Genomic DNA, 57,671 nt, shown 5'->3' with positions numbered 1-57,671 from the left:
GGCTACGAACTGGGAAGAAGCAATCCGTAATTCTACAGATGTCTTAGTCAGTACGGGGGTTGCCACACCTAGCTATATTGACGGAATGATTCAGACAACGAAAGAAACCGGCCCCTATATTGTTATTACCAAACACGTAGCCTTACCACATGCTCGACCTGAAGAAGGAGCGAGAAGAATCGGGATTAGTATTTCTACTTTAAAAACACCTGTAGTCTTTGGTAATGAGGAAAATGATCCAGTGAAATATGTTTTTGGTTTAAGTGCTCTGGATAATCAGACTCATTTAACTGCAATGTCGGAACTGGCAGAATTGTTGGATCAAGAAAGCTTCTATCAGGTATTGGATAATGCTACAAATCCAGAAGAAATCATCGAGTATATCAAAAATTTTGAGAAAGAGAGGATGTAGGAATGATTAAAAAAGCATTGATTGCCTGTAGAACAGGGATGGGATCAAGTATGATGCTGAAAATCAAAGTGGATCAAGTTGTAAGAGCCAAGTCGTTTCCATTAGAGGTACAACATAGCACTTTGGATGATGTGAAAAGCTTCAAAGGAGATTTATTGATCACAATGGCTGACGTAGCAGATGAATTAAAAGGGCAGGTTCCATATATAATCGGGATCAATAATTTGATGGATAAAAAAGAAATCGAGACAAAATTGCAGGCATTTTTTGATAGTCAGGAGTAATAAAAGGGGGAAAAACAATGGAAATATTAAAGGTAGTGGTGTTTGACTTACTCGCTTCGGCACCAATTTTAGTTGGTATTATTGCCTTAACCGGGTTGTTATTACAAAAACAGCCTGCTGATAAAGTCATTTCAGGCACATTAAAAACAATTGTTGGATTCTTAGTTTTCGGGGTTGGATCGGCGGCGGCGGTAACTTCCTTAGATAGTTTTCAAGCCTTGTTTGCGGAAGGCTTTGGGCTAAAAGGAGTTCTGCCACTAGCTGAGGCGGTGACTGCTTTAGCTCAAGATAAGTTCGGTACTACGGTTTCATTAGTCATGTTGATCGGGTTCTTGTGTAATTTGCTGGTTGCTAAGTTTACGCCATTAAAATATATCTTTTTAACAGGACAGCACAATCTTTATTTAGCTGCTTTATTGACAATTATGTTTAAAGCACTAGGAATGAGCAATTCGCTGACTATTATATTTGGAGGAATCATTTTAGGGATTTGTGCGGGCCTATTTCCAGCCATCGCTCAGCCATACATGCGAAAAGTTACTGGTGATGATGAGCTTGCAATGGGACACTATGTAACTGTTGGTTATGCCCTCTCTGGATGGATTGGATCAAAAGTCGGAAAACCAGAAGATAGTACTGAAAATTTAAACTTACCTGGTTGGTTAACAATGTTTAAGGATTACGTAGTAGGTGTCTCAATTACAATGATTATTTTCTTCTATATCGCGGCGATTGCTGCAGGGAAAGGAGCAGTAGAGGAATTATCTGGTGGAGTGAACTGGTTAGTCTATCCACTATTTCAAGGCTTGGGATTTTCAGCGGCACTTTATGTAATTATTACCGGAGTTCGACTGTTTCTGGGAGAAATTGTCAGCGCGTTTGTTGGAATCTCTGAAAAATTAATTCCTAACGCACGCCCAGCTTTGGATTGTCCAGTGGTCTTTCCATTTGCGCCGACAGCGACTGTAATTGGTTTTCTAGCAGCTTATGCTGGTGGATTAGTCACCATGGTTGTTATGGGACTAATAGGTACAATCGTAATCATCCCAGTAGCAGTTCCATACTTTTTCATTGGTGCGACCGCAGGTGTATTTGGTAACGCTACCGGTGGTTGGAAAGGATGCGTAGCAGGCTCCTTTGTTGTCGGGATTTTAATTGCTGTTGGTCCAGCATTAATTTACCCAATTATGGAAAATATTGGATTAACTGGGACATCTTTCCCAGAAACAGACTTTAACATTGTCGGACTACTTGTCTATTATATCGGACAATTATTACAAAGTGTATTTTAAATTTCAATTATCGTGAATTTAATGGAGGAAGTCAAATGAATAAAATTGATATAGAATCGGTTACTACTATGAGAAATCTGGTTGTTGATAGTGTTGAAAATGCAAATCATGGTCACATGGGTGCGCCGCTTGGTGCTGCGCCTATGGGCTACGAATTATTTAGATATCATATGAACCACAATCCTAAAAATCCAAAATGGTTTAATCGAGATCGTTTCATTTTAACTTCAGGTCATGGCTCGATGCTGTTGTATTCGTTATTACATTTATCCGGTTATGCTCTATCAATGGATGATATTAAACAATTTAGAAAACTAGACAGTAAGACACCAGGTCATCCAGAAGTATTCCATACACCAGGAGTAGAGGCAACGACAGGACCGCTAGGACAAGGCTTTTCAATGACAGTCGGGATGGCTATTGCTGAAGCACATTTACGAGACCGTTTTAATAAAGAGGATTTTGATGTAGTAAATCATTACACATATACCATATGCGGAGATGGTGATTTAGAAGAAGGTGTTGCATTAGAAGCAGCGGCTATCGCCGGGAAATTAGGACTTGGAAAATTAATCGCCCTTTACGACTCAAATGACGTTACTTCAGATGGACCATTAACGCAATCGGCTCATGAAAATATTCAAGAAAAATTTAGAGCAATGAACTGGCAAACGCTCTATGTTGCTGATGGGAATAATTTAGATGAAATTTCCGCAGCAATTAAAGAAGCACAAGCTGAAACGACGAAACCAACGCTAATTGAAGTAAAAACAATCATCGGATTCGGCTCAACATTGCAGGGGACTGAGAAAATTCACAGCAACCCCGTCGGTGCCGAAGAAGCTAAGAAAATCAAAGAAGCAATCGGCTGGGAATATGACGATTTCTTTGTACCAAAGGATGTAAAAACGAATTTCGATGAAATTGCTATTAATGGTGAAAAGCTAGAAATGCAATGGAATGAATTGATGAACGAATATTCAAATGAGTACCCTGAATTGGCGGCAGAATTAGAAAAGGTGATTAATGAGAAGTTTGAATTAAATGAAACGGCTTTAACACCATTTACAGAAGAAAAAATGGCGACAAGAACAGCTAGTGGAAAAATGTTGAACCGAATTTACAAAGATTTACCAATTTTAGTCGGAGGTTCTGCCGATCTAGCTTCTTCAAACAAGACAACGGTTGAAGGATTACCCTTTATGGATGAAGAAAATCATGAAGGACCAAATATCTATTTTGGTGTTCGCGAATTTGCCATGGCATCAATTTGTAACGGATTAACTTTACATGGTGGGTTAAGAGGGTATTGCGGAACTTTCTTAGTATTTTCTGACTATATGCGCTCTGCCATTCGTCATTCCGCATTGATGGGTGTTCCTGTGACTTATATCATGACTCATGACAGTATACAAGTTGGGCAAGATGGACCAACTCATCAACCAGTAGAACACCTGGTATCTTTAAGAGCGATGCCTAATCTAGTTGTTTACCGACCAGCAGATGCTAACGAAACAATCGTTGCATGGAAACTGGCAGTCCAATCTAAAGATCGTCCATTCCTAATCGCTCTTGGAAGACATGATGTGCCGGTAATTGAGAATGTCAATTTCGAAAATGCCGAAAAAGGCGGATATGTCCTATCTAAAGACTCAGACAATCCAGAATTAATCCTAATTGCAAGTGGTTCTGAAGTTGAAATGGCTATGTTAGTAAAAGAACAGCTTAAACAGTACAAAATAAACGTTGTTTCATTGCCTAGCTGGGAACTATTTGATGCACAAAGCGAGGAGTACAAAGAATCCGTGTTACCAGCAAATGTTGATAACAAGTTATCAATTGAGTTGGGTTCAACAATTGGTTGGTCCAAATATGTAGGCGCCAATGGAGCATCAATCGGCTTAGAGAAATTCGGAAAGTCTGCTCCTGCAGGAGATTTGCTGGAGGATTACAATTTTACGGTGGATCGTATCATTGTAGAAGCTCAAGAGCTAATCGAAAAAAATAAATAGGTTGATTTGAGATGAGACTGAAGAAAAAGTCTTAAGAATGATCAGTCATTAAATCAGAGCCGAACGATCTTACACCTATCAATAACGATAGGGCTTGATCGTTCGGTTATTTTCCACGCCAAGTCAGTCCATACTGCAAAGCCGCTTCAACGCTTTCAGTATGGACTATTTTCATCACATAATTGTTCTCCTCAATTCTTGTGGTGGTAAATACATCCAGAACACTACGAGAATGATTAGGCAATCGCATTTAAAATCACTGCTACTAAAAATGTTCGTGCAATTAAAAATTCCTGAGGTATATCTATGTCCGACTTCACGTAGCCTTTCTTATCTCGAATTCACGTCACACCATCTTTATGCAAAGAAAGGCTTAATCTAATAAATATGAGGACGATTCGTTCTTTTATAAAAAAAATTCAAGATATAATAGAGTTATAAGGAATGAGTAATTCTATTTTTAAATATAAATGGAAATTATTATGTATTAAAAAACACTTGTAAAACGTGTGTTTTTTGACATTTAACAAAATAAATTAGTTAGTAGATTCAATATAAATGATTTATTACCAGTATTTTTATTAAAAAAATCTTTGTCGATCAAAGTGAAGATGAATTGTTATTTTTAAGATGATTTCCAATAAATAATGGAAGGAAGTGGCCTCATGATAAAACAAAGAGTTCGGGAATTATTACTATTATTGTTAACGACCCCAGAAATCTCAGTGAAGCAATTGGAGAAAAAATTAGAGCTAACTTCCAGTCAGCTGAGTTATACCATTAAAAAGGCGAATGAATTTTTGTTCGAACATAACATAGCTTCGATCGAAATTGGAGAAGGGAGAATTCTTTTTGCTGATGAAAATAAAAGTGAACTAACTAAATTGTTAAATTTTTCAAAGAGAAGAGACTATTTTTCAAAAAAGGAAAGAGTCTTGATCCAACTATTAATGTTGTTTGGGAGAAAAGAGCAAGAGTTTATTGGAATTGATTACTTAGCCGCCATTTTAAAAGTAAGCCGTAATACCATTACCAGAGATCTAAAAGAAACTAGAGAAATGGCGACAATTCATCACGTGACTCTTTCACAAAATACCAATCTTGGATTTTATTTTATAGGTGAGATAAAGGACTTACAGAAGTTGCTGTTAGAAACAATCTCTACCGCATTAAATCACTATTTTTCCGATGTTCGAGAGTTGATTGGAACGCTGACTGAGGAGGCAGAAGTTCTTTATTTTCAAGAAAAAATCAAATTGTTGGAGAATGAGCTGTCGGTAAGATTATCTGCTCAAAAAAATTCTGAGTTGTTGCTTTTACTAATTATTTTGTCTCGTTCAGACACCATCTACATCACACCAGAACAGAATTTGTCAGATGAGAATCTGAGGAAAATGAATGATTTCCTATTGGAAGAATTGGGCGAGAAATTTTCTAGAAAAGAAAACAGCTCATTCATCTCATTATTCTTGTTATCATCAACACTGATTAAAGTTGATAAAGAAAATAAGGATTTTAAAATCGATCGGCTGGTGGTGAACTTCATTCAGCTTATGGAGTTTAGCGGGATCTATTTTGATGAAGGTGATCAGCTTAAAGCGTTTTTGTATCAACATATATTTTCTATGTATTACCGTTTATTGTTTGGCTTCCAAGCAGAAAATCCTCTAAAGCAATACATCATAGAAAATTATTATGGACTTCACACTATTGTTTCAAAAAATTTAAACAAAATCAAAGAGCTCAGTCCATTTGAGATTTCTGAGGATGAAGTTGCCTATTTGACAGCTCTGATTGCTGGAAATGTGCGCTACATGGAGTCGAAAGGCGAAAAACTATTGGGGGTGGTTGTTTGTTCTTATGGAATGTCTGTTTCTCAATTATTGAGGCTGGAATTGAAAAAACATTTTCCGCAAATTAGTTTTCTCGATGGTCTTTCCGTTTCAGAAATCCATAAACTGGATATACCAATAGAAATTATCTTTTCAACGGTCCCACTTCAAGGAGATGTTCCTGTATTTATTATTGATTCTAACTTGGAAAAAATTGATTTTGATCAGTTAACCGTCGCTGTTGGGAAGGCCTTTCCTGAACACTTTGGTTATAAAGAGGAGCAGCTGAAAGAACTGAAGGATGTAGTTAACCGGTATGCAAAAGTTCAATCGATCGAGTTTCTAATGGCAGAATTTGAAAAAGTTTTGTATCGACAAAACAATCATTCTCTAAAGCTAAAACATTTGAGTGATTTTCTCTCCGCTCATCAGGTTCATTTTAAAAAGACTGTTGATAGCTTCGATACTATTTTAGATATTCTTGCGAGCGGCATGCTGATTGAAGGCAGTATTTCACCAAACTATATTACAGCTCTTAAAAAAGAAGGGTTCCATGAGCATCTCATTATCAAGGATGGTATTGCTTTACCCCATATAAAAGACGATCAGCATATTTACGCTACAAGCATTAGTTTGTTGAAATTGGAGCAGCCTATTTTATTGGCGAATGAAGAAATTTCGATTTTTATTTTGTTAGCAGCAGATGAAAAAAAAGAACATTTAAGAGCTTTCGAAGAATTATTCTGCATTCTTGAAAATGAAAAGCTGTACGATGCTTTGCTGCAGATCAGCGATTACGATTCGTTAAATAAAGTGCTAAAGGAAGTGGATGTAGATGAGTAATTTATTGGAAGATGAAGAAACTGTGCAATTGAATATTGAGGTTGACTCATGGGAAAGCAGTATACGAGAAGCTGGTAAACTCCTTGAAAAGGCTCACTATATTTCTTGGAAATATATCGATGACATGATCGCAATGGTTCACTTATATGGACCGTATATTGTCGTTTTCGAAAATGTTGCTTTGGCTCACGCCCAATCAGGAAGTGGCGTTTACAAAAGCGGGGCCAGTCTAATTACGTTGAAGCAGCCAATTACTTTTGGAAATAAGGACAATGATCCAGTTTCAATTGTGATTGCTTTGGCTTCTGTTAATCACTCAGACCATTTAGAATTTTTAAAAAAAATTATGATTGCTTTTTCGAAGGGGGTTAAGGAAAAAATTTTAGCTTCTGAAAATGGGGCAGAGGTAATTGAGATAATCAATGAATATGGTGAGGAGGAAGAAGAGTATGAGGAAGGTTAATATTTTATGTGTTTGCGGGGCAGGTTTGGGAACGAGTTTAATGGCTAAAATGAAAGTGGACAAGCTTCTAAAAGAAGTAGGCTTAAAAGCAAATGTTGAAGCAACAGATGCTGGTAGTGTACGTGGGCAAAAGGTTGATCTTATTGTTACCACAGAAGCAATCAGTAAAGCTTTAGGAGAAGTCTCAGGGAGCAAGATGGTGACCGTGAAAAACTTTGCTGATAACGCAGAGTTTCGGAATTCAGTTCTGCCGATCTTGAATGAATTTATGGAAGCGGGTGAATAGCATGGGGATTTTATCTTTTTTGATAAATGATGTCATTACGCAAGCACCAATTTTTCTAGGACTTGTTGCTCTGATCGGGTTGCTTTTACAAAAGAAAGATGCTGCGGAGGTTTTTACTGGAACGATAAAAACCATTACAGGGACAGTTGTTCTTTTAGCAGGGGTGGATTTGTTTCTTGGCGTATTGCTGCCATTAATGGCTCTGCTTCAAGAAAAAGGGAATTTTACTGGTGTGATGCCAGATAATCAAGCACCATTTGGCGTTGTAATGACCAGCTTCGCAAAAGAAATACCAATCGCCTTTGTCTTAGGTTTTCTTATCCATCTTTTACTGGTGCGAGTTTTACCCTTTAAGAACACGAAGAATGTATTTTTAACAGGACATATCATGCTATTCTTATCTGGTTTTTGGGTAGCCATTCTAGCTTGGAACTTTGGCTTAAAAGGAAGCGGTCTAATTCTAGCCGGTAGTATTTGTACAGATTTGATCTTAACGGTATTTCCTGCGATTTCCAGACCCTTTACAAAAGAGATTGCGGAAGACGAATATACGTTAGGGCATATGTTTAATGTCAGTGTTGTTGTAGGTTCGTTATTAGGGAATCTGTTTAATAAATCCAAAAAGAGCGATGATATTGAGTTACCAGGATTTTTAGCTAGCTTTAGTGATTTTTCGATTTTATTGTCTACTGTGATGCCTTTGATTTTTATTGGGATTGGTCTAGTTGTTGGAGAATCAGAAGTGACAACACTGAGTGGTGATATGAACTGGTTGATGTTCCTTATCATGCAAGGAATTAAGTTTTCAGGAAGTATTATGATTACGTTGTTCGGTGTTCGGACGTTCTTAGGATCGATTATTCCCGCCTTTCAAGGTATTTCAGAGAAGCTATTGCCAGGAGCGATTCCGGCATTGGATTGTCCAGTCTTTTATCCTTATGCACCAGTCGCAGCTATTATCGGTTTCTTAGGTCATGCAGTAGGTGCAATTATTTCTGTCGTGATCATGGTTTCGATTGCTGCACCTGTAATTCCATTGCCTAGTGCACTATTTATCTTTTTTGAGGGTTCTTTAGCTGGCGTTTTTGGAGATCGAAAAGGAGGCTGGAAAGGCGCGTTACTGGCAGGAGTTGTTGTTAGTCTGATTACTCACATGGGTGTGGCAGTGATCGCAGGATTACAGGAACCGCTATTACCATCTGGTTTGGTCTTTGGGAGTGCCGACATTGTTCTTATTTCACCAATTATTTATTTCTTTAAATTACTATTTGGTATTTAGTATACGCTTAATAGCCAGTCTGTGTTTAAGCCTAGCTGTTATTCTCCAGCTAGGTTTCGTTTTTGAATAGTAGAATATTGAGGAAAGGAAGATTGAAATGAGTATTGTTCGAACCTTTCTAGGAGACATTGATGCAAATGAGCTGGGCTTTACGTATTCTCATGAACATATCGTTTGTATTCCTCCTTATTGGAAAGAAAGAAAAGCCGATGATTTGCTGCTGGATAATAAACATAGTTCTCAAAAGGATGTTCAGGATTTTGCCGATTTAGGTGGAAAAACGATCGTTGATGCTACCGCTATCGATTATGGTCGCTGTGTGGAAGATGTGGTTCAAATCTCGAAGGAAACGGATATAAAAATTGTTGGAACAGCCGGTTTTAATAAAAGCTTTTTATGGGAAGCAGCAATTAGCGAAAGATTAAAAAAAGTCGTTGGTAATTATTCTACTTTTGCGGATTGGATTGCTCAAAGTACCGTTAATCAATTAACGGAACATGTGGTCAAGGAAATTGAAGAAGGGTTGGAGGGTACTAGCTATCGGGGAGGCCAAGTGAAATTTGGTACTGGATACAATCGTATTACACCTCTAGAAGAGAAAACTATTCGTGCAGTAGCCCGTGCGCATCATGAGACCAAAGCCCCCATCCATTCACATACAGAAGCTGGAACAATGGCATTGGCTCAAATAGAAATATTGCGCGAAGAAGGCATTAATTTACATTATCTTTCAATCGGACATATGGATCGGAATCTGGACCCTTATTTGCATCAACAAATTGCTAAGACGGGTGCGTTTTTATCCTTTGATGGCATTGCAAAAATAAAATATGCACCAGAATCTGCTAGGATCAAAGCCATTTTAGATTTGGTCAAGGCCGGTTATGAAGATCAGCTATTGATTTCTGGCGATACTGCTAGAAAGTCCTATTATAAACATTATGATTATGGCTTAGGCTTGGCTTATATCAAGAAAGAATGGGTGCCAAGATTTATTGACGAGGCAGAACAACAACATCTGGATGGGGAAAAATTAATTGAAAAATTTTTTGTAGAAAATCCCAAAAGATGCTTTAGTTTTAAAGACTAGAAATCAGAAATATATTTGATTTAAAAGATGAACAGCTGACTATAAGTTCTTACTCAAGTTATGAGGATTTTATTCGAGAGAAGAAAATAGAAGGCGAACTAAATAGCGTTACCATACAACGATCCTCCTGCGACAGCCGCTGCAGGAGGGCGTTTTTTATTGTACATTATTCTCTTGATCATCCTTATCAGGAAATTCCCCGACATCCTGTTCAAAAACTCGCAGCCATTTCTGCAGCCATGCGATTTTTAGTCCAAAGGCATGGGCATTTTCTAAGATCGAACCAATCTCGTACAGAATCAGAAGAGCGGTCCAAATTAAGGCGACATTGATAGGTAAATCAATACCTACAACAGGTGCCAGTTTGTCTAAAGCAGCGGCACAGATAATTGTTGAGAACGTGATGAACTTGGTAAATAGTCCATATAGATTGATAGAGGAGACCCACGTATGGCTTTTCAGTGCTTTGGCATAGCCGGTAAAAAGATCTAAGCCAACCATCGTCAAAAAGACACCCATGATCGGGACACTTCCGCCGAATAAATAGTGGACGAACGTTCCTCCTGATAGAATTGCTAAAAGCGTCATTTCAAATTCCTTCTTTCAATAGATTTAATCAACACCTACGATCGTAACAGTAGGTGTCATTTGTCCTACGCTAGATAGAATGGAGCAATCTAACTACTTGATTCATGATTCGCTGGGTCGTCTTTATTCCGTTGTTTTCGCCTGAACATTCGTTGGAGCAGGCCTTTTTTGTCGTTTGCCTCTTTTCTTGTTGGCTGTTCAGTCGATCGGTTGGCAGGTGCGGCTACAGTTGCTGGATGTGCGACAGGTTCATTCGTTTCTAACGATAATTGTGTTTTACTAAATGGCACAATCGCCACAGGAAGCTGGAGCTGCATGTACTCGGATTCTGACTGATTTTCTGATACTTCAAAACAGCCAACCTCTTCACAGGTCGCTTCATAAAACGGTTCAGTTTGATCCACATCAATCTCGTTTTTCAGGTCAAACAGCGTGGTTACCTTCGTAGAGACAAACTTTGCCGTGACAACAGAATCAAATAGTTTTACGCCATCTTGTTCAAAAAGGTCTAAGGTCGTTAATAGTTCGCAAGCTTCTTTGATTTCTTCTGCCGACAAGCTCGTATCCACGTCCTGATAGGTCCAGTTGTATTTTTTTCGGTCACTGTTTAAAAAGGTGGTGACCAATTTTGTAGATTCAGTGATCATTTTTCATTTCTCCTTTCATTCTTTCTACGTAGGCTTTGATTTTTTCAAGGCTCCGTATTTTCTTCAGGCCGTACAATTGAAACCAATGAACGAGCGACAGAAAAGACTTTCTTGCCAAAATTTCTCAAAGGGAAGACCCTCATCGTCAGCCGTTTCCATTCAGGTGCCGCAAAGTAATCCTGAAAATAATAAAAGAAGCGCTTCATGGTACGTGTTGCTTTGGTGTTCATAAACAAATAGCGGACAAGATCGCTGAGAATGTTCGCGAACTCCTGCGCACCAAGTCTAAAACGGATGCGTAAAGCCATAATATATTTAATCGTTAAGCTGCTGTTCTGGGTTTCTTGATAATAGGTCATGATTCGTGTCTCAAGTGTTTCGGGTTTTAGTGTAAAAATCTGTTGGTGCGTTAAAGTTAGTTCATTCATGGATCTTATCCTCCTTATTTGTTTTAAAGTAATAATTTTTTCCAAGAGAAAAAATTAGTTCGATTCGAATGCCGTATATCATTCCTTTAAAATTGCTAAAGTAATAGAGAAGAGCGGTACGTCTACCGATCTTCTCAAATTTAGTCAAACGTTGATGCTACAGTTGTTCCTGTGTGTTATCAAATAGGATCGTTTCAGTTGTTTCCACGTATTTCGCGCTTTCGACTGTGTTGAAAAGGTCCGTGCCGTCTTTATGGAAAAGCTTGATGCCGGTTAGACGTTGCAAGAGGCTTTTGACTTCGCCTGCTGTCTTATTTGGATCAGGGTTATTCAGGCTCCAGGTTTGTTTTTTTCCTAAGCTGGTTGTAAAGGTTGCGACAAGTTTAAACATCTAATTTCCTCCTTCTTTATTTGGTATATCGTGATTGGCTAGTTAGGATCACGCCGTCTAGGTTGCTACCATCTGGTGAAAGTTCTGTCAGGATGGCGCCAAGCTCTAGCACCGCTTCTTCGGTTGGTTCATCGATGACGTTTTGGAAATTCACCTTTCTTAATTTGTCTTCACCTGCATCGATTTGTACTTGTAATTTGTTGCCGATTTTTTGAATCATTTTTCATTCCTCCGTTATAGTATTTTTTGTTCCGGCCGGTGACTTAACGATAAAGGTGAAATGCAAACTCGGTCAAAACCGGTAAAATTACATTTGAGGGTCAAAATTGCAGGAGTTTTCAATCTCTTTTTTACACAAATCCTATAAGAACGGGCTTTTACTTTGTGAAAAATGAAAGAAGCCTGCAATTTTCATAGCCTTATGCAATTTTGCCCACTTTGACACATTTTGGGTTTTATGAATGGAGTAGGAATACTGATATGTCAGCTTTTATACCTGAAAAACCTTACGAAAAAAGTTAAAAAAACCTATTGATTGCTCGTTTTTCTTAATATTTCCTTAATAATTAGCAAGTAAGAGGTTCTGTAAGAAGGGACAAAAATAAGGGAGTTTTCGACTTTTTATGGACAAGTTATCTAACGGTAAGCATACAAATAACCCACTATGAATCTCACAAATGAGTTCCACAGTGGGTTTAATCGTTTATGACTGAGCGTCACTCTCTTTATGTTTCAACAAATAACTTACTTAAGTACTCCATTCACATCGTAAGTAACATAAGGCAACGTATCTGACGTACTGCTGTCATAAAAGGAATGCTGCTCCTCACTCAGAATCAATATTCCTAATACACAGGGTACGGTTAAATAGAGGATGATCTTTAAGAAGCGTTGACTTCGTTTGCTGAGGAAATGGAAAAGAAACAGGGAGGATTTCTTTTGCTAGTAAGAAACATGTGATATAGTAAGGCCTGTAAATTCGTATCAGGATCTCAGTTCTACTTCCTGCTTTAGCAGGTCTAGTAGAATGACATGCGTGGTGAGAGACGGATTCATTTTTTCTTTTTTTGAAAAATGAATTCCTTCATACGAACTAGAAACTAGGAGTGGAACAATGCAAACCTTAAAAGAACGGATCATCGCTGAAAGTAAGCAGCTTGGTATCGATAAAATCGGCTTTACAACAGCTGATCCTTTTGATTATATGGAGGAATCCTTGCTGGAGCAGCGCGCGCTTGGTCATACCTCTGGCTTTGAACATCAAAATATCAAAGAACGGTTGTATCCAGAAGAAACCTTTGAAGATCCCAAAAGTATCATCGCGATTGCTTTGGCGTATCCGACTAAAATCCACGACAAGGTCCCTCGTGATGAAAAACGCGGACAATTTGCCCGTGCTTCGTGGGGAACGGATTATCACTTCATTTTGGAAGAACGGCTGACGAGATTGATCGACTTTATCAAAGAACAGGCTGAAACGGAACAGGTTCAGGCTCAATGGCGTTTTGCTCCGCAGGTGGATACAGGTGAGCTGGTGGATGTGGCAGTTGCACAACGCGCGGGTCTGGGTTTTATCGGACGTAACGGCTTGCTGATCACGGAAGAATACGGCTCTTTCGTCTATCTTGGTGAAATTATCACGAATATCCAATTTGAACCAGACCAACCAGTTCCAAACGGTTGCGGCGATTGCACCCGTTGCATTACCGGCTGTCCAACTGGTGCCTTATTGGGAGACGGTCGGATGAATGCTAAAAAGTGCCTCTCTTATCAGACTCAAACCAAGGGCATGATGCCGGAGCAATATCGAAAGAAAATGCGTAACGTGATATACGGCTGTGATATTTGTCAGCTCGTCTGTCCATACAATCGCGGCAAAGATTTTCATTTTCACGAAGAGATGGAGCCAAAAGTCGATGAAGTCCATCCAAAACTTGCACCGTTACTATCCATCTCAAATCGCGAGTTCAAAGAACAATTCGGACACCTAGCCGGCTCTTGGCGCGGGAAAAAACCGCTACAACGCAATGCGCTGATCGCCTTAGCCAACCTTGGTGGCAAAGAAGCGCTGCCAGAGATCCAAGCCTGTCTACAGGATCAGCGACCAGTTATTCGAGGCACCGCTGTCTGGGCGTTGGGGCAGCTGACGAAGAAAGCGCCAGAGGAAACGATTGGTTTGTTGCAGGAATTGAAAGAAACTGAGACTGACTCAGAGGTTTTGACTGAGATAGCGAATGTTTTGGAGAGGCTAAGTTAAGTCAAAAAAGATCGAACACGAGTTATTGGTGTTCGATCTTTTATTGAGTTTTTGTTTAGAGGGAGTAGACAACTTTTCTGCAAAAAAATTTATCCTACAGCTATTCATCCACCAACTTGGTTTTGTTATTCTCCATAACCTTGAAGAATGGATAATAGATCATAGCACTAATCAAGATCAACACCAAACAGAAGACGATATTTCGCCAATCCATACTTGAAAGATACGCCTGTGCAAAGAACGGGGTGAAGGAAGGATCAACGATAAATCCAACTCCGATCAAACCGACACTTTGAGCGAAATAGGTCAGCAGCAGAGAAATAATCGGTGTGATTAAAAATGGGATCGCTAGAATCGGATTAAAAACGATTGGAAGACCAAAAATGACCGGCTCATTGATTGAACAAATGCCGGGTATCAGCGACAGCTTCCCGATTGTTCGGTATTCTGAGACTTTACTTCGCATCATCAAAAGAATTAAACCGAGGGTTCCGCCTGCACCACCTAAAACTGAAATACGAAACATTTGCAGATTCATTAGATGAGTCATTGTTTCTCCGTTAGACATTTGTTCAGCATTCAGTCCTGTTTGCGCCATCCCCAGAGTAAAAACAATTGGGAAAATAATCGATGAGCCATTAATACCGAACAACCATAATACATTTCCCAGAGTCACGATCAGTAAGAAACCGCCAAGACTTCCTGCTATATTCGTTGCCGGTGTTAAAATGTTCATCACCGTTTCGGGGAAAATCTTTTTTGTTGTGACTAAGAAAATCAGATTAATCCCATAAAAGAGGATAATATTCGTTAATAGCGGAACGAGCGTGTTAATGAAGGTAGCAACCATGGGTGGTACAGTATCCGGCAATTTCAATTTGATATTTTTGACTTCAAAGATTCTGTTCACTTCCACCACGAGTAGACCAATGATGATCGCCACGAACAGCCCGTTTGTACCTAGGTAGTTCAGGTTGATGTTGCCTTCTTTAACCGGAGTACATACCATCAGAAAAATGACGGAGGCCACCATCCCATTCATGGCTGGATTAATCTTGTATTCACTGGCAAGGGAGAAGGCGATCCCGAAAACGCTGATCAGTCCGATGATCCCCATAGTCAAATTGTAAGGAGCGGTGATTAAATCATAATTAGCTACCGCAAAATCCTTCCAACCAGCCATGAATTTCATAAAAAAATTGGCTGTCGCTGGATTGTATTGATCTATGTTAATCGGTGGATTCGCAAAAATCAGAAAAAATGATCCAATCACGATAAAGGGGAGACCAAACATCATCCCGCTCGAGATGGCTTTAAGGTGCCGCTGATTTCCGATTTTTGCCGCAAAAGGGCTAAGCAAATCATTAAGCTTCGTTATGACAGTAGAATTTTCCATGATTCGTCCTCCTATACTTGCCAAGGATTAAAAACAAAGGTACTTGGTACGACATGCTGCGGGTCATACTTTTTAATGATCTCTTCATATTGTTCTTTATAGTCATTTTCGACCTCTGCTTGAGGAATGACTTTGCTTGCTTCATGTAGGAAATGTTCTGACCCGCGCCCCATTTCTTGTCCGCGCGTGGTGTGTTTGTCCAATGCGATGTCTGGTATTTCAGGTACATAACCCATGGCGAAGCTTTTTATCACGATATTTTTGAGCAAATCAGAGGAACGATCCTTTTCTGAATCGCACAAATACCGAATAGCGTGAAAGAAAAACATTGCTCGGTCAGATTCATTATATTGAAATTCTTTACGCATCTGGTTTAAGTTATTGATCATAATTGCTGCATACGGATTTCCCATCCCTACGTCCTCAACGCTGATGGCTAATAAACGTCTCCACAGCTTCTCTTCAAATTGAGGTGAGGTAATATACATTTCATAGGCAAATTCACAGGCCGCTTTTTCTTTTCCTCTGCGGATGGATTTCTGTAATGCTGAGATGACTTCATCACCTTGAAGGCCATTTCGTGTCGTCATTTTTGCCCATGGATCTTGAATAAAATTATTTTCTGTCATGTTATAATACTCCTAACTAAAGAATTTGAGGTGGACCTTATGGATACTGAAACGCTGATTGATAAGTATCAGTTGAATGATTCAGAAGCAGCCGTTTTACGTTTTATGGATAAAAATCGTGATTCACTAAGAGATTTAGGTATTCGCGATGTCGCTAGAGCCTCTTATGTTTCAACGGCGACCATCGTAAATATGGCGAAAAAAATCGGCTATTCCGGTTATAGTGAGCTGGTCTTCGCGTATGGAAGTAAACCATTGGCAACGAACCCGACGAAGAATTTCTCAGATGAAGAAAGAGACACGTTTGTTCGCCTGCTAACTGAGTATAAAGAGAAACGAATCATGATTCTAGGTTCAGGTTTTTCACAAAATATCGCGAATCATTTTTCTGAAACACTGAATCTCTATGGTTTCCGAGCAACGGCGAATAGCCATCTTGAATTCCTGCGGGAAAACGTTGAAAAGGATGTACTGATTTTTATTGTCTCTAACTCAGGCGATACCTTTCGGTTAGCGGATCTCGCTCAAATGGCTAAAAATCATCATATTGATCTGATCGCCTTTGTTGGCGAGAAAAATTCAAAAATAGGGCAGTTGGCAACTTTGACTATCAGCACGGAGACGTATGCCCCGCGCGTCTTGTCCGCATACCAGCCAAACCTTTTCTTCGGAACGACGCTGAATCAATTCGAACTATTACTAAGTGAAGCGTTAAGATCTATCTTTGATTAGAAGAACGATGTGGCCACTGTTTCTTCACTTATCAGTATAAATATCGGATAGCTAAATGTAAGTGTTTTCCGTTGGATGTAAACATGTTTAGAAATTTACAAACGGGTTTACGGAGTTAAGTGAAGAATGGCTGCCATAATAAATAACGTCCAAGATGGCGAATGTTTTGGAGAGGCTTAGTTGAGGGAGAGAATCGAACACGAATCAAAGTGTTCGGTCTTTTTTATTATGTTTTCAATTTTCCTATAAATGGGAGTCCTATCTGAAAAGACTTGGTAGTAAACAAGGAACACATGAAGCTTTCTTGATGAATAAAAAAAATTTATTGTACATTTATTAGAAGTTGATTTACAAGCAGAAACATCAACGATTAATGAAGCAAAGAATCAAACAGAAGCTTCATTAATTAAAGCGTCAACAACAATTAACAAGATTAGATAGATAAGACCTATTGTTACATTTAAACCCTCATGATATAATTTAGAGGGTTTAAATGTAACGTATAAGGGGGGATATCTTTGAAAGATAAACTATTTCAGCTATTAGAAAAGAGAGACGGAAATCTTTCAATGAGAGAGGCAAGAACTGAAGGAATTGCAGGGGCAACAGTCCAGCGTTTAGTAGAGACGGGAAAACTTGTACGAATTACTAGAGGGTATTATGTACTTGACGGACATGGAGTAGATGAACTGTATATGATTCAGTGTAGGTTTTCAAAGGGGGTATTCTCACATGAAACAGCCTTAGATTTGTATTCTCTTTCTACAAATATTCCTAAAAAAATTCATTTGTCAGTCCCTTCAAATTATCATATTCAGAGAAAATATTTAGAGGAAGAATTTGTACGTATCCATAAAGTTAAGGACAAAGTTTTTGATTTAGGAGTAATTGAAATTAACTCATATCAAGGGAATCCGATTCGAGTATACAATAAAGAAAGAACAATTTGTGATATGTGGAACCCTCGATATAATGCCACGTTTGAAACCAAGCTAGATGCCTTAAAAGACTATATGCGTGAAAAGGATCGCGATCCAATGAAATTGAGAGAATACAGGGAGAAATTGAATGTAGATCCGAGATTAGCTAATTATATGGAAGCTCTATATTGATGAAAGGATAATGATTATGACACCAACTCAGTTTTCAGCTAAAACCAGAAATGTTGCGAGAGAAACAGGATTGAATCCACAACTTGTGCAGCGTCACTACATGATGGATAAATTTTTAGAGAAAATCGCAGAGTCCTCTTATCAAGACGATTTTATTCTAAAAGGTGGTTTCTTATTAGGTTCGAAGTATGGAATCAGTACAAGATCCACAATTGATATTGATACGACTATTCGAAGATTCAAAGCTACTGAAGAAAATATTTTAAAAGTGTTTAATGATTTAGTTAAACAGTCGACAAAGGAAGGAATAAAATTTGAGATTAAGAGTATTTCAGAAACAAGAGAGGCAGATTATTATCCTGGCTTCCAAGTGAAATTATTTGGCTATTTAGAAAATACACGTGTTCCCTTTAAAATGGATTTAACAACAGGAGACTCCATTTTACCTGAAGTAACAAAGCATAAACATAAGTTGATGTTTGAAGACAAAATAATAGAAATCCCAGCATATCCAATCGAACAAATAATCGCAGAAAAATTGAGCGCAACACTAAGTTTTGGAGTGGATAATTCACGAGCTAAAGATTTTTATGATTTATATACGATTCCTAAGTTAGAAGAGATTGATCAAAAATCATTATACAAAAGTGTGAGAAATACTTTTTCGAAAAGAGGAAACTTAGAGAAATTAGAATCATACTACGATAGATCCATGGAATCTATTGCTAATAGTATAGAATTAAAAGATCGATGGGATAAATATAAAAAAGAAAATCCGTTCGCTAAAGATATTTCCTATGATGAAACAGTGGACTCAATCAAACAGATTCTAAACGAATGTATCGAACAAGAAAAAATCTCAGACCAACGAAAAAGATAACATCATTTTAATAAAATAGAGCGGTAATCATGATAAATAATGTCGTGCTAGTTGCCCGTTTAATGAAAGATCTAGATTTACGTATTATACCTGACGGGAATTCTATAGCAACCGTTACGTTAGCAGCAAACAAAAATTTTACCAATTAGTCAGGAAATCGAGACGCTGATTTTATCAACTGTGTAATATGGCGAAAATGATCACTATTATTCAAGGAAGCTTTCGTATAAGATCGTGTTGGTGAAGAGGAGTTCGAATAAAACTTAGTCCGATATGCGGCGTGTTCTGTGCACCGCATATTTTTTAGTTCAATTCTTAGAAACGAAGTCATTTTGTTTAAAAATAAATCGTAATTGGGGTTTTTATATCGTGAAATCAGCTAGTCCTTATCGATTGCCTCATTGTATAATAATGACGGGAAAACTGTTGTTAAGGAGGATGAAAAGGTGACAGTAGAATATCAAAAAACACAATTAACTTATGGCGGGTATCGATCTGAACGCGCAATTTGGATCACGCTGTTGAACGGTCAAAGGGCATTAAAGTTCAATATACTAGACCGAAATGGAAACGTTTTATATAGAGTTGAACAAAAAAGCGATGCAGATGGAGCGATCGATAGTAAGATTACTTACGAATCACTAACTGAAGAACATAAAGAAGAAATTCAACAAATTCTTGAAAAAAATGAACCCCACTACAATTGGGGTGACGAAGAAATAGAAGAGGTATTGAGGTATTTTGGCTGTGAGATCGTGCTCTTAGATGAATTAGTGAGACATGCACGAAGGGACAATGAGATTGTGGTCAATTACGTCATTTTCTCAAGCTATGAAGAAGATGAAGAAGGAAATAAAATCGATGACCTATTTGAGATAGATTATTATGATGTAGGCACGATAACCAAGGCGGAGATCGAAAACGAGTTGGTTCAAAAACTTTTGAACCATAAGGAATGGGATACGATCGAAATGAAGATCATAGAAAACGGTCAGATTGATCATTATCTGTTGGAGTTTGAAGAGCGAGATGAGTGAGTTCGAAATTAAAAAAATCTACCCCAAAACGGATAAATTGGGGTAGAAAAAAATTGTTGGGGTATTAACTTTTAATGGTGTATGGAGTAAAGCGATCAGCATCATTTTTCTGACCGTAATCTCAAAAAAAATCTTTTGTTCGCTTGACAGGCTAATCCGCTTTCAATAAAATGGACTCAGATATTTAATTAATCAAATAAAAAAGGCACTCTACATTCTGGTGGGACCCAGAATATAGAGCCTTGAAAAGTCAGCGCCAACTGACCAATCAAGTTGCCATAGTCAGTGTATCACACCGACCTCATTATTGTACCAAATTTAAGCTTTTTTTCTAGTCTTTTTTGTGGGGAATTTTCGAGGTGTGGTATACGTTTATTGGCTCTAAGTCAAATCGTGTTGTTCTCATTAAATCACTGAAAGGAAATGCTTCGGCGTTTCCTTTTTTCTTTTTGTTTTTTTGCTCAAATAATGTCGCAAAGATTCTGTTGAATCAGAATTCGCATACGAAGGTGGCGAAAGGTTCTAAAACCAAATGCCACTCTCTTGATCACTTTAATCAGGTTATTCTTCCCCTCAAGTTTCCCGTTTGAATAAGGGTATTTTAACGCATTGATAATCGCTTGCTTGTGTTTGTTTAAGTAAAGAATCGCTTTTTTAAATGCTGGATCAAGTAACGCCGGTAAGTGATCAATGCATTCGTAAAATCCTTTATAATCTTTGGCATCGAAGGCATCTAACAAATTCTGATACACATCATAGCTTGTCCGTAAGTGCTCGTCAATTGATAATAAATAATCCAATACTTCCGATTCTGTCAGGTATTTCCGTTGGAAAAGCGGGTATTGTTTAAGCGAAGAATAATTGATTTTTCTATTTTTCTTCAGAATGGTTCGCCAATATTTCTTAAGCTTGCGATACTTTTTCATGGCTTGCGGGTCGCTCTTTTTCAAGTGATTCATGGTTTTTATCCGTTGCTTATTAAATGCACGATTAAGTTGTTGGATCACATGAAATCGATCAATGGAAATCCGAGCATTTGGGAAAACGACCTTTGTCACAGACTCATAGCCCGCATTCATATCCATCACGACATGAGAAACGTTTTTCCGAGCGTGATAAGTAAAGCGCATGAAATAGGCGATCAGCTTGAAGCTTCTTCGATCCTCTAAAATATCAAAGATTTTCCCCGTGTCCGCGTCACTGAGAATAAAACACATGGCGCCCTGACAGTCCTTAGTTCCTTTGAATTCATCAATCAATAGATGTTTGGGTAAGTAATTGGGCTTCAGTCGTGGTTCTTCAAAAAAAGAATCCAAGACCCGTTCGACCGTTTTAGCGGAAACCAAGTAACGTTGAGCGATATCTTTCATCGAAATTTTCTTCTTTAAATCAACAGCGATCGCAAACTTGAGCGCTTGGGAGAGATAACAGTTTTCTGCGACATAATAGGTTTTAGCTGAAAAGGTATGGTGACACTGTTTACAATAAAACCGTTGTTTATAGAGATGAAGATAGGTAGACACCTCTTGATAAGGGAGTAATTGAATCCAGCTATCTTTGTAGCCATGATGGATGACGGAGTCGTAGCCGCAACACTCACACCGAGGAGACGGATAGCTCAGTCGACCAGTAAAGACGGTGGCCATTCTGTCATGGACTTTTTCTTTTGAAACGGCGTCTTTAGAAAAAGTAATGTTGGAATCGTGAATATTTAGGATTTGTTTGATGGTTTTGTCTAGGCAATTATCTTTATATTTGATATTCTTAATACTGGACATTTGGTTCGCCTCCTATGATTGGGTTCAGCGATTTAATTATAGGACAACCAAATGTCTTTTTGTATAAAAAAATACTTGGTGTTCTCACTCAGAAAGAGTAACAACACCAAATATTATAGAACCCGTTTATTTCGCTATGTCAAAGGTATTGGGCAGACCACGCCCGATACCTTTTTTTGTGTTGCTTTGGCTCGCAATAGAGTGAGCCGGCCTCTTAGTGAAATCGCTGACGTTTTATTTGAAATCATTACTTATCAGAAAGGGTGGGAATATGGTGGTTCTTCAGGTGTTGACGCATAATGTCGTGGTGGCTCGTGAAGGGAAAGGAGAGTGGGTTTTGGTGAAAAAGGGCATCGGGTTTGGTAAGAAGAAGGGAGACACGGTCGTTGCAACGAATCTTGAAAAGAAATACCGAAAAATTGAATAGTTCAACCATTTGGAGGGTGACTGTTAGGCAGGCTTGATCCATTTCACAAAAAGTGTGAGATGTGTCGGGCCTGCTTTTTTGCTTTCTCCGATTGGTTGATGAAAAGGAGTTGGTTCTATCAAAAAAGGTCTTATTTATGGAGTGATTACCTACACGATCTGGGGCTTCCTGCCGATTTTTTGGAAGCTGTTAGAAGGCATCGATTCGCTGGAGTTATTGGCATACCGCATCATTTGGTCATTTATAGTGATGACATTGACGTGTCTTTGTTCTTTCAAAAAAGAGAGGCTGGTCCAGCAATTATTGGTGGTGTGGCGAGATGCTAAGGTGCGGCGGAATCTGTGTCTAGCGGCGCTTTCGATCGGCGGCAACTGGGGCGCGTTTATCTATTGTGTCGCCAGTGGTCAGACAACTAGTGCAAGCTTTGCTTATTTTTGTTCGCCGCTTTTTACGGTGTACTTTGGGCGCTTTTTCTTCAAGGAACAGCTGAATGTCTGGCAGCGATTTGCGGTGGTGTTATTGATGGGAAGTATCTTCACCAAGCTGGTGGCAGGTGCGTCGTTATCCCTCGTGCCGCTGTTGATGGCACTATGTGTGGCTTATTATGGCGTGTTGGAAAAGCAGGGGGCATTAGATCCGATGTTTCGGATGTGGGTGGAGACGGTGATCTTATTACCGGTAGCGCTGGTGATCGTGTGGGTCACCAAGATGCCGTTGGTATTGCCCATGTGGGAAGGCAATCTATTATTGATGACCAGCGGCGCTGCGACAGCGTTGCCCTTGATTTTATTTATGGCTGCCAGTAAACGTCTGCCCCAGACGGTGTTGGCGATCCTGCAGTATTTGAATCCTGCCTTGATGTTAGCGGTCTCGGTGTTTTTGTTTCGGGAGCCGTGGCATCTCAGCGATTTGTTGACCTATAGCTGGGTCGTGGCGGGAAGTATCGTATTTGTGATTGGTCTTATGCAGCATTCTACTAACAAGGAGGACGAAAAACATGACAAAAGAAGAAGTACAACTGACGGCGTTTCAGATCATCAGCATCGCCGGTGATGCGATGGATGATTTTTATCAAGGGATGAACGCTTATCTTGAAGGAATCAATCTAGCCGCTGCGGTGGTGGCGATGAAGCGTGGACAGGAGCGCATGGCAGAAGTGCACAATATCCAAACAAAGCTGATCCAAGCAGAAGTCAATGAGGAAGAGGTGCCGTATTCTCTGGTCATGACCCATGCGCAGGATCATCTTGCCAATGCAATCTCGTGGAGTCGGATGTGTCAGCTGCTGATTGAACAGATGGAACGTGAGGAGGTGGAAAGCTATGAGTAAACAATTACAGAAGTTCTCCAATGTCTTGGAAAAGCTCTTTGCACCTTTAGCGGCGAAGCTGGCGGGAAATCTTTATTTGCAAGTGATCGCCACATCCTTCATGACGATCCTACCGTTGATTTTGATTGGCTCTTTTGCGTTGATCTTGTCGCAGCCAATCGTGGATTATCATTTGCTATCCAAAACGGATGTCTTTTATCCCGTGATGAAGGGCTGGGCGCAGGCGGCGGAGGTCTACGGCTCGCACCTGAACTTCTTGTTTGGGGTGACACTAGGTAGTCAGGGCATCTACCTGTCACTGGCGATTGCCTATAACTTGGCGCAAAAACGTCAGATGAATGTCTTTTTAACTATGCTGGTGGCGCTGGTCTCCTTTTTAGTGGTGAATAGCCAATACGTGGAGTGGAATTGGGACACAGCTTACTTTGGCGGAACAGGGCTCTTTTCAGCGATCATCACGACCTTTGCGGCGGTGGAGCTGTACCATCTGCTGGTGCGAAAACGCGTGGGGTATATCGCTTTTCAAGATACGGTTCCGGCATCGTTGAAGGAATCTATCGGAGCGTTGGTGCCATTAGCGGTGGTATTTTTGACGATGGTATTGATCCGCATGATCTTTGCGGAGGTCTTCGCGACATCAGTACCAAAACTGTTGATGATGATCGGACAGCCGTTGAATCTGGCGGTGGATACGGTCTTCGGGGTCTCCCTTGCTTCGGTGGTCTCGCAACTCGGCTGGTGGTTTGGCATCCACAGCAGTGCCATCTTGTCGGTGGTGATGCCGTCCTTTGATGCCAATATCTTAGAAAACGCGGCCGCTTATGCAGCGGGAACGCCATTAACGGAGCTGCCTCGGATCGTGACGAGTTCATTCTATTTCAATTTTGTAGCCATCGGTGGTGGCGGTGCGACACTGGGCTTGGTGCTGTTGATGCTGCGAAGCAAATCCATTCAGATTCGTACGGTGGGCAAGCTGGCGATCATTCCCGGAATCTTTGGAATAAACGAACCGGTGTTGTTTGGACTGCCGATCGTTTTGAACCCGATTTTCTTGATCCCGTTTCTATTGACCCAAGTGGTGAATATTTTCTTGTGCTACGGAGCGATGGCGGTAGGCTTGGTCAATCGTACGCTGATCAATGTCAGCTCCACAGTGCCGGTGGGCGTGGGGCAATGGTTATCCAGCCTTGATTATCGGGCAGTGATCCTGACGGTGGTATGTATCGCCGCCAATATGCTGGTGTACTACCCATTTTATAAATTATTTGAAAAAGAGAAGCTGGCAGAAGAACAGTTACCTTCAGAACAAAACCCAGAAGACGCAATCGAAGTTTACTAGAAAGAAAGGAAGAATGAACATGAACGTATTATTAGTTTGCCAAGCGGGGATGAGTACCGCGATCTTATGCAAGAAAATCAGTGAAGTAGCAGAAAAAGCCGGACAATCACTCCACATCGAAGCAGTAGGTCTGGAAAAGGTCGGACCAAAATCCCACGAAAAACAGCTGGTGATGCTGGCACCTCAAGTCCGCTACGCAGTACCAAATGTCCGCAAAGAAGTACCCGCTGAGATCCCCATCATGGTAATCAACTCCACCGATTTCGGCTTGATGAATGCAGAAGGCGTTTATCAAAATATGATGACAGTAATGGAGAAACGCAAATGAAGGTATTAGTGGGATTCTTCAATTCAGAGAGCAACGAGCATACGCCAAAAACCATGAACAAAGAAAATTTTCTCTTTGCAGAAGGCAACGACATGGTTTCGAAGATGGGCATTCAGCCCATCTTTGATAATCAAGGTATCCAGCTAATCCCAGGTTTCTATGCAAATGGTCATCCAGGCGGATTAATCGAGCGAGAGGCGTTCGACTATATCCTAGAGCATTTTCTAGCTGCGGTGAAACAGCAGATATGTGAGATCGACGGCATTTATCTCTATCTGCATGGTGCCAGCAAGGTGATGAATCTGCCGGAAGGATCAGCAGAGTTTGTGATTTTACGAGAGATCCGTAAATTAGTAGGAGCATATCTGCCAATCGCCGTGGTGATGGACCCTCACGGCAATGTGACGGAAGAATTCGCGAAGATGACCAATCTGGTGACTTGCTACCGCCACTCGCCACATACAGATATTCAAGAAACATTCGACAAAACAGCGACCCTTTTCTGTGAAATCCTACAGGAACGCACACGAGTAATCCAACCAGTCTGTCGCAAGCTACCGATCATCGTAGGCGGCGAACGTTCGGTATCTTCAGACGAACCAGTCCGATCCATCAATCAAAAGCTCGATGAATTAGAACAAGACGAACGCATCCTCTGCGCGTCCTTTCATGTAGGCTATGTCCGGCATGACAGCGATCGCTTAGGCTGTGCCATAACAGTAGTGCCAGCCGATCAACGCTATCGAAGCTATGCCCAAGAAAAAGCCGATGAACTATCCGACTTTATACTGCGCCGTCGGTATGAGTTTCACTATCACGGCAATTACGGAGAACTAGCACAGGTGTTAGCCGAGGTAGAGAATATGACGGAGAAACCAATCTTCATCACCGATTCAGGAGATAACTGCGGTGCCGGCAGCGATGGCTACAGTACAGTGATCCTGCGACACTTATTGAAGACACATCCCAATTGGCAGAAACCAACCTTGATCGCAGGCATTATTGACGAAAAAGCAACCACTCAGCTAAATCAACACGCGTTAGGAGAGGCAGTGCAGTTCAAATTAGGAAAAGACCTCGACGAACGATCCAAAGCAATATCACTAGAAGGAACGATCGTCTCAAAAGGAGTAGTCAGTCAAGATTACCAAGAAGACCCTATCACAGGATGCGTGATAGGTGTAAAATTAAAGCACTATCCCCTCACGGTGCTAGTGCAACGCGAATCAGTGAGCTTCACAGAACTAGCGCAATTTATGTGGGCAAATGTCTCCATAGAAGACTACGAAGTGATCATAGTAAAACAAGGCTATATCTCACCAGACTTCGACGCCTACGGAGCCTACTGCGTGATGGCCTTAACCGACGGCCCAACACAACAAGCAACAGAAAAGCTGGATTTTAAACAAATCCAGCGCCCAATGTTTCCTTATGATGAACTAGAATACGACCATACGACGAAGACAGATGGAGGCTTTAAGTAACGATTAATCACTAAAATTTAAAAGTATGGGAAATTCCTTCCGTGATTTGACAGTTAGTTGTTGAATTGCGGGAGGGTTTTTGTTTTTTGTGATGGCTATGGTTTACGAGCGAATATCGTCTCAAAATTCTTCAATTGTTATTTGGGTCGAATAGCATTTCGTTTTCCGCAATCCAAGGAGTTTCTGCTACAAGATTATTTAAACATATACTTGTAGAAATATTAATCTCAAATAAATAGCAGGAGAGATTCTATGAAAAAGAGATTCATGAGGTGACTATTTTTGTTGTCTTCATTCTTTTATAATAGATTTATGAAAGCGAACGCAAAGAGAGTTCTTTTTGGACTTGTCCGCTTAGCTAACGAGAAAAACAAGTTATAATGAATAATAGATAGTCTAGTGGTAATAAGTCAAGATAATTTTTCAAAAGATTTTTAAAGGTAGTTAATTTTTGAAGCGCACTGAACTAAACCCGACCAAAATTAAAAATTTTTTCGGGTACTTCCAAGGATTAGCGTCAATAACATACTGTTATTTATCTATCACGCTCCTTGGTGGCATATAGAGTTGATGGTTACGTAGTAGCGTATCCACCAGACGCGTAAATTTTCTTGCGGTTAGTACGATGGCTCGTTTGTGTTTATGCTTGGGTGTTTCAGCGTATTTTTTCTTATAATACGCATGGTACTCAGGCTCGTATCTCCTTACGGAGTTGGTGGCTTCAACTAGATAATAACGGAGATAACGATTGCCTCGTTTGGCCATAGGAGTATTTTCATACTCAGAGTTACCTGATTGGTTCTGTCGCCAATATAAACCGGCATATTTAGCCAATTTGCTTTCATCTGAAAAGCGATTGATAGGGCCAATTTCAGCGAGTATACCCGCAGCATAAACAGGACCGATTCCTGGAATACTGGTTAAACATTGATATTCAGGTAGCACAACGACTAAATCGTCAATGGCTTTGTCTAAGTCTTTAATTAACTTTTCAAGACTACGAATTTCTTTGGCTAGAACACCTAAAACAATATCTACAGAGTCCTGATGGACTTTTCCTAACCGGTAGGAACTACGTATGGCTTTAGAAATTGCCTTTGCAATTCCTTCGGGATTTTTAAAACGATACTTCCCTAGTTTTTGAATTAGGTTCGCAAACTCTTCTAATGACAGTTCGGCAAGTTGGTCCATTGTGTAATCTTCCGTCATTAGAGTTACTAATGTGGCACTTAAAACGGATCCACCTTCTGCTTTTAGTTCTTTAGAAAGCGTGTTGCATTTATAATAAATGTTTTCGATAAAGTGTTGCTTTGTACGAACCAGCTGTTTAATTAGCTGATAACGCGTTCTAGTTAAGTGTTGGAGGGCAAGGTATTCTTCCTCTTTAATGATGGAGTTGACTTGCCTTTGGATGCGAAAATAGTCAGCGATATAAAAAGCATCAATTTGATCGTTTTTGTTTTCTTCAAAAATATCACGATACTTTTTAATTTTATTTGGTTGTTCAACTGAAACCATAAGGTTCAATTGATTTAACTCAAGATCTTCTTTAAAAAACATAGCTGGATGAAAGCTATATAAAGATGTGGCCTCCATTCCAATCACTAAGCTCTCTATCTCAAATTTTTGAGAAAATTCGAGAATGTATTCTTTGATCTGGCTTGCGCCAAGTTGACTATTTCCATAAGATGCTTCTTTTAAAACAGAGCAAGTTGAATCGTCTGTCATAAAGCAAGCATCTAATTTTTCAGAACTAACGTCTAAACCGACAAATAGTTTCATGTGGAAGGACCTCCTTTCATTGATTATTCGGAAATTGCTTGGGTACTGTGGGATATCCCAGAATCACGTTGTCTAACGACAGCCTCGCATAATAGAGTTTCATTCATTAAACCTCTAAGCCACCCAATCTCTACTAGGATTGGTAGAGGTCAATGGACTCAGCTAGTGTGTTGGAGGTTATACCAACGGTTCGGGTCACAGACTTTCTGTCGCAGTAAAACTGCAGAAGGTGATAGCGTCTTCCCGTAAGTCCTTTCCAAGACTTATTATTCAGGAATATCCTACAGTATCCAAGTAGTAATCGTTATTTTATTTAAACATATTAGGAATAGCCCCTAAGGGCGATTGAAGGAATGAAAGTTTCTTCAAAATATATATTACGAGTAGGTGATACGATGAGAAAATATACAATAGCAAAAGTAATTAGTATTGATAACAGAGTTCCGATGGGCGCATCTAAGGCCTATTATGGTCATAGTGTGATTTTTCAAGATATTTCTAGCGGCACCCTTTTACAGTGGGATACGAAGACGAAATTGAAATACGAAAAAGATGAGATTATCAATTTTACCTATGATGAATTAGAACAAGTAACACCTATGGACTTGTTCAATGAGGATGAGGAAAGAGTGGCTATCTCAAATCCAAGAAAAGTACAGTCATTGGATTTGCTTCTAGGTAGAAACCCTGTTCAAACACGGACCGACTATTTCTTTGTTACGAGTGTTCGAACCATAGGAGAAAAGTCTTATGTGGTGCTGGTTGACAGCTATTTGGATCAAGCATTATTTGAAACAGAGGAACCAGAAAGCTTCAAAAAAGGGAACATTGTCAAGCTTAGGTATAAACAAACAACGAGTGCAACTGAGGCAGATGTAACAGAAGAGGACTTACAGCATGTCGTTTATTATTTGGTGGATGTTGAAGTGAAGTACAATGTAAGTAATGAGAGAAATGTGAAATTAAAAGATCGTAGATAGGGTTGTGTTGGATTTGTAAGGATACCATTCCAGACTATGAATTTAAGAAACATCATTACTTTAGATTGCGTCAGAAAGGACAAGACATGAATCGTTTCTTTATCCTATTAATAATAGTAGTGGGACTAGCTTTCATTTACAAATACCTTCTAAACCAATCGAGAGAGCCAACCGGTCGGGTAGGGAATGTCATGATGAAATTGTGGAATAAAGTTTACTTGCCCATGGCTAAATGGTGTCTGTCATTCTTACCAGCAAAACAATTTTGGGTTGTTGTGACGTTGAGAGAAATCAATGGAGTAAATCAAATCGATGATTTTTTCCAACAATGTAATTTTAGAGGTTGGTTGGTAAATAGAATCAATGTTAAGAATCGCTTGGATATATCTCAAACGGCTGACGAAGAAGTGAAGTTTAAGTGATGAAGGCACTTAGTAGGAAAGAATGCAAGGCCAAATGAAGAAGTTCAGAATAGAAGAATAGTTAAAAAAGAGATTATCACGTTCGAAAAAATTGATGATCAGAGCTTATTTGAGATTATTTGTTATCATAGCAAATTTATTTCTCTTTTTTGAAATCTATTTCATATGAACTTTAAGTAGATTTTTTAGAACGGTTTCTTTTCAGTATAATTTAAGAGTAACGAAAGGGTTGTGAAGGATAAGATGAAATTAAGTAAGCTTATGGTAGAAAATTTTAGAAATTTTAAGTATTCAAAGATTTGTTTATCTAATAAGAACGTTGTATTTGGAATGAACGATGTCGGGAAGACTAATTTACTATCTTCATTGCGATACTTATTAGAGCGTAAAGTAAGAATTAATGGATTTAGTGAGAGTGATTTTTATCAACGTGAATTAGATAACGATATCAAGATTACTTTAGAAATCGATTTGAGTGATTATGAGGATAATCTTGATTCACAACATATAGTTGCAAAAGTAGGAGGTGCAAGAACCAGTTCAGAGCTAAATTTATTTTATTTTCAGGTGATTGGAAAATACGATGCGGCTGAAGCAATGGGGATACCAGAGTTGTTTTGGGGGAACGACCTAGAGAAGTTAGAGAGTGTTCCTCAAAATGGAAGCTTTACCATTTTAGATAAATTATTCAATGTCGTCTATGTAGACCCGACGATAGATTTAGATACAGTCTTTTCCAAAAACAGAAGAAAACTATTTGAACAAAAAAAGATGATTGACTCTGATATTGAGATTAAGGAAGATATTGATAAACTCACGAATCAGGTAAATAGTAAGATCAGCTCAATGGATGTTATACAAAGCTTTCAAAGTGAGTTAACTGATGAATATCAGCAGTTAAAAAAAGAAAAGATAACAATTGAGTTACAATCAGAAATGGCTATTAAGGGTTTTTTTAGCGATATTCATCCGTATATAAAAAAAGAAGGAGATGACTCTCTTTACCCTACTTCAGGTGATGGAAGAAAAAAGATATTAGCTTATTCACTTTTAAATTACTTAAATAAAGAATATGACTCAGATAGGATTACACTTTATTTAATTGAGGAACCTGAGAATAGTTTGCATCGCTCAATGCAAATTGCTTTGTCTAAGCAACTGTTTACTAATTCAGTTTATGATTATTTTGTACTGTCAACTCACTCTTCTGAATTACTATATGAAATGGATAATGCCTCATTGGTTAGAATTTATTCAGAAGATAGAACTCTATGTGAATCATTTCTATTTAAAGTACCTAGTGAGTTCTCATCAATTAAGAAAGAACTCAACGAGTCATTGACTAAAGCATTATTTTCTGATCGAGTATTACTTATTGAGGGACCATCGGAAAAAGCTTTATTTGAAAAGGTGTTGTCAGTTATTAAGCCAACATATGAGTTAGACGGCGGATATATACTTCTAGTAGATGGAATTAAATTTAAACCTTATTTTGATATACTAAAATCCTTGAACATTATTCCTATAGTTAAGACTGATAATGATTTAAAAGCCAAAAAGGGAAATAAGACATTATTTGATCCAATTGGATTTAATCGTTGCTGTAAACTGATTAATCAAGAAAATTTAGATGAAATTGAAATAGACTATTCTTGTACTGATAAAGATGGTAAGTCTACTTGGTTAGTCCAGCGTAAAAACAAGCTTGTTTTTGAAAAGAAAAAAGAATTATATAATCAGTACAAGGAAGTGCTCAGTAATTTTGAAAAAAACAATATTTTTCTTTCCAGAGTTGATTTAGAAAATGATCTATATGAAGTAATTCCTGATCAACTGAAAAAAGTTTTTGGTGAAATCGATCCAGTCAAGTCACTTCAAGATAAAAAATTGTTGAACATGTTGAAATTGATTGATGATTTAACTAATTTGAATTGTCTAAAAATTTTTAACCACGACAGATTTAAAGCGCTAAAAAAATTAGTAGGTGATTAAATGGATATTATTGATGAACAAGTAAGAGAGGATATCCTAATTGCAAATGGAAGTATCGTCGTTTCAGCCAGTGCAGGTTCTGGAAAAACTACAATAATGATTAAAAAAATCTCAAAAGTACTGAATGAGATTTTAGATCATAGAACTGTTGCAGCGATCACATTTACAGTTAAGGCGACAGAAGAGATTAAAAAGAAAGCGAGAGATTTAGAGGTTATAAAGGATTTTGTTGCAATGACAAATGATTCCTTTGTTGAGCATGAAATAATTCGCCCTTTTTTAGTTGATGCTTTTGGGGAAGAGTATCAGCGAGAGTTTCTTGTTTCCTACGATGTATCTAAAAGGTTTGATTCTTTCGATGAAGGGATGGAAGTTTTACGTGTAAGGAATACGCTAGGAACTTATCGAAATAATAACCACAATTTCAAATTTGAATTGGCAAAAAAAATCTTAGAAAATAGTCAGGCTGCAAGGGAGTACTTTAGAGCAAAATATTCAACTATTTTTTTGGATGAATATCAAGATTCTGATATGAACATGCATGAACTGTTCATGTATATGAAAAATGTATTAGGGATTGAACTTTTTATTGTGGGAGATGGAAAGCAGGCAATATATTTGTGGCGAGGAGCTCAAAGAAATATTTTTGAGTTACTTGAAGCGGAAGGAATTCAAAGTTTTGAATTAATTACTAATTTTAGAAGTGATTTTGAGATTGTTAATTATGCTAATCTTATGCATAATAACTCGCAGTTCGATAATAATCGGGCAGAAAACGTTTCTCATGTAATACATTGCTTAACCAATAATGATCTGAATTCCATTGATTCACTATTTAGGTCGGGTGAACTAGATATCAACAGAAGCGTGACAATTATAGCTAATAGAAATGACCATGCTCAATCAATAGCCGAGAATCTAAAGTTTTATGGATATAATTTCGTTTTTATTCCTAGGACACCGATAGATGAGAGCAGTGATCATTCTAGTATATTAAAATCTATAGCCTGCTACATACTAGATAATAGGTATTCAGTTTACGATGTTGCTGATGTTTTGAGGATTGAACAAAATCGATCAATTTTGAAAAGGATTGAAAGCCTATTAAGCCCTTTGGAACAAATCATTCCATTACCTCCTAATACATCTAAAGATGAAATTACATCTTCTTTTTTTAGGATTATATCTAGATTTAATGAACATTTTGGTTTAGATATAACAGATGATGAAATTAAACTTCTATTGGAGACTCTTTCAAATGAAATGTTTTATCCTGCATTCATAAAGTCAAATGATTTGCACAAAGTTATGACTGTATTTGGCTCAAAAGGGCTAGAATTCAATCAAGTGATCAGTTTTAGTGGATACTATAATTTCAGCCAAGAAGGGGAAAGAAATAATCACTATGTTTGTGTTACTAGAGCCGAAAATAAATTTGTTATGCTAGAGGATGGAAGGTACAGCAATAGTATTAATGTGATAGCAAGAAATTCAGGTATTACCGATATGAAAAACTTGTACAAAATAATCGATCATACTTAGTAACTAATGATAATTGCCGACTTTGAAAATGGACTATATAGTTTTAATGCATTTTTTGTGATTTGTGATTTAAATGTATATTTGAAATATGCACTTCTGAAACTCAATAATTTAACAAAACTACTTGCGATCTTGTAATATAGAAATAGCAAGTAGTTTTATTTGCGATTTTTTTTTACATCAAATTAATGAAGTGACTTGCTTCTAAATAATAAGTCATATCGTATAATTGACAAATCTCATAATAAATAGCAAAAAAACTTGCTTTTCAGTTATAATTGAAATTGTTGAAGCTTACGCTGTAACGCAACGTAAATAGAACAACAATAGGATGGATTTAGAATTTTTATAGAAGATGCTCAAAAAAGTGGAAGGAAGTAGTGAAGTGGCAGAAGCAAAATTTGAAGCAGCCCTGATTAGCAAGCTGGAAGCTGAAGGGTGGACTTATCGTAAAGATTTCTCCAATGTGAGTATTAAAAAGCTTGAAGAACATTGGCGGGAAATCTTAAACGAAACGAATGCTCATAAATTAAATGGAATACCTTTATCAGATATTGAATTTGGACTGATTCTTCAAGCTCTACAACGTATTCAAACTCCTTATGATGCTCAACTTTTATTAGTAGGTGCTGGGGAATAGGATCTATCCCAATTACTCGGGATGACGGTTCAAGTTTGGAAGTTGAGATTTTTTATGAAGATGATGTTGCGGGAGGCCGTTCTCGTTATGAAGTTGTAAGTCAGATATCATTTACGGATTTACCAAAAGGATTGACGACAAAACGGATTATTGACATTGCTTTACTCATCAATGGACTTCCAGTAGCTCATGTTGAGGAGAAAGACGAACATTTACAAAATCAATGGAATGCGTTCGAACAGCTTAAAGGATATCATGGCGATGGACTCTACAAAGGTCTGTTTTCCTTTGTGCAGGTGCAGTTTATTTTGAGCCAACATTCTGCACATTATTTTGCTCGACCAAATGCATTCGAACATTACAATCAAACTTATGTATTCGGTTGGCGTGATGAAAATAATAAGGACATTACAGATGCTTTTGAATTTGCGCATCAAGTGATGGGAATTCCTGCCCTGCATCGGTTGATAACGGTGAATATGATACCCGATGCTTCGAATGATAATTTAATGGTAATGCGTAGTTATCAAATTCAGGCTACAAGAGAAATCTTGCAGCGAATGAAAGATATGGAAGCCAATGATCTTATTGAAAAAGAGGGTGGCTATATTTGGCATACCACTGGTTCTGGTAAGACAGTGACTTCTTTTAAAGTTGCACAGTTGTTAGCGTCAGCGCCTCGAATTCGGAATGTACTTTTTATTGTGGACCGTGTTGATTTGATTGACCAAACATTGGAAAACTTTAAAGATTTTGCTTATATACATTTTAAAAAGCGTATTAAGAAAGTGAATGGACATGAATTAAAGCGAGAATTGAAACGTAAGGGAGCTTCACAAATTCTATTAATTTCTGTTCAAGGATTAACAAAAGCAGTAAAAAGAGGGCTGAAGAATGATGATTGGAACGTTATCATCATGGATGAGGCTCATCGTAGTGCCAGTGGTGAATCAGTCGGACTGATCAAAAAAGCTTTCAAAAAGACAACATGGTTTGGTTTTACCGGAACCCCAAACTTTTATAGTGATGAAATCAATGATGTAAAAACAACACGAGATATTTCCACACATGATATTTTCGGAAAAAGACTGCATACCTATACTATCAAGGATGCGATTGGTGATGGTAACGTTCTTGGATTCGATGTCACTTACTTCAAACCTCATTGGGTAGTAGAACATCCTCAAAATGACTTTTCTGAACATGACTATGAAAAGGAAGTTTATCAAAGTGATGTTTATCGTCAACAAGTAGTCCAAGATATTTTGGATAACTGGAAAAAAACTTCTGGTGGGGCATTGATTGCTGGTAGACGTGAAGAAAATGCTTTTCAAGCAATGCTTGCTGTCTCTGGTAAGCAGGCAGTTGCGCATTATTATAATATTTTCAAAGAAAAGGCCCCACATTTAAATGTTGCCATGACCTTTTCTCGGGATGAATCGAATGAACGTGGTACTAAAGAATTAAATGAGATACTAAAAAAGGCTATTCTAGATTATACACAGAAATTCAATGTACCAAGTATTTTGAATGCAAAAGATCCGTCACGCGCTTATATGATTGATATCACTAAGCGGTTAGCTCGTAAAAAACCTTACAATCAAGGTAAAGAAGAAGATCGATTGGATTTAGTGATCGTTTCGGATCAGCTATTGACGGGATTTGATTCTAAATATGTCAATATGATCTACATGGATAAGATGCTTAAAGAAGGCATGCTAATTCAAGCGATGTCTCGGACTAATAGAACATATAACCTTAATAGTAAGCCGCATGGGAAAGTGCGTTTTTATCGTCAAGGAGACGAAATGAAAGAGTTCGTTGAAAATGCACTGCGTATTTATACAAGAGGTGGAAATGATACTCTTCAAGAGGCAGAAGAAGAATCGGAAGATGAACGAACCAAGGAATTAGAAGATGACAATATCTTAGCTAAACCACAAAGTGATCAAATAAAAGAGCTGGAAGACGCTGTTTCTAAGCTAAAAGAACTTGCAGGAGATGACTTTAGTCAAATTCCACTTGGTCAAAAGGCTCTAAAAGAATTTGTACATCTTGCTTTACCTACACAGAATAAGATTCAACGTTTGGTGCAACAAGGTTACGAATTGGGAAGCGAGATTGATGAGTTAGACGAGAAAAATGAACCTACAGGTAAAAAAGTTCGTCTAGATATTTCAAGCATAGAAGAATTTGGTGCTTTGCAAGCCCGATTAAACGATGCTAGAGAGAAAATACCTGAAGATGAACGTCCTGATCTTACAGAAATTAAGATAGGTATTAAGTTCTACGATCATCAAATTATAGATTATGACATGTTAGTGGAGCTCTTGAATACATTTATGGATGACAAAAATGAAACAAATAAAGTGGCGATTGAGAAACATATCACGCCAATGGATGAGGAAAGTCGCCAAGAAATCAATGCGATTGTCGTTGATATTGAAGCTGGTGAGATAACCGAGCACTTTACAACCGAGTCATTACAGAATACTCGTAAAAAATATCGTACGGAATACCGTGAGCTAAAAATTCGACGTTGGGCTGCGGATCAACATGTTAATGGAAATCGGATTGTAGAAGCGTTTGACTTATTCTTACCAGGACACACGCTAATTGATAATCCACAGCTCTCGGAAATTGTTCGCGCGATCGAGGACGAAGAAGACATCAGTTTCTTCGGTGCTTCGGAGTTTGAAGAAGCGTTGATGGAATTCTTCAATTCGTTATAGAAAATTTCAAAATAATAGGAAGTAGGACAGAAGTTAATGGCACTATCTAACGAACAAAAAACTAAAATGTGGGCGATGCTCAATCAAACGCGAGGACAGATTGGACTAACTGCCTACAAAGATTATATATTCGGTATATTGTTTTATAAATATTTATCAGAGAAAGCAACCCATTGGCTAGAAAGTGTGTTACGCGGTGAAACGTGGGAAAGTGTCTATACCCAAGACTCTGCGAAAGCTTTAGAATATATGAAAAAGAACCTTGGTTACGCGATTCAACCAAATGATTTTTTTGCTGATTGGAAGCAAGCGATTGATACAGACTGTTTTAATATTGGCATGATGACCGATGCATTTGGTCATTTTAACCAACAAATTGCTTTTGAAGCACGTGGTGATTTTGAAGGGATTTTTGATGGTATGCGTTTTGATAGCGCTGATCTGGGAGCAACTGCGCAATCTCGTGCGAGCGTAATGATTTCAATGATTGATTTATTATCTTCTCCAGAATTTGATTTGTCTGGTGATGAAGATACGGTCTCAGATATTTATGAATATTTAGTTCGCCAATTTGCGACAGTTTTGGCCTCAGATATGGGACAATACTACACGCCAAAAGAAATTTCTAACGTGATGGCTCGAATTTTAACTTTTGGAAGAGAGGATGAAGAAAGTTTCCATATTTATGATCCGACGGTTGGTTCAGGTTCACTATTACTTACTACCGCAAGTTATATGAAGAATTCTAAAAAACGTGGGATGATAAAATATTACGGACAAGAAAAAGATGCCACTCCTTATCGTTTATCAAGAATGAACTTGATGATGCATGGAGTAGAGTTTAACGATATCAATGTTAATCATGCCGACACACTCGAAAGTGACTGGCCTGATGGTGTTGTAGATGGAAAAGATTCACCTCGAATGTTCGATGCTGTAATGGCAAATCCACCATATTCAGCTCATTGGAATAACAAAGAACGCGAAGATGATCAGCGCTGGCGCGAGTATGGGGTAGCACCTAAAACAAAAGCGGACTATGCTTTCTTGCTACATTGTCTGTATCACTTAAAAGATAATGGACGTATGGCAATTATTTTACCCCATGGGGTGCTATTTCGAGGAGCAGCAGAAGGTCGAATTCGTAAGGCATTAATTGATAAACATCAGATTGAAACTGTTATTGGATTTCCCGATAAATTATTCTTAAATACCTCCATTCCGGTGTGTGTATTGATTTTGAGAAAAAACCGCGTGGAGTCGGATATATTGTTTGTTGACGCAAGTAAGGACTTTGAAAAAGTGAAAAAACAAAATCACTTACGCCCTGAAGATGTTGAAAAAATTGTTGAAACAGTAGTTAACCGCAAAGAAATAGAGAAATACTCTCATATTGCAACATTGGATGAGATTAAAGAGAACGAGTACAACCTAAACATTCCTCGTTATGTTGATACGTTTGAAGAAGCCGAACCTATCGATATTGTTGAAGTTAGCAGTGAAATACAAAAAATAAATGCCGAAATCAAACAAACAGAAACTGAATTTCTAGCTATGTTGGATGAACTCGCTGTTACTCCTGAAACGAAGGATATAATTGAAGCAACAAAAGGAGTGTTTAAGCATGACTAAAAACACTCCAGAATTACGGTTCAAGGGGTTTACTGACGATTGGGAACTGCGTAAGTTTTCTGGTGTTATTGAGAAATTGTCTGGCGGTGCATCTATCAAACCAACAGACTATCTCGAAGATGGAATTCGTACGATTCCAAAGGGAGCTGTTAATGCAACTGGGATTGCAGATTTATCTGGCAGTAAATACATTAGTAAAGACTTCTTTGAAAAGAATATAACTAGCCACGTTCACACAAACAATCTCGTAACTTCTTTAAGAGACCTAGTTCCATCGGCTCCAAATATGGGGAGAATCGTTCGTATTGAAGGAGATGACGAACAATTTTTGATGCCACAAGGTGTGTATAAATTGGAGTTGCTTGAAGGTATGGATGAGGATTTTCTTATCTCATTCTCCAATAGCGATAAGTATAGAAAGATCATCTCAGCAGAAAAAAAAGGCTCAACGCAAGTCCATATTCGTAATGGAGAATTTCTAAATATTGATATTAATCTTCCTTCAGAGCATGAGCAAAACAAGATTGGCGATTTCTTTAAAAGTCTAAACCACACTCTCGCCCTTCATCAGCGTAAACTGGATTTATTAAAACGATTAAAACAGGCGTATTTGCAGAAGATGTTCCCTAAGAGTGGGGAGAAAGTGCCTGAAATACATTTTGCTGGTTTTTACGAGAATTGGGAACAGCGTAAGTTGGGGGAACTAGTTAGATTTTACTCCGGGTTAACTTATTCTCCACAAAATATAGTTTCTGAAAATGGAACTTTTGTCCTCAGATCTTCTAATGTTAAAAACGGAGAAATAGTAGATGCAGATAATGTCTATGTTAATTCTTCAGTTGTAAACGCGGACAATGTTCAGAAGGGAGATATTATTGTTGTTGTCCGAAATGGTTCTAGAGATTTAATTGGAAAACATGCTCAAATAAAAAGAACTATGAATCATACTGTAATTGGTGCATTTATGACAGGGATTCGTTCAAAAGAATCAAATTTTATAAATGCTTTATTAGATACAATACAGTTTAAGATAGAAATTAATAAAAATCTAGGAGCAACCATCAATCAAATTACTACTGGTTCTTTCAAAAAAATGACTTTCTCAATAACAGAAAGTAGAAATGAGCAAGAAAAAATTGGACTATTTTTCAAGACTCTGGACAATACTATCACCCAACATCAGAAGTACCTAGACCAACTAAAATCCTTAAAAATAGCTTTCCTAAAAAAATGTTCGTATAAAAAAGTATTACCTTCTAAAAATAGTTATGATGGAATCTAAATAACTATTTTTAGGAGGTATTTTGTATGAGAAAAAAGAAAAAGGATGTATTGTTTCATCAATATTTTGAAGAATGGTTGGAACTTTACAAAGTTGGGGCGATTCGAGAGATTACATTGGACAAGTATTACGTAACACATCAGAGAATTATAGAATTAGCACCGAATTTACGTTTATCTGATTTGGATCGCAGGAATTATCAGATGCTTTTGAACGAATACGCTCTTACTCATGAAAAACAGACAACCATGGACTTTCATCATCAAATCAAAGGTGCAATTCTAGATGCAGTTGACGAAGGTTTAATTGAGAAAAATCCTACTCGGAAAATTATTATTAAAGGCAAAGAGCCTTGCAAAAAGAAACCAAAGTTTTTGAATCAATTTGAGTTACAATCTTTACTTAAGCAATTGGAATTAAATAAAGAAATTAACTGGGATTGGTTTATTCTGCTTATCGCAAAAACTGGACTACGTTTTTCAGAGGCTCTTGCCTTAACTCCAAAAGATTTTGATTATTTCAACCAGAGTCTAACAGTAACTAAAACGTGGAATTACAAAAAATCAAATGGTGAAATTCAACCTACAAAAAATGAATCCTCAAAAAGAAAAATTCAAATTGATTGGCAGATTAGTATGCAATTCTCCCAATTGACCAAAAATATGAATGAAGATAGTTTGATATTTGTGAATGGACGAGTGTTCAATTCAACAATCAATAAAAGACTTGAAGCGTTGTGTAAGAAAGCAAGTGTTCCGACCATTACTATACATGGCTTACGTCATACTCATGCATCTTTGTTGCTTTTTGCAGGTGTTTCTATCGCGAGTGTTGCTAGAAGATTGGGGCATTCAAGTATGACAACCACTCAGGAAACGTATTTGCATATTATTCAAGAATTGGAAAATCAAGACAATGATAAAATTATTCGACATTTGAGTGCATTAGTATAAGGAAAATCCCAGAAGATAATATGTCTTCTGGGAAATACAATTATATGAACATTTTACTTAAAAAAGCTGTTTTCATTTTTTTGAAAGCTTCATTTTTTTCTCGATGAAGGGCGATAATATCGTCAAGCTGTTTGAAAAAAAAACCGATTTGTTGTTGTTCATTAGAATCTGGAATTGAAATTTTTGTCTCTAATATATTTTTGTTATACAAACGTTTTATCGTACTTCCTTCTAGTCCTTGCCATTTTACTATTGTATAAAACTGCTTTAAAAAAGAATTTTCAATTCTATCATCATGGTTTAGCCAAACAATATTTGAATCTTGAAAATATTCATCTTTTCCCGTGTATTCAACTACCCTTCCAATACTACCAGAAGCAGAAATTAATAAATCTCCTATTTTAGGATAAGGGTATTTCGCTTTGTATTCTTCAAAAAGTTCATGAGTGATAAACGCATCTGCCTTTGAACCAAAAGTCCCTATTTTGAAAAAAGGAACATCACCATTGTCACTTGTTTGCTCTTTAAAAATACGTTTATTCATCGCAACTGAACCTAACTCTCCTAATTTACGCTGTTCCCATACCTCGTCAAAATCAGCAAAACGTATTTCTGGTACTTTCTCTCCATTCTTAGGGAACATCTTCTGCAAATACGCCTGTTTTAATCGTTTTAATAAATCCAGTTTACGCTGATGAAGGGCGATAGTGTTATCAAGCTGTTTGAAGAAGGTACCGATTTTTTTCTGTTCATCATTAGTGCTAGGAACATTAACAGATAATTTTGCAAGATCATTTGAGTTTATTGCTGGATAGCTTGTCCCTGTACTTCTTTCTAAAACTCTATTTACAAATTTTTCTTCTTGTACTAGAGTCAGAAGAAAATACCCACTATTCTTTGGTCTCATTTGCGCATATCCTGTAGAAAAGACATAGTTTTCATAAGGTAGATCGAAAAGATAATTGTTTTTTTGATAAGGTCGTACAGTCTGATAAAATACATCATTTTTTTTGGCTAGTCGTTGTGCTCTTGAAGGAGCAGTTTCTTTATTCTCTGTCCTATGTCCAATCAACTCTGTTCCAATTACAGACTCCAAATCAACATATTCAAATTTATTAGGTAAATTTGATTTAGGATTGAACTCGGCTAACTCATTTAACTTACGCAGTTCCCAATCGTCAAAACAATAGTAGAGTTACAAAGTACATTAATTGTTTTTCTTCCTCCTTGACTTTCCCAAAAGAACCCGTATCATAGCTTATGAAAGTTTGCTGAGGCGGAGGATGGGGAGAGAGCTTGCTGAGAATTAAGAAGATTTTTAACAACAATGTGGTCTTGGTGATTGATACGAAGGGTCTGGAGCGGATCTTGATCGGCAGGGGGATCGCCTTTCGGAAACGGGGTGGCGAGACGGTTGAGAAGGATAAGATCGAAAAGACGTTCGTGGTGGATTCTCCGAATGTGGCGGATCGGTTTGTGCAATTGATCGAAGAGGTTCCGATCAATCGGCTGGAGATGGTAACGGTGATCGTCAAGGCTGCGGAAGCGGAGCTGGAGCGGACCTTTGATGGGAATACCTATATTGGGTTGGCGGATCACATCAATTATGCGGTGAATCGTTTTCGGAATGGGGAGACGATTCAAAATGCGTTGTTATTGGAGATCAAGAAGTTTTATCCGAAGGAATTTGCGGCGGGCATGAAGGCGCTGGAGCAGATCAGCTATTATGAGGGGATCGAGCTGAATGAGGATGAGGCGGGATTTATCGCGCTTCACTTTATTAATGGCGGCTTGAACAATGATACGGCTCAGACGTTATTGACAACAGAGATGCTGCAGAAGGTAGTCTTGATCGTTGAGGATGGTTTAGGAATTGAGCTGGATACGGAATCGCTGAATTATGTTCGTTTCGTTACCCACTTGAAATTCTTTATTCAACGTGTCATAATAAATGAACCGAGACAGGAAGCAGTGCCGGAGATGTATGAACAGGTGGTTCAGTTTTATCCGAAGGCGACGGAGAGTGTCGGGATCATTAAGCATTATCTACAAGAGAAGCTGGCTTGTCGGATTTATCCGGAGGAGGAGATGTACTTGATTCTCCATGTCCAGCGGCTAATTAAATAAACGGGATTGTAACTGATTATGCAGGCAACACCCAAGCAAGGGATGAAGAGTCTCTTGTTTGAGTGTTGCCTTTTTTATATGCCAAAAAAGGGGAAGCAACATGGATAAGTATCAAAGCTTGGTATCATTTATTTTGGAAAAGGTCGGAGGAAAGGAGAATGTGTTAAGCGTCACGCATTGTATGACGCGGCTGCGTTTTACCTTGAAGGATGATTCGTTGGTCCAGCGTGAGGAAGTGGTGAAATCGCCGGATGTGATGAGTGCGCAATTTGCCAGTGGACGTTTTCAGGTAGTTGTCGGGACAAATGTGGCGGATATTTTTCAAGTGGTTCAGGAACAGCTGAATGGAAAAACAGTTGCGGCGGAAGAAGAGAAAAAAGGGTTAGTCAGTACGTTAGTCGACACGATTACCAAAGTGATCACGCCAGTCTTAGGAATTTTAACCGCTTCAGGTTTGCTTCAGGGGATCTTGGCTTTATTGACGGCGACGAATGTTTTGTCGGTCGACGATGGTGCGTATATTATTTTGCACGCGATGGGGCAGGCGGTCTTTTACTTTTTACCTGTCACACTAGGCTACACGAGTGCGAAGGCCTTCAAGATGAATCCGTTTGTGGGGATGATGCTTGGAGCAACCCTGCTGATTCCAGAGCTGATGACAGGGTTGACGAGCGGCGATGCGCTGTATACGTTGTTCAAGGGGACGCTGTTCCAAACGCCGGTCTTTAACACCTTCTTTGGGATTCCGATTCTGTTTCCGGCGAATGGTTATCAATACACGGTTATTCCCATTATCTTTATTGTCTATGTTGGTTCAAAGGTCGAAAAATGGCTGAAAAAGGTTGTGCCGGCAGTGATTGCTCACAACGTGAATTCGTTCTTAACAATCTTGATCACGGTTCCTTTAGCGATCTTGGTGGTTGGTCCGGTGACGAATGTTCTTAGTTCATTGATCAGTGCCGGCGTATCAGGGTTATATGGCATTTCACCTGTTGTGACTTCGTTAGTGGTAGCGTTGCTTTATCAACCATTGGTTATTTTTGGGTTGCATTGGCCGATTTCAGCGATCGGGATTACGAATTTGGCACAATCGGGCGTAGATTACATTTTCCCAATGTCCTTTACCGCCAATTTTGCGCAAACTGCTGTTGTGTTAGCTGTCTTTTTACGGACGCGCTCGAAGGATCAAAAGGCCTTGGCGATTCCAGCGATGGTATCGGGTTTGTTCTGTATCATTGAACCGGCGATCTACGGCTTTAGTTTACCTGTCAAGAAACGTTTTGCCTTTTCAATGCTTGGCGGTGCAGTTGGTTCGTTGATCTTGGCTTTGACCTCGACAAAAATGTACGCGATGTCCTTTGGGATTCTAGGATTTGCGGCCTTTATTGATCCGAAAAGCGGCAGTATGAATGGCGTTATCATCGCAGTTATTGCGTCGATCGCGACCGCGGTAGTGCCATTTGTGTTAACCTATATGACCTTTAAAAAAGAAGAGGATGTCGTCGATCCAGAAGAAAAAAGTCTCGTGAAATCTGAAGTATTGTTTTCACCTTTAACAGGAGAAATCAAACCCATCGAACAGGCAGCTGATCCAAGCTTTGCATCAAAAGCATTAGGAAGCGGTTTTGTGATTGTCCCAGAAGAGGGTGAGGTGGTTTCACCGGTCACTGGTACGGTAGAGACTGTTTTTCCAAGCGGACACGCCATTGGAATAGTTAGCGACACAGGAATTGAAGTATTGATCCATATCGGGATTGATACGGTGGAATTAGAAGGTCAAGGCTTTCATCCATTAGTAGAAAAAGGACAATCTGTTGTTCAAGGCGAGAAAATTTTAGAAGTAGATTTGGAAAAGGTTGCTGAAGCGGGCTATTCGATTGAGTCCTTTGTGACGGTTACGAATTCTGATCAATTTCTAGATGTGCTTAGTCAGCAGGAAGGGCATGTGAAGCTCAACGACAAGGTCATGACTGTCATTCCTTTCAACAATCAAGCAGAAGCAATCAATTTAGCGGAGGTAAATTAAGTGAGAGAAAAGATTTGGGGCGTACTCGCCGCCGGTGCACTAGGCGATGCGATGGGGATGCCGACAGAATGCTGGTCACAGGAAAAAATCCGACAGAATTTTCCCGATGGCGTAACCGAATTAATCGCATCCAACGAAAACGATGTGTTTGGACGCAAATTAGCGGCAGGAGCAATTACCGATGATACGCTAAACGTATTGATGATCCTATCCATGATCAAGAAAAACTACGGGCAGATTCGGGTGGCGGACTATGTTGCGGAGCTGCGGGAATGGAACGACAATTCAGGTGTTTCCGCCTTTGTTTCCGGTCCATCAACGTTGAAAGCTTTGGATAAAATCGCTCAAGGCGTGCCGATCGAAGAGACGGGTGTCACAGGAACAACCAATGGAGCGTCCATGAAAATTGCTCCGATTGGATTGATCAGCGATTACCGTGACTTGCCAACATTAGTAAAAAATGTCGCGGAAATCTGCCTGCCAACCCATAACACCAAAATCGCCATTGCCGGCGCAAGTGCGGTAGCAGCCGCGATCAGCTACACAGTCCGCGGTGGACAATCAATCGAAGAAATCTGGTCAGTGGCCTTTAACGCGATTAATGCTGCCAAAGAATACGGCCACGATTTCCCAGCCGCTTCACTGACCTTCCGCATGAATCAGGCGCGCAAAATCCTGCGACAGGAAGCCGATGAAGCCGTCATCCTAAAACGACTATACGAAGAAATCGGGACCGGCATGGAGACTATTGAAACCATTCCAAGTGCGTTTGTGATTGTCGAATTAGCCAAAGGTGATCCATTAAAAGCCGCCCAACTAAGCGCCTCTCTGGGATGGGATACTGACACGATCGGTGCCATCAGTGCTGCGATCTGCGGCGGGATGAATCCCCAGTTACCAAAGGAAATGATTCAGCAGATTGAAGAAGTTAATCAGTTGGATTTTGAGGAGTTGACTGAGGAAGTTGCTCCGTTTGTGAAGTAGGGATAATTTCGTATTTGTTCTGTTCAATCCAGTTGGAGTTGCATGTTGAATTCCTAAATAAGATAGCGACCGAAATTCCACGAGGAGAACTTCGGTCGCTCTTTTTGTGTATTTTAAATAACCTACTCAATAAACACATCTTCTAAGATTAAAGCGTCCTACTTTTTAAACGTAACCTTAAATGTAGAAATTAATCCCTTATCACGAGCGATGGAATATTCGATCGGATTATCCGAACTGTCGAAGGTGACGGTTTCTACTAGCTGTAGCGCGTCATTTTTTCTTATGTTCAAAACCTTAGCATCTTCACTGGAACAATTGATTGCTGTAAATTTTTTTTCAGCATAAGAAATATCAATATGATAGGTTTCACGCAAAATATCAAATAAAGAAATCTTTGAAAAGTCAAACTTATCTAAATTTGATGCGATAGAAGTAGGAACATAGGTAGTAACTATTTCTGAGGGTTGGTTTTCGACAAAACGTAATCGTTCTAAATGATAAAAATGAGTATATTTATCTTTAAAAATGCGGCGAACAATCTCGTCACTCTCTACGATTTCAATCGATAATACCTCCGTACTTGTAGAAAATTGTTTCTTTTGAGCGACATCATTGAAGCTACGTAATTCTGAAACATCCCAAGAAAATACCTCTCTTTTTTTACAAATGTTCCTTTACCACGCCTTCTTTCAAGGAGTCCATCATTCACTAGCTGCTCTACAGCTTGCCGAATAGTAGTACGACTCACATTATATTGATCTATTAGAGCGATTTCTGAAGGCAGTGCCTCTCCTTCTATATAGACTTCCTCTTTAATTTTCTTTTCAATGTCCTCTTTTACCTGAAAATATAAGGGAAGAGGACTATTTTTATCTATTGCTTCCATATCGTTATCCTTTCTTCGTATTACTACATTAATCATGACGTCATTACCACTTAAGATAATATCAAAATTTACTGTTAAAGGCAAAATTATTTAAAGTAATCTAAAAGAAAGCGCTGACAAATGAAACTTTTTCTCTATAATACACAGTATAACGATGTAGTGACGTAATGAAGTCTCTACAAGTAGTGAGGAGGAAAATTATGAGTGGAAACTGGCTTGATTTGTCGCAAAAGGTAATTGTAGTTACTGGAGGTAGTATGGGGATCGGTGAGAATATTGTTCGTAATTTATTAGATAACGGAGCAAAAGTAGTCATCGCTGATCTTGTGGAGAATGAGGAACAGACCTTAAATGATAGCGTTCTATTTGTGCCCTGTGATATTACGAAAAAGACTGATGCGGAGAAATGTATTGAGATGGCAGTAGAAAAATTTGGACGTATCGATGGGTTGGTCAATAATGCCGGGGCCAATCGTCCGAATCTTTTGGTGGATTATTATCATCAGGATTCTAGACGTGAAATGAGCGAAGAGGAATTAGATATCATGTATCAGGTTAATCAAAAAGGGCTCTTTTTAATTTCTCAAGCAGCGGCGCGTGAAATGGTAAGACAAAAAAGCGGTGTGATTGTCAATATTTCTTCTGAGGCTGGAATGGAGGGCTCTAAGGGACAAAGCGGGTATTCTGCTACTAAAGGAGCGGTGAATTCTTTCACACTTTCTTGGGCCAAGGAACTGGGGCAATTTAATATTCGAGTGATCGGAGTAGCACCAGGCATCAATGAACCGACTCCTATGGGGAATCAAAAGCACATGGAAAAGCTGGCTTATACGCGTGGGATTCAATCAGGCGAGATCAAAGGCGATTACACAAAGATCATTCCTTTAGGTAGAATCGGAAGGCTTCAAGAAGTGGCTGATCTTGTCAGCTACCTACAATCGGATCATTCATCGTACATTACAGGTACGATCATTAATGTCACTGGAGGAAAATCACGAGGATAGAAGGGAAATGAAGATGAGAACAGCGATTGTATTAATGACACACGGCAGCTTTGGGAAGGAGCTGATTGCTTCGGGAGAACTTATTTTAGGCGAGTTGAAGGATGTCTTTTCGATTTCGTTAGAGGCTGAAAAAGAACCAATGGAATTAATGTCAGAATTGGAAACGCTTTTACAGTCTGATTTCGATCAGTATATTCTTCTTGCTGATTTGTTTGGAGGAACTCCTTGTAATGTTGCAGCACGGTTTTCTTTAGAAGACAACGTGATTGTCTTATCCGGTGTGAATCTGCCAATGCTGATTGAGGCGGAGATGGCAAGAATGCAGGGAAGTTATGACGGATTAGAAGAGAATCTTATGAAGAGTGCGAGGGAAGGAATCAAGGATGTAAAAAAATCATGAAAGAAAGGAAGGCAGAGAGATGATGGAGGGAATTCGATTAGTACGGATTGATTTTCGATTGATTCACGGTCAGGTTATTACGAAATGGAGCAAGCTGACCGATGTGAAATCGATAGTCGTTGTCAATGATGAATTAGCGGCCGATGAATTTATGGCGGACATCTATGTGATAGCAGCTCCACCAGGGATGCAGGTGGATGTGATCTCAAAGGATCAGTTCGTTCAAGGAGTGAAGGATGGGAAATTTGATTCCGGAAAAATTCTTGTATTGTTTAAAAATATAGAGGATGTCCGTGAGGTAGTTGAGAAGGGAGTGGCATTTAAGCAGGTACAGGTTGGCGGACTAGGCAGCGGTAATGGCAGAACATCCGTTGTTAAAGGAATCTCTGTTGATAAGACAGACATTGCCAATTTAACTTTGTCCAAGAACAAGGTGCTGAGGTAACGTTCCAGGTTACACCGGAGGAACCAAAATTAAGCTTAGAAAAAGCAAGTAAGAAAGTGGGTTGAGAGTATGTTAGGGTTAGTATTTTTACAGGTATTTATTATTGGATCATGAAAACTGACGTTGGGTATGGTATCACACACGCAATACGGCAGCCTTTGTTTTCTGCACTTTTTATTGGGATCATTATGGGCGATTTGAGGCAGGCAATCATCATCGGTGCTGCGGTCCAAATTCTCTATATTGGACTGGTGGCAGCTGGATCGAATTACCAGCGGATGATTGCTTGGCTGGCTTAATTGCTATTCCAATCGCTCTTCATTCTGGCTTATCGACGGAGCTGGCGATTGCGATCGCTGTACCTGTGGGTGTGATGGGTGTCTTTATTGATCAGCTGAGAAAGACATTGAATGTAACGTTCGTTCACATGGCTGACCGTTATGCCGAAGAAGGAAACACTAGACAAATTATGCTGTGTAATAATGTTTATCCGACGATTTTGAACTTGATTCTTCGCTTTCCGATTCCATTTTTAGCTAATTACTATGGTGCGGATGCTGTGAACAGCTTTATGGAAAGCGTTCCTGAATGGTTAACACATGGCTTCTCTGTAGCTGGCGGATTATTACCAGCATTAGGATTTGCGTTAACAATGTTCGTTATAGGAAAAAAAGAACTGCTGCCATGGTTCTTCATTGGCTATTTCTTAATTCAATTCAGCGGTATTCCCGTGTTGGGTGCGGCGATCTTCGGTTTATGCGCAATTTTACTAATTAATATGTATCAAAAAGCAAGTGTGGAGGGGTAAAAAAATGGAAGAAAAATTAATCTCTGAAAAAGATGTTAGAAATGCTTGGCTTCGCTATTACATGTTTTGTGAAGTTGGAATTTCCTATGAACGACTTCAAGCTCTTAGCTTTTGCTATTCATTGATTCCAATCTTCAAAAAAATCTATCCAGATAAGGAGGATATGAAGGCGGCTTTACAGCGTCATTTAGTTTTTATAATACAGAGGCTGTATTTGGATCACCCATCAATGGAATCGTTATTGCACTGGAGGAACAAAAGGCGAATGGCGAGCCGATCGAAGATGATGCGATCACTGGTTTGAAGACTGGATTGATGGTCCGTTAGCTGGGGTAGGCGATTCGATCGATTGGGCGACATTAAAACCGATTATTTTTGCATTAGGAGCCAGCTTGTCAGCCAGCGGGAATGCCATTGGCGCGTTTGTTCTTCTTCTGCTTCCAATTATTCAAATCGCAATCGGTACAAAACTGTCTGTTTACGGTTATAAGATGGGACGTGCATCGATTCGTGAAATTTTGAGTTCAGGACGAATCAAGGAATTAATTAATGGTGCTAGTACTCTAGGACTCTTTATGATGGGCGCACTTTCCTCAAACTATGTTGCGTTAAGCTCGCCGTTGAAATTTACGTTCGGAAAAGGCAACGAACCCTTCGTTGTGCAAAATATCATTGATAGTATTGTCCCTGGGCTACTTCCGCTTCTTGCTGTATTAGGCATCTATTGGTGGTTGAATAAAAAAAATCAAAATATGGTTGCGATCATGCTGATTATTTTGGCGATTTCATTAATTGGAGCAATCACTGGCATACTTTAATAAAGAGAGGTAAGCGACAATGAAGGCAATACATTTTGGTGCAGGTAGCATTGGCAGAGGATTCATCGCTGATTTGCTTCATGATTCTGGCTATGAGATTACGTTGGTAGATGTCAACGAACAGCTGAATCATCAGATTAATCAGACTCATTCGTATCATCTATATGTAATCGAAGAGCATTATCAAGAAAAACGATCGACCGAGTAAAAGCTTTATCCCCGATTAAAGAGACAGAACAAGTGATTCAAGAGATCGTCTCGGCAGATATTCTTACGACCGCTGTATGGGCAGACAACCTGTCAAAAGTAGCACCGACGATTTCTGAAGCTTATATCAACGCTTCTTACTATCAAAGAAAAGAATCAATGTTTGGCTTGTGAGAATGCTATGTTCAACAGTGAAATCTTGAAAAAGAGATCCTGAAGTTGGGACAGTTGACCGAGGAACAGCTAGAGCAGGTCGCGACCTTTCCGAATACCGCTGTGGATCGAATGGTACTGGAGGATGAGCGAAATGGAGAAAAGGTGATCAACATTGGTGTGGACTTTGAGTTAGCAATTGAACGCAATAAATTGGTCGATCCAACGAGCTTACCGATTAAGGGTGCAGAATATACGGATAACTTGGTGAAATACATTGAGCGTAAGCTTTATATCATCAATTGCGGCCATGCTTGGTCTGGATATGTTGGGGCGATCAACGTTATAGGTAATGTCAGATATCTTGCTGATGAACAACTAGTAGAGGCTACTCGAGAAGTAATGGGTGAATCTGCCAGTTATTAATAAAAAAATACGGCTTCGCGAAAGAGGATTTGGAAAGCTATATTGATTTTGCGATTCGACGCTTTCAAACACCAGGCGTAGTCGACACGGTTGCTCGTGTCTGCCGCTCGCCGATTCGCAAGCTGGAGCCGAATGAACGACTAGTCGGACCTGCCAATCAATGTAAAAAAATCAATTGACAAATGATCGTCTGCTGGAAGGTATTGCGGCGGTATTCCTTTTTGACAATCCTGACGATCAGCAGTCGAGAGAGTTGTTAGTCTACGTTGAGGAAAATGGAATTTCTGCTGCGATTACTCGCTACACTGAACTGATGCCAGAAGGATCAATGCATCAAAAAGTCGTACAAAAATATAAACAGCTACAAAAGCAAAAAGGAGAACTTCGATGAAAGAATCGTTTACGAATGAAGCTGGAGTGTCTGTAGTCGAAAAGGTCATCGAGACAATCAAATCGAATCGGGAGTATCTGAGCGAAGTCGATAGTGTTGGCGGTGATGGAGATCACGGCATCAATATGAATAAGGGCTTCACCATGGCAGAAAAGGAAATCGAGGGTCAGGCTCAATTCAACATGAGTGAAGGGTTCAAAATCGTTAGCGGAGTGTTAGTCAATAAAATCGGCGGATCGATGGGGCCTTTATATGGAAGTTTTTTTCGCGGATTAAGTGTGGCCCGAGAAAAGAAACAGAAATCACAAAAGAGGTCTTCGGTGTGATGCTAGAGAAGGCCTCAAAATATCGCTATGCTAACAGAGGCGAAGATCGGGGATAAAACCTTGATGGATGTGCTGATACCAGCAGTAGAGACATATAAATCACAATTGGTAGAAAATAGCTTTGCGGATTGCTTGGAGGAAATGCTTAAGGATGCAGAGGTTGGACTGGAATCAACGAAGCAGATGTCCGCCAAAGTTGGTCGAGCAAGTCGGATCGGGAACCGCTCTATTGGTCATCAGGACGCTGGAGCGACCTCATGCTATTTGATATTAAAAGCATTAGCAGATGGAATCAAAGAGCTACTATAAAGGAGAAGAAAAGGAGGAGATTTTGTGCAGCGTTTTGTGAACGATCCGGATTATGTTGTTGAGGACATGTTGAAGGGGTTTGTTTTGGCTAATCCTGAGGTTGAACTAGCCAAGGCCAATGATCATGTTGTTATGAAAAAGGAAAAGCGGAATGGAAAAGTCGGGGTGATTACAGGCGGAGGCAGTGGTCATGAGCCAGCTTTTCTAGGCTACATGGGGGAAGGGCTGCTGGATGCGGTAGCGATTGGCGAGGTATTTGCTTCTCCACCAGCTCAAGCTTTCTATGATGCAATGCTTGAAGCAGATACGGGGGCAGGTGTCGCCTGTTTATTCGGTAATTATGCTGGAGACAACATGAATGTAAAAATGGCAATTCAAATGGCAGAAGATGATGATATTGAAGTAAGTAGTCAGTACGTAGTTGCCACAGATGATGTCGCATCTTCGCCAAAAGAAACGAAGGAAAAACGTCATGGTATCGCCGGTGGTTACTTCATGTGGAAGGTCGGTGGTGCAAAAGCAGCATCTGGTGCTAGTTTAGATGAAGTAATCGCTGTTGCTCAAAAGGTTGTTTATCGTACCCGCAGTATCTGTGTCGGTCTGGAGCCGTGTGTGATTCCTGCTGTCGGTAAACCTAATTTTGAAATTGAAGCAGGAATGATGGAGTTTGGGATTGGTCATCATGGAGAAACAGGAATTCGTAAAGAAGAACTGAAAAATGCAGATGCCATCGCAGAAGAAATGGTGGGGACACTATTAGAAGATTTCGCTTTTGAAGATGAGCGGGAGTTTTCCGTCATGTTGTCTGGATTAGGCAGTACGATGTTGATGGAGCAGTATATCCTGATAGGAAAAGTCTTGGAAATATTGAAGGAAGAAGGCCATAACATTCATAAGGTCTATGTTGGAAACTTTGTAACATCGTTGGATATGTCTGGGGCTTCATTGACGTTGGTTGACTTAGATGAAGAAATTAAGGATTTGCTGGATGTGACAGGGAATCCTGTGGGAATGAAAAATTACTAAAGAATACAGTTGAGGAGCGTAAGAAATGAAATTACAGTTAGCATTGGACGAACACAAGTTAGAGGATGCATTAGATTTTGCGGAGCAGGTAGCTGATTATGTAGACATTATTGAGATTGGAACTCCTTTTGTCATTGATTCGGGTATGGAGGCAGTACGCCGCTTCAAAGAAAAGTTTCCTGAAAAAGAAATTTTATCGGACGAAAAAATCATGGATGGCGGTTATTATGAGTCTCAGTTGGGATTTGAAGCAGGAGCAGAATATGTTACGGCATTAGGTGTTAGTGATTTAGTAACAATCAAAGGCTGTATTAAGGCAGCAGATGATTTCAAGAAGCAAACCGTTGTAGACATGATCTGCGTAGAGGATATGCCGAAACGAATTGAGGAATTAGAAGAGATTGGAGCTCATGTTTTGGCTGTTCATACCGGCGCAGATGTGCAGGTATTAGGACGTACACCTTTAGATGATCTGAAGGTGATGACCAAACACGCAAAAAAGGCAAAAATCGCCGTCGCAGGTGGAATCAATAGTAAAACACGAAATATGTGGAATTAGATCCAGATATTATTATGTCGGAACGGGAATCACACGAGCAGAAAATCCAGTCGAGGAAGCACGCTTAATTAAAGAAGCGATCAATGAACATATGAAGGCAGGAAAATAAAATGGTTGAATGTAAAAACTTGCTAGCGATCATTGAAGAGCTGGCTCAGGATGCAAAACAAGTCGACAATGATCAATTAGCGAAAATCGAAGAGCTGATCCTACAGGCGAAGCGGGTGTTTATTGTTGGTGCTGGCCGTTCCGGCTTTGCTGCTCGGGCTTTTTCGAACCGCCTGATGCATTTAGGCTTTGATTCAAATTTTGTGGGGGAACCAACGACGCCTTCTATTAGGAAAGGTGATCTGTTAATCATCGGTTCTGGATCTGGGAAAACGGAAAGTTTGGTCACAATGGCGAAAAAGGCAAAAAGTGAAGGTGCGTTGTTGTCGACGGTTACGATCCACCCTGAAAATACGATCGGTTCGATGGCGGATGCCTATATTCGAATTCCAGGAATTTCCTCTCGCGAAGAAGCAGTAGAAAAGCGCCATCTGTTCAACCAAATGGTTCTTCTTTTGAACAATTATCATGGTTGGTCTATGACAGCATGATCGTTGATTTGAAAAAAGCAACGAAACAGGAACAGGCAGATATGGATTACCGTCACGCAAATATGGAGTAAATATCTTAATACAGTGATCGGTTTAAAAAGCTCGGTCACTGTTTTTCGCTTTATCAATAAATATCTTAGGAAGGAGACAGCAAAAGACTATGAAAAAATCATTAATGCTCCTGAGAACTATGTTACAGAAATGCTGGAAGGAATCTATGCTGCGCATGCGGATATGGTCACATATACTGGTGATGATCTGCATTGTTACGTGTCCAAAGTCAAAAAAGCAGGAAAGGTCGGCCTTGCAACGGGAGGAGGTTCGGGACATCTGCCCTTATTTTTAGGTTATGTTGGCGAAGGAATGTTGGATGGCTGCACGATTGGAGATGTTTTCCAATCCCCTAGTCCAGAGCAAATGTATAACGTTACTAAAGAAATCGATTCGGGATCGGGCGTTTTATACATTTATGGTAACTATAATGGGGATATTTTCAACTTCGACATGGCAGCAGAAATGGCGGACTTTGAGGATGCGATCGAAGTGAAGAGTGTGGTGGCTGGAGATGATGTCGCAACAGAAAAATCGGCTTCTCCAGACGAAAAAATAAACGTCGAGGTGTCGCGGGAATTTTCTTTGTTTACAAATGTGCTGGAGCAGCGGCGGAGGCGATGTTAAGTCTTAATGAAGTGAAACGCGTGGCTGAGAAGGCAGCAGCTAATGTTCGCACAATGGGAGTTGCTCTCACTCCATGTATTGTTCCGCGTGTCGGAAAAGCCGGCTTTACGATTGGAGAAAATGAAATGGAAATTGGTATGGGAATTCACGGAGAAACAGGATTTCGTCGTGGTTCGTTGGAACCGCCGATAAAATTGTTGATGAACTGTTGGATAAAATCTTAACAGATATCCTTATGTTCAAGGGGACGTGGTAGCGGTTTTAGTCAATGGACTAGGTGCGACTCCGTTAGATGAACAATACATTGTCGTTCGCAGAATAAGCGAAAAACTAAAAGAGTCCGGTGTAGTTGTTTATAAATATTATGTGGGCGAATATGCAACATCTTTAGAAATGGCTGGTTTTTCTATTTCATTACTGAAATTGGATGATGAATTAAAAAACTATATCGATATGCCGGTAAACACACCATTCTTTAAACAAGTCTGAAAGTGGGTGAACGAAATGGATCGAGTATTTATTATGATTACCTGAACGAATTAACAATTATCATGACGGAAAAGAAAGAGTATCTGATCGAACTTGACAGTAAAGTAGGCGATGGAGACCTTGGGTTAACGATGAGCGAGGGCTTTAAAGCAGCTTATGAAGCTATTAGATCATCAAAAGAAAAAGATTTAGGAAAATTACTTTTCATTGCTGGAAAAGCGATGTCTTCTGCTGTACCTTCTACGATGGGCACCTCTGATGGCCTCCGGCTTTATGCAGGCCGGAAAAGCATTTAAAGGCAAGGATGCCATGGATGATAGAGAAAGTGTTGATTTGCTTCGAGCTTATGTGGAGGGAGTGATTAATCGGGGGAAAGCAAAACCTGGAGAGAAAACTTTTATTGATGGTCTTTTACCAGCCATTGATAATATGGAGGAAGCATTTGAAAAGGATACTAATACTCAACAAGCTATTAAAGCCGGCTTGATTGGAGCAATTGAAGGGTACGACAATACTGCAACAATGCTTGCCGTTCATGGAAGGGCAGCAGCTCGCGGAGAAGCGTCAAGGCAATTGAAAGATCCCGGAGCAGCTGTTGCTATATTGATGATGAGCGCTCTGGATAAGAGTGTAGAGAAATTTTCTAAGGAGAAGTAGCCAAATTTCATTCAATTTAAGAAATTTATCTTGAAAATTAGCGTATGATTTCCTTGCAGAACTCTTACGCTTTTTAATTGATCAGTTTTGCTACTAAAACTTTTTGATTTAAAAAATTCTTTTACTTGAAAAGGCGCAATTGTATATAGTAAATGTTTTATATCTAAAACCTCATAAATGAATTGTTCTAGAAGGCGAGGATTATCTACTTCTTATTAAAAGAAAGTTTGAGTGCTGAAAAGCTATCTGAGTTACTCAGCATTAATAATTGAGGAATATGAAGGACTAGGTAAGAAGTCTGTGATTTGCTTTTAATATTCCCAAATAGCTTTTTTGGTAGCCAATCAAGAGAAAATGATAGAACGTGGATAAATTTGAAGCAAACTTCATATTTTCGAGTTTTTCGTCAAAATTTGCACGAAACTTCAAATTTTTGACCATCAGAAACAAGAGCCGCAAACGAAATAAATCGTTTACGACTCTTGTTTATTTCATTTATCGCTTCGCCTCATACTTCAACAAATACTCATGTTCTTCTTTAATAAGCTGTTTGATCTCGTTGGAATCGTCAGCGCAAATATTCGGAATTTCCAGTGCGCTGGCTCCGCAATGGGCTTTTTTCTCTCCGTCTGGGTAGGTATAGCTGTAGATATGTGTGTCGGGTTCACCGGCGCAATAGTCGCAGGAGTTGACGATGCAGCCAGGGGTTTTGCTGGGATATTTTTCAATGTTGGTACGAACAACTTCGGCAAATTTTTGTGAGTAGTCGTTGCAGGCGGAAAATCGCAGCGCAAAAAAGTGAGAGAGCTCTTTTTTGTTTCGGATGCCTATTTTGGCAATCTGTTTATTGTGCCGGCTATGCTTGAATGAGATATGCGAGCGTTCCTTTTTGGGGTTATAACCGAGTTCGGATAGGTAAACGATAATATCACGGTATACTGATTAGTATGTCGTAAAAAAGAATCAATCAGCTCTTTTTGCTTCTTGGTTTTCATTCATCAATCCTCCAGTAAGTAGTAGGCGTTTTCCTTTTTTTCGATGAGTTAAGTATAGCATGAAGAATGAAACGACTCCTGAAAATAACTAATTAATAACTTGCGAATAGTAGTGTTTGTTGCTAGATAAGTGCTTTTTTAATAAGTAATTATTTATAACAAAAAAATGATGTATTTTTGAATTAAATTTGGTATAATTTGAGAATCTTATGAAAACTTGTGTTCTTAAGGTAAGCGAATTTATTTTTTTTCACACAATTGATTCACTAAAACCTTAGTCTTTCTTTAGAAACAAAAGGATTCTTATTGGAATGAATAGGCTCTTTATTTGTCTACCATTTCTTTATTTGTGTGTAAACAAATTATCGGAGCCGCCAGATTGAATAATTTGTACTATTGCAAGAATCTCGAGTTCGTATGAAACAGGCTCTATCTAAGGTGAAAGGGAAATGACAATCGTTTCAACTACCAGTCAGTGCATGCTACAGATAGGAGTGGTCATTTGAAATTTTTAGAAATCATTGGGTTGGCTATTGTCGTAGTAGCGTTAGGGTTGTGGGTACTTTATTATACTCGCTGGCTTGCTTTTCGCAGGAAAAATAGGAAGCAAGAAAAGAAACAAGTAAAAGATCACTATCAGACTGCGGAAGCAGCTTCTGGAATTAAAAAAATAAGTGAAGGAGAAAATGGAATGAGAAAGCATTATATTCGCTGTTTGGCTGTACTTTCAATGATTGTTGGGGTGTTTCAATTTGGAGTAGCAGAAAGTTTTGCGGAAGCATCAACGGCAACGGTTACGACAGAGTACGCTTTATATGATAC

58 protein-coding genes and 7 pseudogenes (1 of these 65 running past the window's edge) are annotated in these 57,671 nt (G+C 39.1%); 52 read left to right on the top strand and 13 right to left on the bottom strand.

What is annotated here, in order from left to right:
• The 4 genes in view from AUF14_RS15950 to tkt are tightly spaced (at most 35 nt apart) and all read left to right on the top strand, a layout consistent with a single transcriptional unit that may run on beyond the window.
• Positions 1-412, top strand: the 3' portion of a protein-coding gene (locus AUF14_RS15950) for a BglG family transcription antiterminator (protein WP_070505087.1). The gene continues 1,652 nt to the left of window position 1, outside the view; 412 of the gene's 2,064 nt are visible here — the last part of the coding sequence; its start codon lies off the left edge, out of view; it ends in the stop codon at positions 410-412.
• Between the two features lie 2 nt (positions 413-414).
• On the top strand, positions 415-696 hold the full coding sequence (locus tag AUF14_RS15945; protein WP_016177948.1) for a PTS sugar transporter subunit IIB: 282 nt from the start codon (positions 415-417) through the stop codon (positions 694-696).
• 17 nt (positions 697-713) lie between these two features.
• Positions 714-1,988 (top strand): PTS ascorbate transporter subunit IIC, encoded by a 1,275-nt coding sequence (locus AUF14_RS15940; RefSeq protein ID WP_016177949.1) that lies wholly within the window; start codon positions 714-716, stop codon positions 1,986-1,988.
• A gap of 35 nt (positions 1,989-2,023) precedes the next feature.
• Positions 2,024-4,000, top strand: a complete 1,977-nt coding sequence (tkt, locus tag AUF14_RS15935; RefSeq protein ID WP_070505088.1) for a transketolase — start codon at positions 2,024-2,026, stop codon at positions 3,998-4,000.
• Positions 4,001-4,106: 106 nt separating this feature from the next.
• Here tkt and AUF14_RS22575 read toward each other — a convergent pair whose 3' ends face one another.
• Complete coding sequence (locus AUF14_RS22575) at positions 4,107-4,244, bottom strand: hypothetical protein (RefSeq protein WP_193756248.1); 138 nt, start codon at positions 4,242-4,244, stop codon at positions 4,107-4,109.
• A 421-nt stretch (positions 4,245-4,665) separates the two neighbouring features.
• On the opposite strand from AUF14_RS22575, the gene AUF14_RS15930 reads away from it, so the two are divergent.
• The 5 genes from AUF14_RS15930 to AUF14_RS15910 all read left to right on the top strand — a co-directional run bounded on the left by AUF14_RS15930 (position 4,666) and on the right by AUF14_RS15910 (position 9,793).
• Positions 4,666-6,675, top strand: coding sequence for a BglG family transcription antiterminator (locus AUF14_RS15930; protein WP_016177951.1), 2,010 nt, complete (start codon positions 4,666-4,668; stop codon positions 6,673-6,675).
• Positions 6,668-7,138 carry a PTS sugar transporter subunit IIA gene (locus AUF14_RS15925; RefSeq protein ID WP_016177952.1) on the top strand — a complete coding sequence of 157 codons (471 nt, stop codon included), beginning with the start codon at positions 6,668-6,670 and terminating at the stop codon, positions 7,136-7,138. The genes AUF14_RS15930 and AUF14_RS15925 overlap by 8 nt, the downstream gene beginning before the upstream one ends.
• Positions 7,125-7,424, top strand: coding sequence for a PTS sugar transporter subunit IIB (locus tag AUF14_RS15920; RefSeq protein ID WP_070505089.1), 300 nt, complete (start codon positions 7,125-7,127; stop codon positions 7,422-7,424). The genes AUF14_RS15925 and AUF14_RS15920 overlap by 14 nt, the downstream gene beginning before the upstream one ends.
• The gene (locus tag AUF14_RS15915) at positions 7,399-8,703 is read left to right on the top strand and encodes a PTS transporter subunit IIC (protein ID WP_227656365.1); all 1,305 of its coding nucleotides are present in this window, start codon (positions 7,399-7,401) and stop codon (positions 8,701-8,703) included. Before AUF14_RS15920 ends, AUF14_RS15915 begins: the two co-directional genes overlap by 26 nt.
• Before the next feature lie 97 nt (positions 8,704-8,800).
• A complete protein-coding gene (locus tag AUF14_RS15910) occupies positions 8,801-9,793 on the top strand; it encodes a phosphotriesterase family protein (protein WP_016177955.1) in 993 nt (330 codons plus the stop codon).
• A gap of 156 nt (positions 9,794-9,949) precedes the next feature.
• On the opposite strand, the gene AUF14_RS15905 is transcribed toward AUF14_RS15910, so the two are convergent.
• The 5 genes from AUF14_RS15905 to AUF14_RS15885 form a co-directional block, all read right to left on the bottom strand.
• The gene (locus tag AUF14_RS15905; RefSeq protein ID WP_016177956.1) at positions 9,950-10,381 is read right to left on the bottom strand and encodes a phage holin family protein; all 432 of its coding nucleotides are present in this window, start codon (positions 10,379-10,381) and stop codon (positions 9,950-9,952) included.
• Between the two features lie 89 nt (positions 10,382-10,470).
• Entirely contained in the window at positions 10,471-11,028 is a 558-nt protein-coding gene (locus AUF14_RS15900) for a DUF2922 family protein (RefSeq protein ID WP_016177957.1), read from the bottom strand.
• A gap of 44 nt (positions 11,029-11,072) precedes the next feature.
• The gene (locus AUF14_RS15895; protein WP_016177958.1) at positions 11,073-11,456 is read right to left on the bottom strand and encodes a hypothetical protein; all 384 of its coding nucleotides are present in this window, start codon (positions 11,454-11,456) and stop codon (positions 11,073-11,075) included.
• A 157-nt stretch (positions 11,457-11,613) separates the two neighbouring features.
• Positions 11,614-11,847 (bottom strand): DUF2922 domain-containing protein, encoded by a 234-nt coding sequence (locus AUF14_RS15890; protein WP_016177959.1) that lies wholly within the window; start codon positions 11,845-11,847, stop codon positions 11,614-11,616.
• Between the two features lie 16 nt (positions 11,848-11,863).
• Positions 11,864-12,067, bottom strand: coding sequence for a DUF1659 domain-containing protein (locus AUF14_RS15885; RefSeq protein ID WP_016177960.1), 204 nt, complete (start codon positions 12,065-12,067; stop codon positions 11,864-11,866).
• 894 nt (positions 12,068-12,961) lie between these two features.
• Here AUF14_RS15885 and queG point away from each other — a divergent pair.
• Positions 12,962-14,104, top strand: coding sequence for a tRNA epoxyqueuosine(34) reductase QueG (gene queG, locus AUF14_RS15880; protein WP_016177961.1), 1,143 nt, complete (start codon positions 12,962-12,964; stop codon positions 14,102-14,104).
• A 100-nt stretch (positions 14,105-14,204) separates the two neighbouring features.
• On the opposite strand, the gene AUF14_RS15875 is transcribed toward queG, so the two are convergent.
• On the bottom strand, positions 14,205-15,500 hold the full coding sequence (locus tag AUF14_RS15875) for a PTS sugar transporter subunit IIC (RefSeq protein ID WP_016177962.1): 1,296 nt from the start codon (positions 15,498-15,500) through the stop codon (positions 14,205-14,207).
• Positions 15,501-15,511: 11 nt separating this feature from the next.
• A complete protein-coding gene (locus AUF14_RS15870; RefSeq protein ID WP_016177963.1) occupies positions 15,512-16,129 on the bottom strand; it encodes an AAA family ATPase in 618 nt (205 codons plus the stop codon).
• A gap of 39 nt (positions 16,130-16,168) precedes the next feature.
• On the opposite strand from AUF14_RS15870, the gene AUF14_RS15865 reads away from it, so the two are divergent.
• The 5 genes and pseudogenes from AUF14_RS15865 (at position 16,169) to AUF14_RS22860 (ending at position 19,890) form a co-directional block, all read left to right on the top strand.
• Complete coding sequence (locus tag AUF14_RS15865; RefSeq protein ID WP_016177964.1) at positions 16,169-16,861, top strand: MurR/RpiR family transcriptional regulator; 693 nt, start codon at positions 16,169-16,171, stop codon at positions 16,859-16,861.
• A gap of 518 nt (positions 16,862-17,379) precedes the next feature.
• Positions 17,380-17,973: a type IV toxin-antitoxin system AbiEi family antitoxin domain-containing protein gene (locus AUF14_RS15860; protein WP_070504966.1), complete on the top strand. Its 594-nt coding sequence runs from the start codon at positions 17,380-17,382 to the stop codon at positions 17,971-17,973.
• Positions 17,974-17,989: 16 nt separating this feature from the next.
• The gene (locus AUF14_RS15855) at positions 17,990-18,853 is read left to right on the top strand and encodes a nucleotidyl transferase AbiEii/AbiGii toxin family protein (RefSeq protein ID WP_070504967.1); all 864 of its coding nucleotides are present in this window, start codon (positions 17,990-17,992) and stop codon (positions 18,851-18,853) included.
• A 29-nt stretch (positions 18,854-18,882) separates the two neighbouring features.
• A pseudogene (locus AUF14_RS15850) lies at positions 18,883-18,999 on the top strand (single-stranded DNA-binding protein); the annotation flags it as partial.
• 300 nt (positions 19,000-19,299) lie between these two features.
• Positions 19,300-19,890, top strand: coding sequence for a hypothetical protein (locus tag AUF14_RS22860; protein ID WP_227656364.1), 591 nt, complete (start codon positions 19,300-19,302; stop codon positions 19,888-19,890).
• A gap of 461 nt (positions 19,891-20,351) precedes the next feature.
• On the opposite strand, the gene AUF14_RS15835 is transcribed toward AUF14_RS22860, so the two are convergent.
• Complete coding sequence (locus AUF14_RS15835; RefSeq protein ID WP_102865887.1) at positions 20,352-21,668, bottom strand: ISL3 family transposase; 1,317 nt, start codon at positions 21,666-21,668, stop codon at positions 20,352-20,354.
• A gap of 238 nt (positions 21,669-21,906) precedes the next feature.
• On the opposite strand from AUF14_RS15835, the gene AUF14_RS15830 reads away from it, so the two are divergent.
• The 6 genes from AUF14_RS15830 to AUF14_RS15805 all read left to right on the top strand — a co-directional run bounded on the left by AUF14_RS15830 (position 21,907) and on the right by AUF14_RS15805 (position 26,576).
• Positions 21,907-22,095 (top strand): CAT RNA binding domain-containing protein, encoded by a 189-nt coding sequence (locus AUF14_RS15830; protein ID WP_227656363.1) that lies wholly within the window; start codon positions 21,907-21,909, stop codon positions 22,093-22,095.
• Positions 22,096-22,212: 117 nt separating this feature from the next.
• Complete coding sequence (gene rarD / locus AUF14_RS15825; protein ID WP_227656434.1) at positions 22,213-23,148, top strand: EamA family transporter RarD; 936 nt, start codon at positions 22,213-22,215, stop codon at positions 23,146-23,148.
• On the top strand, positions 23,093-23,425 hold the full coding sequence (locus tag AUF14_RS15820; RefSeq protein WP_070504969.1) for a PTS lactose/cellobiose transporter subunit IIA: 333 nt from the start codon (positions 23,093-23,095) through the stop codon (positions 23,423-23,425). Before rarD ends, AUF14_RS15820 begins: the two co-directional genes overlap by 56 nt.
• Complete coding sequence (locus tag AUF14_RS15815; RefSeq protein WP_070504970.1) at positions 23,418-24,764, top strand: PTS sugar transporter subunit IIC; 1,347 nt, start codon at positions 23,418-23,420, stop codon at positions 24,762-24,764. Before AUF14_RS15820 ends, AUF14_RS15815 begins: the two co-directional genes overlap by 8 nt.
• Before the next feature lie 19 nt (positions 24,765-24,783).
• Positions 24,784-25,092: a PTS sugar transporter subunit IIB gene (locus tag AUF14_RS15810; protein ID WP_016177972.1), complete on the top strand. Its 309-nt coding sequence runs from the start codon at positions 24,784-24,786 to the stop codon at positions 25,090-25,092.
• Complete coding sequence (locus tag AUF14_RS15805) at positions 25,089-26,576, top strand: M81 family metallopeptidase (protein ID WP_102866130.1); 1,488 nt, start codon at positions 25,089-25,091, stop codon at positions 26,574-26,576. The genes AUF14_RS15810 and AUF14_RS15805 overlap by 4 nt, the downstream gene beginning before the upstream one ends.
• A gap of 531 nt (positions 26,577-27,107) precedes the next feature.
• On the opposite strand, the gene AUF14_RS15800 is transcribed toward AUF14_RS15805, so the two are convergent.
• A complete protein-coding gene (locus AUF14_RS15800; RefSeq protein ID WP_002346915.1) occupies positions 27,108-28,358 on the bottom strand; it encodes an IS110 family RNA-guided transposase in 1,251 nt (416 codons plus the stop codon).
• A 395-nt stretch (positions 28,359-28,753) separates the two neighbouring features.
• Here AUF14_RS15800 and AUF14_RS15795 point away from each other — a divergent pair, with 395 nt between their 5' ends.
• The 8 genes and pseudogenes from AUF14_RS15795 (at position 28,754) to AUF14_RS15760 (ending at position 40,533) form a co-directional block, all read left to right on the top strand.
• Positions 28,754-29,338, top strand: coding sequence for a hypothetical protein (locus AUF14_RS15795; protein WP_070505183.1), 585 nt, complete (start codon positions 28,754-28,756; stop codon positions 29,336-29,338).
• 65 nt (positions 29,339-29,403) lie between these two features.
• Positions 29,404-29,760, top strand: coding sequence for a hypothetical protein (locus tag AUF14_RS15790; protein WP_193756247.1), 357 nt, complete (start codon positions 29,404-29,406; stop codon positions 29,758-29,760).
• A gap of 243 nt (positions 29,761-30,003) precedes the next feature.
• A complete protein-coding gene (locus tag AUF14_RS15785) occupies positions 30,004-31,752 on the top strand; it encodes an ATP-dependent nuclease (RefSeq protein WP_070505181.1) in 1,749 nt (582 codons plus the stop codon).
• Entirely contained in the window at positions 31,753-33,294 is a 1,542-nt protein-coding gene (locus AUF14_RS15780) for a UvrD-helicase domain-containing protein (protein WP_070505180.1), read from the top strand.
• 385 nt (positions 33,295-33,679) lie between these two features.
• A pseudogene (locus AUF14_RS15775) lies at positions 33,680-36,666 on the top strand (type I restriction endonuclease subunit R).
• Between the two features lie 36 nt (positions 36,667-36,702).
• Positions 36,703-38,298, top strand: coding sequence for a type I restriction-modification system subunit M (locus AUF14_RS15770; protein WP_070505178.1), 1,596 nt, complete (start codon positions 36,703-36,705; stop codon positions 38,296-38,298).
• Positions 38,291-39,580: a restriction endonuclease subunit S gene (locus tag AUF14_RS15765; protein ID WP_102866129.1), complete on the top strand. Its 1,290-nt coding sequence runs from the start codon at positions 38,291-38,293 to the stop codon at positions 39,578-39,580. The genes AUF14_RS15770 and AUF14_RS15765 overlap by 8 nt, the downstream gene beginning before the upstream one ends.
• Before the next feature lie 26 nt (positions 39,581-39,606).
• Positions 39,607-40,533, top strand: a complete 927-nt coding sequence (locus AUF14_RS15760; RefSeq protein ID WP_070505177.1) for a site-specific integrase — start codon at positions 39,607-39,609, stop codon at positions 40,531-40,533.
• Between the two features lie 40 nt (positions 40,534-40,573).
• Here AUF14_RS15760 and AUF14_RS15755 read toward each other — a convergent pair whose 3' ends face one another.
• Complete coding sequence (locus tag AUF14_RS15755) at positions 40,574-41,701, bottom strand: restriction endonuclease subunit S (protein WP_102866128.1); 1,128 nt, start codon at positions 41,699-41,701, stop codon at positions 40,574-40,576.
• A gap of 128 nt (positions 41,702-41,829) precedes the next feature.
• Here AUF14_RS15755 and licT point away from each other — a divergent pair, with 128 nt between their 5' ends.
• The 3 genes from licT to AUF14_RS15740 all read left to right on the top strand — a co-directional run bounded on the left by licT (position 41,830) and on the right by AUF14_RS15740 (position 45,670).
• Positions 41,830-42,660, top strand: coding sequence for a BglG family transcription antiterminator LicT (gene licT / locus AUF14_RS15750; protein WP_070505175.1), 831 nt, complete (start codon positions 41,830-41,832; stop codon positions 42,658-42,660).
• A gap of 100 nt (positions 42,661-42,760) precedes the next feature.
• Positions 42,761-44,686 carry a beta-glucoside-specific PTS transporter subunit IIABC gene (locus AUF14_RS15745; RefSeq protein WP_070505174.1) on the top strand — a complete coding sequence of 642 codons (1,926 nt, stop codon included), beginning with the start codon at positions 42,761-42,763 and terminating at the stop codon, positions 44,684-44,686.
• On the top strand, positions 44,687-45,670 hold the full coding sequence (locus tag AUF14_RS15740; RefSeq protein ID WP_070505173.1) for an ADP-ribosylglycohydrolase family protein: 984 nt from the start codon (positions 44,687-44,689) through the stop codon (positions 45,668-45,670).
• A 158-nt stretch (positions 45,671-45,828) separates the two neighbouring features.
• Here AUF14_RS15740 and AUF14_RS15735 read toward each other — a convergent pair whose 3' ends face one another.
• Positions 45,829-46,200 carry a UTRA domain-containing protein gene (locus AUF14_RS15735; RefSeq protein ID WP_407643961.1) on the bottom strand — a complete coding sequence of 124 codons (372 nt, stop codon included), beginning with the start codon at positions 46,198-46,200 and terminating at the stop codon, positions 45,829-45,831.
• A gap of 23 nt (positions 46,201-46,223) precedes the next feature.
• Positions 46,224-46,643 carry a GntR family transcriptional regulator gene (locus AUF14_RS22855; RefSeq protein ID WP_227656362.1) on the bottom strand — a complete coding sequence of 140 codons (420 nt, stop codon included), beginning with the start codon at positions 46,641-46,643 and terminating at the stop codon, positions 46,224-46,226.
• A gap of 116 nt (positions 46,644-46,759) precedes the next feature.
• Here AUF14_RS22855 and AUF14_RS15730 point away from each other — a divergent pair, with 116 nt between their 5' ends.
• From AUF14_RS15730 to AUF14_RS22830, 20 genes and pseudogenes are all read left to right on the top strand, one after another.
• Complete coding sequence (locus AUF14_RS15730) at positions 46,760-47,563, top strand: SDR family oxidoreductase (protein WP_070505171.1); 804 nt, start codon at positions 46,760-46,762, stop codon at positions 47,561-47,563.
• A gap of 13 nt (positions 47,564-47,576) precedes the next feature.
• The gene (locus AUF14_RS15725; protein WP_193756246.1) at positions 47,577-47,963 is read left to right on the top strand and encodes a PTS sugar transporter subunit IIA; all 387 of its coding nucleotides are present in this window, start codon (positions 47,577-47,579) and stop codon (positions 47,961-47,963) included.
• A gap of 19 nt (positions 47,964-47,982) precedes the next feature.
• Complete coding sequence (locus AUF14_RS15720) at positions 47,983-48,408, top strand: PTS sugar transporter subunit IIB (protein WP_227656361.1); 426 nt, start codon at positions 47,983-47,985, stop codon at positions 48,406-48,408.
• Between the two features lie 110 nt (positions 48,409-48,518).
• Positions 48,519-49,216, top strand: a pseudogene (locus tag AUF14_RS15715) (PTS mannose/fructose/sorbose/N-acetylgalactosamine transporter subunit IIC).
• A gap of 4 nt (positions 49,217-49,220) precedes the next feature.
• Positions 49,221-50,034: pseudogene (locus AUF14_RS23280) on the top strand (PTS system mannose/fructose/sorbose family transporter subunit IID).
• 19 nt (positions 50,035-50,053) lie between these two features.
• Complete coding sequence (locus AUF14_RS22850) at positions 50,054-50,242, top strand: mannitol dehydrogenase family protein (RefSeq protein ID WP_227656360.1); 189 nt, start codon at positions 50,054-50,056, stop codon at positions 50,240-50,242.
• A 32-nt stretch (positions 50,243-50,274) separates the two neighbouring features.
• Positions 50,275-50,415, top strand: a complete 141-nt coding sequence (locus AUF14_RS22845; RefSeq protein WP_227656359.1) for a hypothetical protein — start codon at positions 50,275-50,277, stop codon at positions 50,413-50,415.
• A gap of 45 nt (positions 50,416-50,460) precedes the next feature.
• On the top strand, positions 50,461-50,820 hold the full coding sequence (locus AUF14_RS22840; RefSeq protein ID WP_265331644.1) for a mannitol-1-phosphate 5-dehydrogenase: 360 nt from the start codon (positions 50,461-50,463) through the stop codon (positions 50,818-50,820).
• Positions 50,821-50,849: 29 nt separating this feature from the next.
• Positions 50,850-50,999, top strand: coding sequence for a mannitol dehydrogenase family protein (locus AUF14_RS23155; RefSeq protein ID WP_265331643.1), 150 nt, complete (start codon positions 50,850-50,852; stop codon positions 50,997-50,999).
• Positions 50,996-51,211 carry a hypothetical protein gene (locus AUF14_RS22835; protein ID WP_227656358.1) on the top strand — a complete coding sequence of 72 codons (216 nt, stop codon included), beginning with the start codon at positions 50,996-50,998 and terminating at the stop codon, positions 51,209-51,211. The genes AUF14_RS23155 and AUF14_RS22835 overlap by 4 nt, the downstream gene beginning before the upstream one ends.
• Positions 51,208-51,846: pseudogene (gene dhaL, locus AUF14_RS15700) on the top strand (dihydroxyacetone kinase subunit DhaL). Before AUF14_RS22835 ends, dhaL begins: the two are co-directional and overlap by 4 nt.
• Positions 51,847-51,870: 24 nt before the next feature.
• The gene (locus tag AUF14_RS15695; RefSeq protein WP_102866126.1) at positions 51,871-52,872 is read left to right on the top strand and encodes a dihydroxyacetone kinase subunit DhaK; all 1,002 of its coding nucleotides are present in this window, start codon (positions 51,871-51,873) and stop codon (positions 52,870-52,872) included.
• Positions 52,873-52,897: 25 nt separating this feature from the next.
• A pseudogene (gene hxlA, locus AUF14_RS15690) lies at positions 52,898-53,540 on the top strand (3-hexulose-6-phosphate synthase).
• Between the two features lies 1 nt (position 53,541).
• Positions 53,542-54,101 (top strand): annotated as a pseudogene (gene hxlB / locus AUF14_RS15685) (6-phospho-3-hexuloisomerase).
• A 13-nt stretch (positions 54,102-54,114) separates the two neighbouring features.
• Positions 54,115-54,708 carry a dihydroxyacetone kinase subunit DhaK gene (locus tag AUF14_RS23150; RefSeq protein ID WP_265331642.1) on the top strand — a complete coding sequence of 198 codons (594 nt, stop codon included), beginning with the start codon at positions 54,115-54,117 and terminating at the stop codon, positions 54,706-54,708.
• Positions 54,615-54,932: a dihydroxyacetone kinase subunit DhaK gene (locus AUF14_RS23145; RefSeq protein ID WP_321572515.1), complete on the top strand. Its 318-nt coding sequence runs from the start codon at positions 54,615-54,617 to the stop codon at positions 54,930-54,932. Before AUF14_RS23150 ends, AUF14_RS23145 begins: the two co-directional genes overlap by 94 nt.
• A gap of 25 nt (positions 54,933-54,957) precedes the next feature.
• Positions 54,958-55,197 (top strand): dihydroxyacetone kinase subunit DhaK, encoded by a 240-nt coding sequence (locus AUF14_RS23140; RefSeq protein ID WP_265331641.1) that lies wholly within the window; start codon positions 54,958-54,960, stop codon positions 55,195-55,197.
• Between the two features lie 2 nt (positions 55,198-55,199).
• Positions 55,200-55,493, top strand: a complete 294-nt coding sequence (locus AUF14_RS23135; protein WP_265331640.1) for a dihydroxyacetone kinase family protein — start codon at positions 55,200-55,202, stop codon at positions 55,491-55,493.
• Complete coding sequence (locus AUF14_RS23130; protein ID WP_265331639.1) at positions 55,471-55,854, top strand: dihydroxyacetone kinase subunit L; 384 nt, start codon at positions 55,471-55,473, stop codon at positions 55,852-55,854. The genes AUF14_RS23135 and AUF14_RS23130 overlap by 23 nt, the downstream gene beginning before the upstream one ends.
• A gap of 1,497 nt (positions 55,855-57,351) precedes the next feature.
• Positions 57,352-57,671: hypothetical protein (locus AUF14_RS22830; RefSeq protein ID WP_227656356.1), on the top strand; the 320-nt coding region annotated here is incomplete at its 3' end.

It is taken from the genome of Enterococcus avium (assembly GCF_002891025.1).
GTDB lineage: Bacteria > Bacillota > Bacilli > Lactobacillales > Enterococcaceae > Enterococcus_A > Enterococcus_A avium.
Note: the sequence above shows the minus strand (reverse complement) of the source record. Positions and strands in the feature narration are given on the sequence as shown.

Bases quoted from the DNA above. Each gene is read 5' to 3' on its own strand.
- AUF14_RS15945 (WP_016177948.1), top strand. From the start codon at position 415: ATGATTAAAAAAGCATTGATTGCCTGTAGAACAGGGATGGGATCAAGT.
- AUF14_RS15940 (WP_016177949.1), top strand. From the start codon at position 714: ATGGAAATATTAAAGGTAGTGGTGTTTGACTTACTCGCTTCGGCACCA.
- tkt (WP_070505088.1), top strand. From the start codon at position 2,024: ATGAATAAAATTGATATAGAATCGGTTACTACTATGAGAAATCTGGTT.
- AUF14_RS15930 (WP_016177951.1), top strand. From the start codon at position 4,666: ATGATAAAACAAAGAGTTCGGGAATTATTACTATTATTGTTAACGACC.
- AUF14_RS15925 (WP_016177952.1), top strand. From the start codon at position 6,668: ATGAGTAATTTATTGGAAGATGAAGAAACTGTGCAATTGAATATTGAG.
- AUF14_RS15920 (WP_070505089.1), top strand. From the start codon at position 7,125: ATGAGGAAGGTTAATATTTTATGTGTTTGCGGGGCAGGTTTGGGAACG.
- AUF14_RS15915 (WP_227656365.1), top strand. From the start codon at position 7,399: ATGAATTTATGGAAGCGGGTGAATAGCATGGGGATTTTATCTTTTTTG.
- AUF14_RS15910 (WP_016177955.1), top strand. From the start codon at position 8,801: ATGAGTATTGTTCGAACCTTTCTAGGAGACATTGATGCAAATGAGCTG.
- AUF14_RS15905 (WP_016177956.1), bottom strand. From the start codon at position 10,381: ATGACGCTTTTAGCAATTCTATCAGGAGGAACGTTCGTCCACTATTTA.
- AUF14_RS15900 (WP_016177957.1), bottom strand. From the start codon at position 11,028: ATGATCACTGAATCTACAAAATTGGTCACCACCTTTTTAAACAGTGAC.
- AUF14_RS15895 (WP_016177958.1), bottom strand. From the start codon at position 11,456: ATGAATGAACTAACTTTAACGCACCAACAGATTTTTACACTAAAACCC.
- AUF14_RS15890 (WP_016177959.1), bottom strand. From the start codon at position 11,847: ATGTTTAAACTTGTCGCAACCTTTACAACCAGCTTAGGAAAAAAACAA.
- AUF14_RS15885 (WP_016177960.1), bottom strand. From the start codon at position 12,067: ATGATTCAAAAAATCGGCAACAAATTACAAGTACAAATCGATGCAGGT.
- queG (WP_016177961.1), top strand. From the start codon at position 12,962: ATGCAAACCTTAAAAGAACGGATCATCGCTGAAAGTAAGCAGCTTGGT.
- AUF14_RS15875 (WP_016177962.1), bottom strand. From the start codon at position 15,500: ATGGAAAATTCTACTGTCATAACGAAGCTTAATGATTTGCTTAGCCCT.
- AUF14_RS15870 (WP_016177963.1), bottom strand. From the start codon at position 16,129: ATGACAGAAAATAATTTTATTCAAGATCCATGGGCAAAAATGACGACA.
- AUF14_RS15865 (WP_016177964.1), top strand. From the start codon at position 16,169: ATGGATACTGAAACGCTGATTGATAAGTATCAGTTGAATGATTCAGAA.
- AUF14_RS15855 (WP_070504967.1), top strand. From the start codon at position 17,990: ATGACACCAACTCAGTTTTCAGCTAAAACCAGAAATGTTGCGAGAGAA.
- AUF14_RS15835 (WP_102865887.1), bottom strand. From the start codon at position 21,668: ATGTCCAGTATTAAGAATATCAAATATAAAGATAATTGCCTAGACAAA.
- AUF14_RS15820 (WP_070504969.1), top strand. From the start codon at position 23,093: ATGACAAAAGAAGAAGTACAACTGACGGCGTTTCAGATCATCAGCATC.
- AUF14_RS15815 (WP_070504970.1), top strand. From the start codon at position 23,418: ATGAGTAAACAATTACAGAAGTTCTCCAATGTCTTGGAAAAGCTCTTT.
- AUF14_RS15810 (WP_016177972.1), top strand. From the start codon at position 24,784: ATGAACGTATTATTAGTTTGCCAAGCGGGGATGAGTACCGCGATCTTA.
- AUF14_RS15805 (WP_102866130.1), top strand. From the start codon at position 25,089: ATGAAGGTATTAGTGGGATTCTTCAATTCAGAGAGCAACGAGCATACG.
- AUF14_RS15800 (WP_002346915.1), bottom strand. From the start codon at position 28,358: ATGAAACTATTTGTCGGTTTAGACGTTAGTTCTGAAAAATTAGATGCT.
- AUF14_RS15795 (WP_070505183.1), top strand. From the start codon at position 28,754: ATGAGAAAATATACAATAGCAAAAGTAATTAGTATTGATAACAGAGTT.
- AUF14_RS15785 (WP_070505181.1), top strand. From the start codon at position 30,004: ATGAAATTAAGTAAGCTTATGGTAGAAAATTTTAGAAATTTTAAGTAT.
- AUF14_RS15780 (WP_070505180.1), top strand. From the start codon at position 31,753: ATGGATATTATTGATGAACAAGTAAGAGAGGATATCCTAATTGCAAAT.
- AUF14_RS15770 (WP_070505178.1), top strand. From the start codon at position 36,703: ATGGCACTATCTAACGAACAAAAAACTAAAATGTGGGCGATGCTCAAT.
- AUF14_RS15765 (WP_102866129.1), top strand. From the start codon at position 38,291: ATGACTAAAAACACTCCAGAATTACGGTTCAAGGGGTTTACTGACGAT.
- AUF14_RS15760 (WP_070505177.1), top strand. From the start codon at position 39,607: ATGAGAAAAAAGAAAAAGGATGTATTGTTTCATCAATATTTTGAAGAA.
- AUF14_RS15745 (WP_070505174.1), top strand. From the start codon at position 42,761: ATGGATAAGTATCAAAGCTTGGTATCATTTATTTTGGAAAAGGTCGGA.
- AUF14_RS15730 (WP_070505171.1), top strand. From the start codon at position 46,760: ATGAGTGGAAACTGGCTTGATTTGTCGCAAAAGGTAATTGTAGTTACT.
- AUF14_RS15725 (WP_193756246.1), top strand. From the start codon at position 47,577: ATGAGAACAGCGATTGTATTAATGACACACGGCAGCTTTGGGAAGGAG.
- AUF14_RS15720 (WP_227656361.1), top strand. From the start codon at position 47,983: ATGATGGAGGGAATTCGATTAGTACGGATTGATTTTCGATTGATTCAC.
- AUF14_RS22850 (WP_227656360.1), top strand. From the start codon at position 50,054: ATGAAGGCAATACATTTTGGTGCAGGTAGCATTGGCAGAGGATTCATC.
- AUF14_RS23130 (WP_265331639.1), top strand. From the start codon at position 55,471: ATGCAGGCCGGAAAAGCATTTAAAGGCAAGGATGCCATGGATGATAGA.